General features: G+C 45.7%; 48 protein-coding genes, 1 tRNA gene and 3 pseudogenes (1 of these 52 running past the window's edge). 36 read left to right on the forward strand and 16 right to left on the reverse strand.

Annotation, left to right across the window (positions count from 1 at the left end):
- From QUA02_RS13205 to QUA02_RS13225, 5 genes and pseudogenes are all read left to right on the forward strand, one after another.
- Positions 1-144: pseudogene (locus QUA02_RS13205) on the forward strand (ISKra4 family transposase); the annotation flags it as partial.
- Positions 145-156: 12 nt separating this feature from the next.
- A complete protein-coding gene (locus QUA02_RS13210) occupies positions 157-573 on the forward strand; it encodes a hypothetical protein (RefSeq protein ID WP_333028336.1) in 417 nt (138 codons plus the stop codon).
- A 63-nt stretch (positions 574-636) separates the two neighbouring features.
- Positions 637-1194: pseudogene (locus QUA02_RS13215) on the forward strand (Uma2 family endonuclease).
- A gap of 502 nt (positions 1195-1696) precedes the next feature.
- A complete protein-coding gene (locus tag QUA02_RS13220; RefSeq protein WP_333028338.1) occupies positions 1697-3124 on the forward strand; it encodes an MFS transporter in 1428 nt (475 codons plus the stop codon).
- A gap of 1289 nt (positions 3125-4413) precedes the next feature.
- On the forward strand, positions 4414-6771 hold the full coding sequence (locus tag QUA02_RS13225) for a GumC family protein (protein ID WP_333028339.1): 2358 nt from the start codon (positions 4414-4416) through the stop codon (positions 6769-6771).
- Between the two features lie 23 nt (positions 6772-6794).
- Here QUA02_RS13225 and QUA02_RS13230 read toward each other — a convergent pair whose 3' ends face one another.
- On the reverse strand, positions 6795-9254 hold the full coding sequence (locus tag QUA02_RS13230) for a CBS domain-containing protein (protein WP_333028341.1): 2460 nt from the start codon (positions 9252-9254) through the stop codon (positions 6795-6797).
- Between the two features lie 269 nt (positions 9255-9523).
- On the opposite strand from QUA02_RS13230, the gene QUA02_RS13235 reads away from it, so the two are divergent.
- Complete coding sequence (locus QUA02_RS13235) at positions 9524-10198, forward strand: HEAT repeat domain-containing protein (protein WP_333028344.1); 675 nt, start codon at positions 9524-9526, stop codon at positions 10196-10198.
- Positions 10199-10288: 90 nt separating this feature from the next.
- Here the strand turns inward: QUA02_RS13235 and QUA02_RS13240 are convergent, their stop codons facing one another.
- The 3 genes from QUA02_RS13240 to QUA02_RS13250 all read right to left on the reverse strand — a co-directional run bounded on the left by QUA02_RS13240 (position 10289) and on the right by QUA02_RS13250 (position 12075).
- Positions 10289-10651: a PIN domain-containing protein gene (locus tag QUA02_RS13240; RefSeq protein WP_333028345.1), complete on the reverse strand. Its 363-nt coding sequence runs from the start codon at positions 10649-10651 to the stop codon at positions 10289-10291.
- 156 nt (positions 10652-10807) lie between these two features.
- The gene (locus tag QUA02_RS13245) at positions 10808-11722 is read right to left on the reverse strand and encodes a transposase family protein (protein ID WP_333028347.1); all 915 of its coding nucleotides are present in this window, start codon (positions 11720-11722) and stop codon (positions 10808-10810) included.
- Positions 11723-11847: 125 nt separating this feature from the next.
- A complete protein-coding gene (locus QUA02_RS13250) occupies positions 11848-12075 on the reverse strand; it encodes a hypothetical protein (protein WP_106146537.1) in 228 nt (75 codons plus the stop codon).
- 134 nt (positions 12076-12209) lie between these two features.
- Here QUA02_RS13250 and QUA02_RS13255 point away from each other — a divergent pair, with 134 nt between their 5' ends.
- The 13 genes from QUA02_RS13255 (at position 12210) to QUA02_RS13315 (ending at position 22748) form a co-directional block, all read left to right on the forward strand.
- Positions 12210-12809, forward strand: a complete 600-nt coding sequence (locus QUA02_RS13255; protein WP_333028349.1) for a hypothetical protein — start codon at positions 12210-12212, stop codon at positions 12807-12809.
- A 186-nt stretch (positions 12810-12995) separates the two neighbouring features.
- Entirely contained in the window at positions 12996-13250 is a 255-nt protein-coding gene (locus QUA02_RS13260) for a hypothetical protein (protein ID WP_333028351.1), read from the forward strand.
- Between the two features lie 99 nt (positions 13251-13349).
- On the forward strand, positions 13350-13709 hold the full coding sequence (locus QUA02_RS13265) for an ArsR/SmtB family transcription factor (protein WP_333028352.1): 360 nt from the start codon (positions 13350-13352) through the stop codon (positions 13707-13709).
- Between the two features lie 104 nt (positions 13710-13813).
- Positions 13814-14518, forward strand: a complete 705-nt coding sequence (locus QUA02_RS13270; RefSeq protein WP_333028354.1) for an MIP/aquaporin family protein — start codon at positions 13814-13816, stop codon at positions 14516-14518.
- 7 nt (positions 14519-14525) lie between these two features.
- Entirely contained in the window at positions 14526-15182 is a 657-nt protein-coding gene (arsH, locus tag QUA02_RS13275) for an arsenical resistance protein ArsH (RefSeq protein ID WP_333028357.1), read from the forward strand.
- 36 nt (positions 15183-15218) lie between these two features.
- Positions 15219-15614, forward strand: coding sequence for an arsenate reductase, glutathione/glutaredoxin type (gene arsC / locus QUA02_RS13280; protein WP_333028359.1), 396 nt, complete (start codon positions 15219-15221; stop codon positions 15612-15614).
- A gap of 66 nt (positions 15615-15680) precedes the next feature.
- Positions 15681-15842, forward strand: coding sequence for a hypothetical protein (locus tag QUA02_RS13285; RefSeq protein WP_333028360.1), 162 nt, complete (start codon positions 15681-15683; stop codon positions 15840-15842).
- A gap of 3 nt (positions 15843-15845) precedes the next feature.
- The gene (arsS, locus tag QUA02_RS13290) at positions 15846-16832 is read left to right on the forward strand and encodes an arsenosugar biosynthesis radical SAM (seleno)protein ArsS (RefSeq protein ID WP_333028362.1); all 987 of its coding nucleotides are present in this window, start codon (positions 15846-15848) and stop codon (positions 16830-16832) included.
- A gap of 120 nt (positions 16833-16952) precedes the next feature.
- Entirely contained in the window at positions 16953-17678 is a 726-nt protein-coding gene (locus tag QUA02_RS13295) for a TVP38/TMEM64 family protein (protein ID WP_333028364.1), read from the forward strand.
- Positions 17679-18093: 415 nt separating this feature from the next.
- Positions 18094-20550, forward strand: coding sequence for an ATP-binding protein (locus tag QUA02_RS13300; protein ID WP_333028365.1), 2457 nt, complete (start codon positions 18094-18096; stop codon positions 20548-20550).
- Positions 20551-20805: 255 nt separating this feature from the next.
- Positions 20806-21705: a class I SAM-dependent methyltransferase gene (locus QUA02_RS13305; RefSeq protein WP_333028367.1), complete on the forward strand. Its 900-nt coding sequence runs from the start codon at positions 20806-20808 to the stop codon at positions 21703-21705.
- A gap of 120 nt (positions 21706-21825) precedes the next feature.
- Positions 21826-22554 (forward strand): HAD family hydrolase, encoded by a 729-nt coding sequence (locus QUA02_RS13310; RefSeq protein WP_333028370.1) that lies wholly within the window; start codon positions 21826-21828, stop codon positions 22552-22554.
- A gap of 121 nt (positions 22555-22675) precedes the next feature.
- Positions 22676-22748, forward strand: a tRNA-Ala gene (locus QUA02_RS13315).
- 68 nt (positions 22749-22816) lie between these two features.
- Here QUA02_RS13315 and QUA02_RS13320 read toward each other — a convergent pair.
- The 3 genes and pseudogenes from QUA02_RS13320 to QUA02_RS13330 form a co-directional block, all read right to left on the reverse strand.
- Entirely contained in the window at positions 22817-24724 is a 1908-nt protein-coding gene (locus tag QUA02_RS13320; RefSeq protein ID WP_333028372.1) for a sensor histidine kinase, read from the reverse strand.
- A 146-nt stretch (positions 24725-24870) separates the two neighbouring features.
- Entirely contained in the window at positions 24871-25761 is an 891-nt protein-coding gene (locus tag QUA02_RS13325; RefSeq protein WP_333028373.1) for a phosphate/phosphite/phosphonate ABC transporter substrate-binding protein, read from the reverse strand.
- Positions 25762-25836: 75 nt separating this feature from the next.
- Positions 25837-26097: pseudogene (locus QUA02_RS13330) on the reverse strand (7-cyano-7-deazaguanine synthase); the annotation flags it as partial.
- 256 nt (positions 26098-26353) lie between these two features.
- On the opposite strand from QUA02_RS13330, the gene urtA reads away from it, so the two are divergent.
- The 6 genes from urtA (at position 26354) to urtE (ending at position 32692) form a co-directional block, all read left to right on the forward strand.
- Positions 26354-27670 (forward strand): urea ABC transporter substrate-binding protein, encoded by a 1317-nt coding sequence (urtA, locus tag QUA02_RS13335; RefSeq protein ID WP_333028374.1) that lies wholly within the window; start codon positions 26354-26356, stop codon positions 27668-27670.
- Positions 27671-27820: 150 nt separating this feature from the next.
- Positions 27821-28975, forward strand: a complete 1155-nt coding sequence (locus QUA02_RS13340) for an ABC transporter permease subunit (RefSeq protein ID WP_333028375.1) — start codon at positions 27821-27823, stop codon at positions 28973-28975.
- Between the two features lie 27 nt (positions 28976-29002).
- Positions 29003-30145, forward strand: a complete 1143-nt coding sequence (urtC, locus tag QUA02_RS13345) for an urea ABC transporter permease subunit UrtC (protein ID WP_333028377.1) — start codon at positions 29003-29005, stop codon at positions 30143-30145.
- Between the two features lie 90 nt (positions 30146-30235).
- Positions 30236-30964 carry a TIGR00266 family protein gene (locus QUA02_RS13350; RefSeq protein ID WP_333028378.1) on the forward strand — a complete coding sequence of 243 codons (729 nt, stop codon included), beginning with the start codon at positions 30236-30238 and terminating at the stop codon, positions 30962-30964.
- 143 nt (positions 30965-31107) lie between these two features.
- On the forward strand, positions 31108-31854 hold the full coding sequence (gene urtD, locus QUA02_RS13355; protein WP_333028379.1) for an urea ABC transporter ATP-binding protein UrtD: 747 nt from the start codon (positions 31108-31110) through the stop codon (positions 31852-31854).
- A 139-nt stretch (positions 31855-31993) separates the two neighbouring features.
- Positions 31994-32692: an urea ABC transporter ATP-binding subunit UrtE gene (urtE, locus tag QUA02_RS13360; RefSeq protein WP_333028381.1), complete on the forward strand. Its 699-nt coding sequence runs from the start codon at positions 31994-31996 to the stop codon at positions 32690-32692.
- 79 nt (positions 32693-32771) lie between these two features.
- Here the strand turns inward: urtE and QUA02_RS13365 are convergent, their stop codons facing one another.
- Positions 32772-33479 carry a pentapeptide repeat-containing protein gene (locus tag QUA02_RS13365; protein WP_333028384.1) on the reverse strand — a complete coding sequence of 236 codons (708 nt, stop codon included), beginning with the start codon at positions 33477-33479 and terminating at the stop codon, positions 32772-32774.
- A gap of 148 nt (positions 33480-33627) precedes the next feature.
- On the opposite strand from QUA02_RS13365, the gene QUA02_RS13370 reads away from it, so the two are divergent.
- Positions 33628-34233 carry a hypothetical protein gene (locus QUA02_RS13370; protein WP_333028385.1) on the forward strand — a complete coding sequence of 202 codons (606 nt, stop codon included), beginning with the start codon at positions 33628-33630 and terminating at the stop codon, positions 34231-34233.
- A gap of 3 nt (positions 34234-34236) precedes the next feature.
- Here QUA02_RS13370 and QUA02_RS13375 read toward each other — a convergent pair whose 3' ends face one another.
- The 5 genes from QUA02_RS13375 to QUA02_RS13395 all read right to left on the reverse strand — a co-directional run bounded on the left by QUA02_RS13375 (position 34237) and on the right by QUA02_RS13395 (position 44635).
- The gene (locus QUA02_RS13375; RefSeq protein WP_333028386.1) at positions 34237-34713 is read right to left on the reverse strand and encodes a chemotaxis protein CheW; all 477 of its coding nucleotides are present in this window, start codon (positions 34711-34713) and stop codon (positions 34237-34239) included.
- 485 nt (positions 34714-35198) lie between these two features.
- The gene (locus QUA02_RS13380) at positions 35199-38003 is read right to left on the reverse strand and encodes a hybrid sensor histidine kinase/response regulator (protein WP_333028389.1); all 2805 of its coding nucleotides are present in this window, start codon (positions 38001-38003) and stop codon (positions 35199-35201) included.
- 6 nt (positions 38004-38009) lie between these two features.
- Positions 38010-43382 carry a methyl-accepting chemotaxis protein gene (locus tag QUA02_RS13385; protein ID WP_333028390.1) on the reverse strand — a complete coding sequence of 1791 codons (5373 nt, stop codon included), beginning with the start codon at positions 43380-43382 and terminating at the stop codon, positions 38010-38012.
- A 127-nt stretch (positions 43383-43509) separates the two neighbouring features.
- Positions 43510-44007, reverse strand: coding sequence for a chemotaxis protein CheW (locus tag QUA02_RS13390; RefSeq protein WP_333028392.1), 498 nt, complete (start codon positions 44005-44007; stop codon positions 43510-43512).
- Positions 44008-44269: 262 nt separating this feature from the next.
- Positions 44270-44635 carry a response regulator transcription factor gene (locus tag QUA02_RS13395; protein WP_333028394.1) on the reverse strand — a complete coding sequence of 122 codons (366 nt, stop codon included), beginning with the start codon at positions 44633-44635 and terminating at the stop codon, positions 44270-44272.
- A 412-nt stretch (positions 44636-45047) separates the two neighbouring features.
- Between QUA02_RS13395 and QUA02_RS13400 the strand changes: the two genes are divergently transcribed.
- The 4 genes from QUA02_RS13400 (at position 45048) to QUA02_RS13415 (ending at position 47701) form a co-directional block, all read left to right on the forward strand.
- On the forward strand, positions 45048-45662 hold the full coding sequence (locus tag QUA02_RS13400; RefSeq protein WP_333028396.1) for a hypothetical protein: 615 nt from the start codon (positions 45048-45050) through the stop codon (positions 45660-45662).
- A complete protein-coding gene (locus tag QUA02_RS13405) occupies positions 45659-45865 on the forward strand; it encodes a hypothetical protein (RefSeq protein ID WP_333028399.1) in 207 nt (68 codons plus the stop codon). The genes QUA02_RS13400 and QUA02_RS13405 overlap by 4 nt, the downstream gene beginning before the upstream one ends.
- A gap of 28 nt (positions 45866-45893) precedes the next feature.
- Entirely contained in the window at positions 45894-46631 is a 738-nt protein-coding gene (locus tag QUA02_RS13410) for a phosphoadenylyl-sulfate reductase (protein ID WP_333028401.1), read from the forward strand.
- Between the two features lie 209 nt (positions 46632-46840).
- Positions 46841-47701 (forward strand): class II fructose-bisphosphate aldolase, encoded by an 861-nt coding sequence (locus tag QUA02_RS13415; protein WP_333028403.1) that lies wholly within the window; start codon positions 46841-46843, stop codon positions 47699-47701.
- Positions 47702-48125: 424 nt separating this feature from the next.
- Here QUA02_RS13415 and QUA02_RS13420 read toward each other — a convergent pair whose 3' ends face one another.
- A complete protein-coding gene (locus QUA02_RS13420; protein WP_333028405.1) occupies positions 48126-48965 on the reverse strand; it encodes a Uma2 family endonuclease in 840 nt (279 codons plus the stop codon).
- Positions 48966-49140: 175 nt separating this feature from the next.
- On the opposite strand from QUA02_RS13420, the gene QUA02_RS13425 reads away from it, so the two are divergent.
- The gene (locus tag QUA02_RS13425) at positions 49141-51351 is read left to right on the forward strand and encodes a Tex family protein (RefSeq protein ID WP_333028407.1); all 2211 of its coding nucleotides are present in this window, start codon (positions 49141-49143) and stop codon (positions 51349-51351) included.
- A gap of 89 nt (positions 51352-51440) precedes the next feature.
- The gene (locus QUA02_RS13430) at positions 51441-52013 is read left to right on the forward strand and encodes a Uma2 family endonuclease (RefSeq protein WP_333028410.1); all 573 of its coding nucleotides are present in this window, start codon (positions 51441-51443) and stop codon (positions 52011-52013) included.
- Between the two features lie 113 nt (positions 52014-52126).
- Here the strand turns inward: QUA02_RS13430 and QUA02_RS13435 are convergent, their stop codons facing one another.
- On the reverse strand, positions 52127-52312 hold the full coding sequence (locus QUA02_RS13435; RefSeq protein ID WP_333028413.1) for a DUF8622 domain-containing protein: 186 nt from the start codon (positions 52310-52312) through the stop codon (positions 52127-52129).
- A gap of 12 nt (positions 52313-52324) precedes the next feature.
- Complete coding sequence (locus QUA02_RS13440; protein WP_333028415.1) at positions 52325-53404, reverse strand: PIN/TRAM domain-containing protein; 1080 nt, start codon at positions 53402-53404, stop codon at positions 52325-52327.
- Between the two features lie 397 nt (positions 53405-53801).
- On the opposite strand from QUA02_RS13440, the gene hemW reads away from it, so the two are divergent.
- From hemW to QUA02_RS13460, 4 genes are all read left to right on the forward strand, one after another.
- Positions 53802-55169 carry a radical SAM family heme chaperone HemW gene (gene hemW, locus QUA02_RS13445; RefSeq protein WP_333028417.1) on the forward strand — a complete coding sequence of 456 codons (1368 nt, stop codon included), beginning with the start codon at positions 53802-53804 and terminating at the stop codon, positions 55167-55169.
- A 227-nt stretch (positions 55170-55396) separates the two neighbouring features.
- Positions 55397-55657, forward strand: a complete 261-nt coding sequence (locus tag QUA02_RS13450) for a hypothetical protein (RefSeq protein ID WP_333028418.1) — start codon at positions 55397-55399, stop codon at positions 55655-55657.
- A gap of 113 nt (positions 55658-55770) precedes the next feature.
- Positions 55771-56043 (forward strand): DUF1830 domain-containing protein, encoded by a 273-nt coding sequence (locus QUA02_RS13455; protein WP_333028420.1) that lies wholly within the window; start codon positions 55771-55773, stop codon positions 56041-56043.
- A 264-nt stretch (positions 56044-56307) separates the two neighbouring features.
- Positions 56308-57671, forward strand: partial view of an FAD-dependent oxidoreductase gene (locus QUA02_RS13460; RefSeq protein WP_333028423.1) — the 5' portion only. 202 nt of this gene lie beyond the right edge of the window; only the first 1364 of its 1566 coding nucleotides appear in the window; the start codon lies at positions 56308-56310; its stop codon lies off the right edge, out of view.

Genomic DNA, 57671 nt, shown 5'->3' on the forward strand with positions numbered 1-57671 from the left:
GGAGCTGTAGAGTCTTTAATTAAACAGATTGGAGCAAGAATTAAGATTGTAGGTGCACAGTGGAACGAAAAAAATGTTCCTCAAATTTTAAGACTCAGATGTGCATATTTAAATAACGACATCAAGCTCGGTATTTCTGCTTAGTTAAAAAGCGGGATGCTCCCGCCGCCTTTAGTAGCCGGCGGTCAACTTGTATTTTTTACCCGTCCAGAACTAGCGATTAACGCTCTCCAATTGTGCGATATCGATGTCAGCAAACTGGGAAAGCCACCCACACAAATAGATGCTATTTGTGACATTGCAGAAACGCTGTACTTGCTCGATGCAGAAGATATTGACGAATCAGGGACTATGCTTAACTGTTTGAACGCGCTGTTAAATTTAGTTAAAGCCACATTAACACCGATGCCCACAGAGTACAAGCAAGTGCTTTATGCTTTGGCAGACAACCTGAATATTGAGAAAGAGTTTGCAAGTTTTTTAGCTGAAGAGGACATCCAGCGTTCGGAGATTGTTAATGCTATTTTGTGGTGTGTGGGAGCAATTACAGCCAAATCTAGATTGCTGACATAGCAATTTAATATAAAACTAGAATGTGCATCGATAATAAATAATATCGCCCAAGGAAATTGTGCCATGACTGTAACAGATTTACGCTTGTGGACTGTAGACGAATATCGCCGCATGACCGAAACTGGCATTCTCAATCCCGAGGAACGAGTCGAATTAATTGACGGGCAAATTATTTCAATGAGTGCAAAAAGTCCTCCCCACGGAGCAACTAATCTCTGTGCAGCCGACTATCTGAGAAATCTGCTGGCAGGACTTGCTTTAATTCGCATCTAAGACCCGATCGCTCTAAGTGATAATTCAGAACCAGAACCGGATATTGCTGTAGTGCAAATCGACCCCCGGCTGTACCAAGATTTTCATCCCGCACCCGCCAACATTTTCTTATTAGTAGAAATAGCTGACACGACTTTAGAAACAGACCGCAAGCGAAAAGCACCGGCTTATGCTAAGGCCGGAATTCCTGATTATTGGATACTTGATGTTAACACGCGGCAAGTTTATGTTTTTCGCGAACCGGTGGGGGGAAATTACAGGCAAGAAACAGTATGTAATGAAGATGGAATTTTGTCAATGCTGGCATTTCCAGAAATAGAAGTTCAGATTTCGCAACTGTTTCCTTAAGTCTGTGGGCGGCGGGTTTATCGATATCTTTAGCTACCGATCGATATTTCGGGTAAAACCCGCCCCTTGTAGGGTGCGTCGCTGCTAGATTTTCGAGCTTGGGAAGTAGATTATCTGTGGCGACGCACCCTACGGTATCTACGGGTATTGTGTATATTGATATCGCTCGAATTACCAAAACGTTGTAGGGGTTGGTTCACAAACCATACATAACAATGACGGACAATTCATATAAACCCGCCCCCATCCCACCGCAAATCTGAACGTACATTTGGCTTGTTTGTTGGGTAGTAGGGGCGGGTTTTTGAGATTGTTTGTTTTGGGGCGATTATTGTTGGTGAACCCGCCCCTACAAATCTATCAATTCCCAATTTCCAATTATCAATTACCAAATTTTCAGGATCATCCCGATCGCTCAAGTAAATTTAGTCATAGGACGCATACCGAGTTATACTCCTACTACAAAGCCCCCACCTGCAAAATCACCCCGAAATCAAAGTTTATGAGCAACACTTCCCCGCCTCAACCAGCCGCCGACAACCCCCAAACAAAAAAACTCAATTTTTCAACAAAATTAGCATACGGTGCCGGCGACCTCGGCCCCGCAATTACTGCGAATGTTTTGGTATTTTTCCTGCTGTATTTCTTTACCAACGTCGCCGGTTTGGCTGCGGGTACTGCTAGCAACATTTTGCTGATCGGCAAGGTTTGGGATGCCATAAATGACCCGATTGTGGGGGTTTTGAGCGATCGCACATCTCACCCCTGGGGCCGCCGGTATCCTTGGATGGTATACGGCGCAATTCCTTTCGGCATTTTCTTCTTTTTGCAGTGGATTGTTCCCAGCAAAGATCCAACGATACTGTTTTGGTACTATGTGGCGATCGGCATTTTGTTTAACACGGCCTACACCGCCGTCAACCTGCCTTACACCGCCCTCACTCCAGAATTAACCCAAGACTACAACGAACGCACTAGCCTTAACAGTTTTCGGTTTTCTTTCTCGATCGGCGGCAGCATTTTGTCGTTAATTTTAGCGCAAATTATCTTTGCAATAGTTAAAGATGACACCCAAAAATACTTAGTATTAGGCGCAATCTGTGCAGTGATTTCAGTGTTGCCTTTGTACTGGTGCTTTTTGGGAACCCGCAAACACGTGATCTCTCAATTGCAAGAAAATCCAGTAGATGACAGTTCAACTTCCTTGCCGCTGAAAGAACAGTTACGCATTGCATTTAACAATCGCCCTTTTTTGTACGTAATTGGAATTTACCTCTGTTCTTGGCTGGGAGTGCAATTAACTGCTTCTATTTTGCCCTACTTTGTCATCAACTGGATGAAACTGCCGCCAGCAACTTTTACCCAAACTGCGATCGCCGTTCAAGGCACTGCACTCGCCATGCTATTTGTTTGGAGTAAAGTCAGCGAGATATACGGCAAAAAAGCCGTATATTTTATGGGCATGAGTTTGTGGATTATCGCCCAAGCCGGACTGTTTTTCTTGCAACCAGGACAAGTAGTTGAGATGTACCTATTAGCTGTTATGGCGGGTGTCGGAGTTTCTACTGCTTATTTAGTACCTTGGTCGATGATACCGGATGTCATTGAACTCGACGAACTCCAAACAGGAGAAAGACGTGAAGGCGTGTTCTATTCGTTTATGGTGTTGCTGCAAAAAATTGGTTTGGCATTGGGCTTGTGGTTTGTAGGACAAGCATTAGAACAAGCTGGATTTCTAGCCACTATTCAGGGACAGGCTGCGCCAGTACAGCCGGATTCTGCACTGTTTGCGATTCGAGTTGCGATCGGGCCGCTGCCCACAATTGCTTTAATTGCTGGCATGATTCTCACATATTTTTATCCGATTACCCGCGAAGTTCATGCAGAAATTTTGTTGAAACTTAGAGAAAAGAAAGCACAAAATCAGTAAGCTGCAATCAATAATCGGTAATTAGTAAACTCCAAAACTAACAACTACAAACAGCTACAGCAGATTGTAGGTTTATGAAGTAAACCCGCCTATCGATCGATCCCCGTAGGGACACGGTAAGCTGTTACGCATTTAAACCATTAACGATCCAGGTAAGGTGCGTCAGCTAGAACACTTACTATACATGGGAAACGCTTATTTACGCTCCGCACCCTACTATCCTCCTTTAAATGCCGAACAGCTTAATGCCGTGTGTAAAGCTGCACTTCATCAACCTGGGATACGCTGTAATCCGGGCGCTATCCATAACACTCCTCCCATCACTTGCGAACTCTTTCTCTTCTCCTCTCTTCTCTTTTTTTACGGATTTGTCATCAGCCTTTTTCATCGGTTCGTTGAAAAAAAAAGCCCGTTGCGCGTTTCCCGAAAGGATTGCTATAGCTTGCTCGGATGGCGAATACAAGCGATAGTTTTAGTAATAGTAGGAACTCAGAAACTTGGTTTTTATCGGAAAAAACATAATATCGCGGAGCGCCATCCGCCCCGGTAGAAAGACCCCGGTAGGTGGAGTTTTTCGAGATGTCGATCGAGTTTGAGAACACAAGTTATTAAATTTTATGTCTGTAGCGCACTATTGAGAGTAATTTGTGATAGAATAACCGCGATGAGTAAGTCTATAGACTTAAGCAGCCATCCAGCTCGTTAAAAAGTTTATAATTAAAATAAGAGACAGATTTTTCTCGGAAATTGATTCGATTAGTTGCAGTTCCAAAAATCTACTGAATGCTGTTAATTATATCTACATGGAAAATGCAAAACTTTTTAGTCGGTCAGTTAGCGGGTAAGTTAACCGGTTCTGGTGCCGTTGACAGCGAACATAAAAATGTCATAATAATGACAAGGCAATACTAGCGCCAGCAGTGGCTGAGCTGTTAGGGGCAATTGTAAAATTTTGGTAAAGTTATGGCGCGACCTGCGGCGAAGCTCAGCGACACCCGAAAAATTTGACCGAGGCGCCCAGAAACCTTAAATACAAGCACAACACAGCAGACAGAAATGCAGTCGGCCACAACTCTCTCTTCGGTTAGTAAAAAAAAAATTACAGTCGGCCCAACATAGGGATTTAGTTATTTTTGTATACTATGTGAAAGTAGTGAGAACTATTAGAAGGAAGTGGGATCGACCAACCAAGAATCTCCTGTGATATCCTTAAGCCAATGCTCAAAGTATCAACCAGAAGGCTCGCAGAACAAAGCTGATTTTACCAACAAAATATCAAAGAGGTCAACATGGAAAGAGAACAGGACGCTCATATCGTACCCATTAGCAACCAGAGCAGACAGGTGCAACAATTTTCAGTTGACGAGGGAGAAGAGTTAAGCGCGCCGCCTCAGAAAGGATTGAATCTAAAGCCGTTGTTGAGGACTTTTGGGCGAAAAGCCCTAGTCATTATTGGGATTATCGGTCTCGTAGGCGGTGGAGTTACTTATCAGATCAAGGGAGGTAAGCAAACATATCAAGGCGATTTTCGGATGCTAGTGGAACCCGTGACAACGGAGGCAAGAATTGCTGACCCCGCTGCCCTAGCCAATCGCGGCGAGGGGGGGGCAGTGCCGAGTCGAGATTTTTTTAGTTTGGACTACGCAACTCAACTTCAAATTCTCCAGAGTCCTCAGATGCTGTCGGCTATTGTTAAACAAGTCCAAAAACGATATCCACAATTTACCGAGGCAATTCTTCAAAAAAATTTAGTCGTTTTGCGGATGGGTGAAAATGAGATGACGCTCACTAAAATTTTGGAAGTTCGCTTCATGGAGACAGATCCTCAATTAGTTGAGTTCGTTTTACAAGAAATTAAAAAGAAATATTTAAAATATAGTCTTGACGAACGCAAGACTCGCATTGGTGAAGGTGTTAATTTTATTGAAGACCAGCTTCCGGGACTCAACAAGCGCGTAAATGACCTGAAGTCCGAGTTAGAGGTGATACAGCAGCAGCAAAAGATTACCGATCCTAAAGAACAAGGGGCGCAATTGATCGAGCAAGTTCGCACCGTAGAAACTTTAGAGTTAGAAACTCAAAGGCTGCTGCAAGAACAGAAAACGCTGTACGCTAATTTGCAAAAACAATTAGATTTTACACCAAATGAAGCTATTGCCGCTTCAGCTTTAAGCGAAGAACCTCAATATAAAGAGCTGCTGACCAAGGTTAAGGAAGTAGAAGGTCAGATTGCTGTAGAAACAGCTCGTTTTAAATCTGCAAACCCTATAGTGGAAGCTTTAGAGCGGAAGCGGGCCAATTTAGTAGCTTTGCTCAACGAGCAAACAAAGCGAATTTTGGGGCAAAATTTAGTAGGAACCCAAGCCAATTCTAAAGTTCAGAATTTTCAAAATTCGATTCGCATAGGCTTGATCAAACAATTGGTTGATACTGCCAACCAAGTTCAAGTCTTAGAAGCTCGCAGTCAGGCGATCGGCCAAACTAAAAACGATTTGAACCGACAAGCAAGAGAATTTCCCAGCATAGCCCGCCGCTACAATGAACTGCAACAGCAATTAGAAGTAGCCGCCCGCACCCGCGATCAACTTTTAAGTCAGCGGGAAACTCTCCGCGTCCAAGCAGCTCAAAGCCAAGTACCTTGGGAAATAATTTCTGAACCACGGATACCGCGAGATCCTAAGGGCAAGTTGATTCCACTTGCATCGAAAAATAAAAACAAATTAATGATGGCAGTTGTGGGGGGGCTAGTGTTGGGTCTGGGAGTGGCTATTCTCATTGAAAAGTTCCGCAATATTTTCTACTGTGTTGATGACGTTAAAGATGCGTTTGACCCGCCTTTATTGGGAGCAATTCCTCTTGACAAAAATGCTAAAAAGTTTCCGCCTTCTATTGCTAATGCCTATGCTTATCTTGAAGGAAAAGAGGGTAATAATAAAAATGCTTCGGAATTTATAGAAGCTTTTGACTCTCTTTATACTAATATCCGCTTTCTTTCTTCAAATCGAACGATTAGGTCTTTGGCAGTTGGTTCGGCTACAGTTGGCGAAGGCAAATCTACGGTTGCTTTAAACTTAGCTCATGTGGCAGCGCTGGCGGGTCAGCGAGTGCTGTTAGTAGACGCGAATTTGCATTCGCCCAGCTTGCACTTGCTGTTGGAACTGCCTAATGTTAAGGGATTGAGCAACTTGCTCGACAATAAAAACGAACCAAATGAAATTATCCAGCGATCGCCTGACGCAGATAATCTTTTTGTATTGACTGCCGGTCTCCCTATTCCCGGTACTGCCAGACGGCTTGCCTCATCTGGGATGCAGTATTTAATGGAAGAACTTCACGCAACATATGACTTAGTTATCTACGATACGCCGGCGCTGGTTGACAGTAAAGATACGAATTTTTTAGCGGCGCGCACCGATGGAATACTAATGGTTGTAGCAATTCGTCAGGTCAAGTTTTCTGTAGTCAAAAAAGTTTTCAGTCAATTAGAAAATTTTGGTATACCTTGCTTGGGCACAGTTGCTAATCATGCCACCAAAGGCAAGAAGTATCAAGTATCTAAATCATCAGTTGTTGAAGAGAAAAATGAATATTTGAATCTTTCACCAGTACCGTCTGGCATCCGCAAACTAGCTCCCAAAAAAGAGTGAGAGCAAAAAAAGATGACGGCGGACTAATTCCCATCCGGCTTGGTAGGAAATGTGACTGTAAAATTAGTCCAGCCATTGCTGCTTTCAACCTCTATTTTTCCCTGCAACTGTTCGACAAGTTTTTGAACCAAAGCTAAACCTAAACCTGTACCTCCTTGTTTCCAAGGATCGGCGTTGGGAACTCGATAAAATTTCTCAAAAATTCGAGGCAATTCCTCTATGGAAATGGACGATTGATTGCTGAGTGTAAATTCGATTTTGGAAGGGACATCACTTGTTTGTAGCGAATTTTCCCCTTGTCCTCCATCTTCGCAGTCTCCCTTTTTGCACTCAACTTTCAGAGAGATTTCGCCGTCATTAGCAGTATATTTGCAGGCATTGTTGAGGAGTTCTGCTAAAATTCGTCCCAAACTAGCGCGGTTGGAACAGATCGTGGGGAGGTGGCGATCGCACTCTACTCGCAAATGCTGGTGGCGGTTGTGGGCGCGGGTGTAAAACGGGTCGATAATAGTAGGCAGCCAGACTTCTAAGTTTACTGGTTCCAGATCGATCGGACAAGTTGCTGCTTCGAGCCGCTGCAAATCGAGCAAAGCATTAATCAAATCAGTTTCTCTAGTACATTCTGTTTCTAAAATTTCAAGATAAATCTGGCGCCGATCTGGTGTAGGAGAAATTCTCAGCATATGAATAGCCATTTTTATATTAGCTAAAGGCGTCCGCAGTTCGTGAGAAACTGTGCTGAGAAATTCATCTTTGAGGACGTTTAAATGCTGGAGTTCGTGAACTTTTTGCTGCAATTCGGCGGTGCGTTCTTGAACTTGGCGTTCGAGGTCGGTGTTGAGGTTTTGGACTTGCTGGTAGAGTTGGGCTTGCTGAATGGCGATCGCGATTTGAGTTGCCAGTTGCAGCAGCAAATCCACTTCCGAAGGCTGCCACTGCCGGGATTGGGAACACTGATGGACGCACATCATCCCCCACAAATTGCCGTCTTGCAAAATGGGTACAATCAAATAAGCTTTGATTTGCGCTTGCTGGAACCGCGCATATTTTTCGGCGCTCAAACGGGCTTGGTCGATGTCGGGGACGGCATAAATTTCCTGTTCGATCGCCGAAGCAGATTCTTGCCAAATATTATCGGGCAGGATTTCTCCCAAGATTGAAGACCAATTTTCGGCAACGGATTCTGCCACTACAATTCCGTAATTGCTCGACTCTAAATGCAGGATTGCAACTCGATCGGCTTGCAAAACTTGGCGGACTTCATCGACGCTGGCGTGGAGAATTTCTTCGAGGTTTAAGGATTGGTGAATTCGCAAGGCAATGTGAGTTAACAGCCGATCGCGCTGCAATTGTTCGTGGAGTTTTGCAGTCCGTTCCCGCACCTGCTGTTCCAGTTTGGCATTGCGGCTTTGCAGCAGTTCCAATTTTTCCGCTTGCAGTTGATAAACTGACTGCTGCAACTGTTTGACAACTCGGTACATTTCTGTCGGGTCGAGGACTCTGAGCAAGCTGGTTTGAGTAATAATTCCCAACAGTTCTCCGCGCCCCCCGCACACGACCAACCGCTGCACTTGTTGCTGCTCCATTTGTTTGTGCGCCGTCCACAGGGAATCGGAAGGTTGCAGAAATTGCAGGGGAGTTCTCATGACTTTTTGAGCTGGGGTTTGCTCGAAATTTAGTTCGAGAAACAGTGCCTGCACGATGTCGTATTCGGTAAGAATTCCCAGGGGTTGGTGAAAGGAATAGTTAAAAATGGAGGTATAGTCCTCTTTGGGCTTCTCCATTGTTAATTCTGTGTTTTTTGTAATGACTACGCAACTGACTTGATGCTGTGACATCAGTTCGGTTATGCTTAGCAGCGAGGCGGTGTGGGGCGCTGTAATTGGCGTAGTCATCAATTCTGCTACCCGCCGCAATTTGAGAATGTTTGAAGGCTGCAATACTTGGCGAATTCTTTCCCGCGTTAGCACTCCTACCAAGTGGCCCAAGTGATTGACGATCGGCAAATAGCGAATCTTGTGCTGGCGAAATAAGGATAAAGCGGCGAACACGTCTTGGTCGTCGGATTCTGTCAGGGAGACTGACACGAGTGACATCACTTCGGAAATCGGTATTTTGTGCAGGGCTGCTTTTTGCTGGTTGTCTATTTTTCCAGAAGCGATCAGCCTCACTAAGTCGGCGGGAGTTAATATGCCGATTAACAGCCCGCGGCTGGGGTTGTCGGATAAGTTGCCTGGGGTAATAGTTTGCTGGTTCTGCACGACGAGCACGCATCGCGCCCGCAGCTTGTCCGGCGCGGACGCTTCGTTCCTCGCCCCCCGGTCTGAGGGTAAAGGTGTTTTGACTCTCGGACAACTGTTTTGCAACTGACTCATCAGGGCGATCGCCGCTGGTAAAGAAGTTTCTGCCCCGGCAGTTACGGGGTAGCGGTCGATCGCTTGTTCTAAGGCTGAGGAGTAAAAGGGAGGCTGGTAAAAGGGCATAGTTGATTGCAGGTTGTCAGAGTCAGAGCTAACTATCGGGCAAAGCCTTGGGGAACGGCGGAAACACCTCGCCTGTGCTTGGGATTTAAATAATAGACTTTCTAATTTATTATTTCCACGCAATCTCTGCTTTAGATTAATGGTGTCACTAATTCGCAATCTCACCGATCTCAAATCCTTGGGCGGTTTTTACTGCCTGCTTTTCTCCTGAGACTCCCCTATAATCAAAATAACCAGAATGTAAAGTTTTACTACAAGATTTACCAATAATGACAACTTTAAGCTTAGAGCAAATTGCCGCCAAGTTAGAAAGCGAAAATTCAGCCGATCGAATGGTGGCTTTGGCCAACTTGCGGAACGTGCCTGCTGCAGAGGCAGTACCTTTGATTAAAAAGGTGTTGAACGACGAAAGTTTGCAGGTGCGATCGATGGCTGTGTTTGCTCTCGGGGTCAAACCGACAGCAGAGTGCTATCCCATTCTAGTCAAATTGCTAGAAACTGACCCGGATTACGGCATTCGCGCTGACGCTGCGGGTGCTTTGGGCTATCTGGAAGATATCAGAGCTTTTGAGGCTTTGGTGCGGGCTTTTTATGAGGATACTCAATGGCTGGTGCGCTTCAGTGCTGCTGTTTCTTTGGGGAATCTCAAAGATCCCCGGGCTCGCGACGTGCTGCTGAAAGCTCTCGAATGCGAGCAAGTGGTGATACAGCAGGCGGCGATTTCGGCTTTGGGGGAAATTAAGGAAATGGGCGCGATCGATCGCATCCTCAATTTTGCTCAGTCGGAAGATTGGCTGATCCGCCAGAGGCTGGCTGAAGCTTTGGGCAATTTGCCGAGTGTTAAGAGCGTTTCGGCTTTAAAATACTTAGAAAAAGATAGCAATTCTCAAGTATCTCAAGCGGCAACAATTTCTCTCCATCGTTTGTCGAAAGCAGAAGGATAACAGATACCGATACTTTTTTCTGTAAGTGTTTCATTTCCGCGCTTTTAAGGCGGGATGAAACACCGATCCCTTAATTTATTCAGTCCTCTGCTAGCTCAACCTATTTCTTAGTTCTTGAGGTGACAAAACGGGAATCGGCGACCCTGCGAATCCATTCACATCCCGAGTAACGATCGCCTCTAACTCTAACTCGATCGCACACGCTATCTGCACCGCATTTTCAAAATCCGGCAATCCCAGCGCGATTGCTTGTTCCAGAACCTCTCGATCCACCGCACAAATTTCCATCAATGCCAAAAGTCGAGTTACCGCAGCAATCGCAGCTTCAGAACTCTTGGTTTGTCGTCCCACCAAATAATGCACATCCGTAACCGTTGTCGCCGACATAAACCCTTCAACTCGCCCCGATTCAACTGCATTCAGTAAAAAAGCAGCATCCGCTACAAAAGACATCTCCGAAAACACTCAAAGCCTCTGTATAGTTAAGTTCTAGGACGTAAATGTAATCATCGTAAATTAGCTAGTGTGTACGATAAAACCAGACTTTGAGATATTTATTGTTGATAATTATGCCAAAATATTGAGTAAGCTCTGTTAATTTTAATCCGATCATTTCCCCGCTTTTCCTAATGGTAATATTAAGGCTCCAATTCGCAACCTTACTATTCCACAAATCGTTAAAATTACTTGCTCATATTTTTGGGGGTTTAATCTAAATCTTTCTTGGGCAACTCGAAATATCTTGACCGTTCTAATTCGATGTTCCACAAAAATTCGGCGAGCCGAAAACGCTTTGTTTTGTTCTTTTTGTTCAGTTGTTAATTCTCGGTTTCTGGGTTTTTTAATGGGAGTTGTTATTAAATCTTCTCCAACGTAAGCTTTATCTCCCTTAAATCTTTGTTGAGGGTCAAACTCGGAGCGATATTCCCGGAATAAGGTTATATCGCTTTTAGGTCCAGGTTCCCCTGCCACAACATCAACTATATCTCTACCATCTGGCATGATAATTATTTGACTTTTGAATGTATGATTACTCTTCTTGCCTGAAAAGTATTTTTCTTGTTCATCCTTATCTCCAGGTCTCTCTCTGACTTGTTCGTAGGTATCTACTATTAATTCATATTCTGTGAGTATTTCCTTAACTATTGCATGGTCAGCAGCGTTTTTTTTTACTTGTTCCAGCAAGCTAGATGGTAGCAATTCCCGCAGGTGCGGCAACCAATAGTTAAATGTATCATTAGCTGTAGACTCACTTACTCCAAACTGGATGCCCAGAAGTTGAAATGTTGTCATATGCCTCAGATAGACCAATGTTAAAATTATTTGTTCGGGAAGAGATAGTTTGGGTTTTCGACCTCCTCCACCAGCAATAATTCTTACTTTCTTTGCTTCTAGTAAAGCTTGTTTTTCATGATGTAATCGTTCGGCATTTTGGAGCAATTGTTGTAACTCTTCATAGGCCAGACCAATTAATCGCTGTGTTTCTTTATGATTTTCTTCAATATGATTCAGGATGTCGCTCATCTTTCTGTGTAAAAAAAGGTCTCTTATGTTCTTTTACCACATAATGTTACTATTTTGGAGATGTCTAAAAGGTTCGCGTGCAAGCATTGCATCCAGTAAAACATTCGTATCAAATAAAACTTTCATCACAGATACTTTTGGACTAACCGCTCATCCAACATTGCCTTTACTTCTGCATCTGTAGGTGGTGGCGCGTCCGTTTTCGCAATGCCAATTAAACTCGCGGCTAAACCCTTCGGTTTCACCTTCGATCGGGGTTTCGGTTGGAGCGATCGCATCAAGGCATCGATCAACTGCCATCGCTCCTCGGCAGACAACCTCAGTGCTCGGTCTTGAAGTTCGCGTAACGTCATAGTAATTTTATCTTTGACAGAAAACATTGGACAAGCAGGCAAGTATATAAATACCCCCGCTTCAAATTTTAGCGCCTAAAGTGATATAATTTTAGCTTCTTAAAAACACTTAATTTTTCGCCATAGGCAGTGAAATGCCCTACAGCCAATTTAGCATAGAACAAATTAAGGCCACTTTCGGCATCGCCTTTTCGAGCAAGATGGGCTTGTTTGCCGACATTCCCGAAATAGAACCAAGCAGTTTTTTGCAAGAAACTTTGCAATTCAATCTGCCTTTAGCACTAGATATTAATTCCGAGAAAGCTCGCTCCGAGCTAATTGTCGCGCCAATATTAGTTGAGATAAAAAGACGGCTCCCGGAACGGATGAGTTTATTTTCAGGTCGAGAATTTAATGTAGACGCTGCTAGGGGTTTGAGCGGTTATTGCGATTTTCTAATTAGCCGATCGCCCGAACAGCTAGTCATTGAAGCCCCAGTTATCGCCTTGGTTGAAGCCAAAAATGACAACATTCAATCCGGCTTAGGACAGTGCATGGCAGAAACGATCGCAGCACAAATATTTAACCAGCGTCAAGAAAATGACATTCAGATAATTTATGGAGTTGTCACAACTGGGAGTATCTGGAAATTTTTCAAGTTAGAAGGAATTGCGATCCAGATTGACACCAGTGAATATTTTATTAATAATGTTGGTAAATTTATCGGTATCTTAATAAAATTTATAGAGTCTTGAGTGAAACCAGAATGTATTAAGCTGTCCCGCATCTTGCGCTGTATTTTTCGGGCGGGCGGGACGCCCACCCCACAATAATTTCATCAAACTTGACTGTAAAATTTAGATAAGCCTCAGCTTATTTAAGCTGCTGCGTGCAAATCGCAAGTTAAAATAGTTGTTAATCTCCTTTAACCAAAGCCAGCCATGAATCAAGCGCCCAATCCTTTTAACTCAAATCCATCCAATCCGCTAGACCCCTTGGAGCAAGAACTTGACGAGCAAGGTGAAGCATTGCCCAGACAGTACCACCCAGCAACTAAAAAAACTCTGCAAAAAGTCTTTATTATCCTGGTAGTTGTCGGGGCTATTATTGGGGGAATTCTATCTGTAGGGGTGATTTCGCTAATGCAAAAGACCGGACTCACTGATGTGCCGGCGCGGGTACAGAATCCGAAGTAGTATCCAGTCTGAAGGATCTGTCGATGCTAAATGCAGCAATTTTCTGGGATGAAGCTTCAGAAAATATGATGTTTTGTAAGGATTTTTTCAAAATAATTGATGCTTAAAAATTCTACGGCTGCGCCCGATCGCATTCCACAGCGACAGATTTCGGAAAAACTTGTCTCCGCTGGCTTTCACGCTCTTTCTGACCCCCTGCGGATTCAGATTTTGGAGTTGCTGCGAGAACAGGAGTTGTGCGTTTGCGAATTGTGCGATCGGCTTTCCGCCCCTCAGCCTAAACTCTCTTTCCACCTCAAAACCCTAAAAGAAGCCGGTTTAGTCCGCAGCCGCCAAGAAGGCCGCTGGATCTACTACAGCCTCAATCTAGCTCAGTTTCTCGCCCTGGAACAGTACCTCGCCGAGTACCGCCGGTTTAGCCAAATCCTGCCGGCGCGCCAGTGCTCCGACGCTGGTTAATCCATCAACATTTCTTAATCAGTCAATTACAGAAGTCAAGTTTTGAGTAGTTGACATATCAAATTTTATTGATATTATTGATTGTAATCAATTAATTCAGAGTGATGGATGCAAAAGCTCATAGGTTAGCGAATGCTGGCCGAGATTGCAGGCGAGAGGCGATCGCCGAATTTCTAGGTACATTTATTTTGGTTTTTGCAGGCACCGGCGCTGTGATGGTTAACACAATTAGCGGTGGTTCAGTAACTCATTTAGGCGTCAGTTTTGTATTTGGTGCAGTAGTATGTGCCATGATTTACGCGATCGGACACATCAGCGGCGCACACTTTAATCCAGCCGTAACTTTAGGGTTTTGGGCGAGCGGTTTTTTCCCAAAATACAAAGTTTTGCCTTACATTTTAGCGCAGTGTGCGGGGGCGAGCGCAGCTTCCGCACTGCTGCTAATTACATTAGGAAAAGTTGCCAAGCTCGGTGCAACTATCCCTCTCAACGGTAACTGGTTGCAGTCTCTAATTTTAGAAACTGTTTTGACCTTTATCTTAATGTTTGTTATCCTCGGTTCTGGATTAGATAGACGCGCTCACATCGGTTTTGCCGGGATAGCAATTGGGTTAACGGTAGGACTGGAAGCTGCATTTATGGGGCCGATTACCGGAGCGAGCATGAATCCGGCACGATCGCTCGGCCCGGCTTTAGTTGGCGGAATTTGGGAACACCATTGGGTTTACTGGGTTGCTCCCATTTGGGGAGCGCAATTGGCAGTCGCAGTTTATCGAGAACTGTCTAACGGATTTCGGGATTTTAATTAAAAGTATCATGACAAATTTTACGCACAAACCGAGAATTTTGTTTTTATACGGCTCTTTAAGAGAGCGTTCTTACAGCCGTTTATTGGCGGAAGAATCGGCAAGAATTATTGAGGGTTTCGGTGCCGAAGTTCAATTTTTTAATCCTCTAGAATTGCCTATTTATGGTAGCGTTCCCGATACGCATCCGAAGGTTCAAGAACTGCGGGAATTGAGCCTGTGGTCGGAGGGTCAAGTGTGGTCTAGTCCAGAAATGCACGGCAATATTACGGGCATTATGAAAAATCAAATTGACTGGATTCCTTTAAGTATTGGGGCCGTCAGACCGACTCAAGGTAGAACTTTAGCGGTGATGCAAGTCAGCGGCGGTTCGCAGTCTTTTAATGCTGTCAATACTTTGAGAATTTTGGGCCGCTGGATGCGGATGTTTACGATTCCGAATCAGTCTTCTGTTGCTAAGGCTTATCAGGAGTTTAACGACGATGGGACAATGAAGGATTCGGCTTACCGCGATCGGGCGATCGACGTGATGGAGGAACTGTACAAGTTTACCTTGCTGTTGCGGGAGCAAACCGACTATTTGACCGATCGCCACAGCGAACGCAAGGAACAAGCAGCTAAAGTGACGATCGACGTAGCAAATCGCGCCCTTGAAACATCTAACTAACAACTAACAACTAACAACTAACAACCAACAAATACCATGATAAAAGTAATGTTCGTTTGCAAAAGAAACTCCTGCCGATCGCAAATGGCAGAAGGATTCGCTAAAACCATCGGAGACGGCAAAATTGCAGTCACCAGTTCCGGGTTAGAATCAAGCAGAGTTCATCCGACAGCAATTCAAGTCATGTCTGAAATCGGGATTGATATCACCGATCAAACATCCAATCCGTTAAACGAATTCAATGCAGAAGACTACGATGCCGTAATTTCTTTGTGTGGCTGCGGCGTGAATTTACCCGAAGCGTGGGTATTGCGAGAAGTGTTTCAAGATTGGCAACTCGACGATCCAGACGGACAACCAATCGAAACTTTTCACCGCGTTCGAGATGAAATCAAAGCACGAGTTGAAAAATTAGTTGACACTCTCAAATAAGATTAAGTAGACGGGGGGGCAGGATGCCCACCCCACAAGCAAATTAACCTTTGTGGAACAGGCATCTTGCCTGTTGCTGACAATGGTGCAAAATCTGAGTTTGAATTAACTCCGTACCGCATAATTCAAATCTGTCGCTGTCGCATCCCCGGAATTAGTGCTAAATTATCAGAGGCGTTCCGCCAGAACGCCTCTAAATCCGTTGCGAGAAAAGACCAACTAGATTAGCACATGATTCAGACAGCACTCACGCCTTTCAGAAACAAACTCAACTCAGCTTTAACTAAAAAGCAAATTACAGTCTTACAAATTAATCTAGGGAAACGCTGCAATCTCGCTTGCACTCACTGTCACGTAGAAGCTAGCCCGACACGAACAGAAGAACTTTCCCCGGAAATTTGCGACCAATTAATTCAAATCATTCGCCGTTTTCCTCAAATTCAAACTGTTGACCTCACTGGCGGTGCTCCCGAAATGCTTTACGGTTTTAAACCGCTGGCGCAAGCTGCCAGGGCGGCAGGTAAAGAGGTAATTGTTCGTTCTAATTTGACGATTTACTTTGAAAAAGGTTTTGAAGATATTCCCGAATATTGCACGGAACACCAACTCAGAATTGTGGCGTCGCTTCCCTGCTACCAAGCTGACAATGTGGACAAAATGCGCGGCAGCGGTGTTTTTGACAGTTCGATTCGGGCGCTGCAAAAGCTAAATCAGTTGGGATACGGGAAAAACCCAAATTTAATTGTAGATTTGGTGTACAATCCGCAAGTGGTGGCAACAGACAAGTTTTCGCTAACACCGGAACAAGGCAAGTTAGAGCAAGATTACAAGGTTTATTTAGCCGAAAATTTTGGGATTTGTTTCAATCAATTGTTCGCGATTACTAATTTGCCGGTGGGACGGACTAAGTTTCATTTGGAACATAAGAAACTGCACAAGCCTTATCTCGGGTTTTTGGAGGATAATTTTAATCCCGGTACTCTGGAACATTTAATGTGCCGTAACGAATTGTCGATCGACTATTTGGGCAATGTCTACGACTGCGATTTTAACCAGATGGAAAATCTGCAGGCAAAAACTGGCAGTGGGGAAAAGATAAATACTGCGAAATTGCTCGCATCTGGCAGTTTAGATTTGATTCAAGAGGTGCAAACTGCTGCTTATTGTTACGGCTGTACGGCAGGTTCAGGTTCTAGCTGCGGCGGTAGTTTGATTTAATTTAAGGGAAAAGTTGCGCTTTATATCATCAATGGGATGAAATACAGTAGGGACACGGCAGTGCCGTGTCCCTACTCTGGAAACGACGGTGTATGAAATTTAGACTGGGGAGTTTAGGTAATGAATGATTCGCGATCGCCCGGTGAAAATCCGCCGCCATCCAACAGTTGGAAGCTGATTTTAGGGATTGGTTTAGCTGTGGCTTTAATTGCAGCGGCAAAGTTTTTTAATTTCCAAGGAATTTTGAAAAATGCGCTGGAGTCGATCGCGAGTCTCGGCCCGTGGGGCCCGGCAGCTTTTATTCTAATTTACATTGTAGCAACGGTTTTATTTATCCCCGGTTCTTTGCTGACTCTCGGTTCTGGCGTTTTGTTCGGAGTTGTTGGCGGTTCGGTTTGCGTTTCCATCGGCTCGGTTTTAGGTGCAACTTGCGCTTTTTTAACAGGAAGGTATTTAACTCGCGACTGGGTTTCCAAACAGATTGAAGGCAATCAAAAATTTAAGGCGATCGATGCAGCAGTTGCCTCTGAAGGATGGAAAATTGTTTTGCTGACGCGGCTTTCTCCAATTTTTCCGTTTAATTTGCTTAACTATGCTTTTGGAGTCACGCAGGTATCTCTAAAAGACTATTTTTTCGCATCTTGGATCGGCATGATTCCCGGAACTGTCATGTATGTTTATATCGGTTCCCTGGCCGGGAGTTTGGCTGCACTCGGATCTAGCGGGCGATCGCGCACTGCTGCTGAGTGGGCTCTCTACGGCATTGGTTTGCTAGCAACGATCGTCCTCACCGTTTATGCAACCCGCTTCGCCAAAAAAGCTTTAGACGAAAAAATTTCCCCTTGAAGGCATAGCGCAAATGGGTAAAATTGTCAATAGGGTTTTGCCCATACATTATAATACATTGCTAATTTAAAAAACTCCGTAATTTCTCTGTGTTATTTATAATTTTTTTGTTATACAAACGAGATAGATATTAAAGATATCGTAAAGCACTAACTGAGAGTAGGTAAACCGAAGGTCGAAATATAAAATTGATGCCAAAATAGAATGTGAGCGCCCGACCCGAATAAAAATTGTTTGCTGTCAGTAGTGCAAGTCATACCATTTGAGATTTGAGATTTGAGATTTGAGATTGGGAATGACTGATGACTACCAGGATTTTGATCTTGGCTACAGTTGCATTCTTTTCTTAAACTGGTCTCACTACTTGCCTGATATTAATTCTGCCGAATGACGAATGACGAATGACGAATGACGAATGACGAATTTGACTCTGAGGGAACATTTGATGATGCAAAACCCAGCAAATCAAGCCGGATCTGTGTCTGCGCCGCCGCCCCACCAAACAAAAAAGCTGCGCCGCTTTTGGCAAAACATCAGCAGTTCTGCTCAATCGCGGTGGCAGCAAGCGCACAGTCTGTGGCAGCACAGACGGCAGCGCCGCCATTTGCTGACCCTGCTAATTCTGGCCACCACGGCTTTAAGCATTAGCACCACTGCTTGCATCAGCTATTTTTTTGTGCGCGGACTAATCCTCGACAATTTAAAACAAATAGCACTATTAAAACTAGAAAAAGGCACCGACGAAATCGATCGCTGGCTCAGCAGCCGCAAAGCAGAAATAGAAACCATTGCTTACGATCCTACGGTTCGCACTCTCAATTGGGAATTAGTCGAGCCCCGGTTGCAAGGAGAAATATACAGATTAAAAGAGTATTTTATCCTGTCATTAATTCAAGCCGACGGCTCATTTATCAACACTTTAGGCAACCGCGGGAACACTAAAGACCGCCAACACTTTCAAAAAGCAATGGCCGGGAATATCAACGTTTCCGATCCGCTGATCGGCCGCAGTACAAAAGTTTCGACGATCATCATTTCAGCTCCTATTTGGGCCTTATCTCCCGCTCCTAATAAAGTAATAGGAGTCCTCTCAGGCGGCATTAAATTAGACAGAGTAACATCTGTGGCTAACAGCTTGCAGTACGGTTCCGACAGTTATGCTTTTGCGCTCAATTCACAAGGAGTGCCAATTGTTCATCCCAACAATAACTTAATCGGAAATATCGATCTGCCGGCCCCAAGCTTTTTACATTCACAAGACCCCGCACTCTCCACAATTGCGCGGCAAATGATCGACCGCCAGACGAACATCGAACTGGTAAAAATAGATAACAAATGGGTGTATGTGGCCTATGCTCCCCTCAAGGAAGTTAACTGGTCGATGGCTTTAGTAATTCCCCGCGAAAATATTGAATCCCAACTGCAAGCATTAAATTTGCTGACATCTGTAGTCGCCGGACTGCTCGGCCCGGCAATGCTAGCAGCAATTTGGCTAATTTACTCTTCCGAAAACAATCGCGCTCAAGCGGAGCGAGAAGCCATGCTCAACCGGATTGCCGGACGCATTCGGGCTTCCCTAGAATTAGACAAAATCGTGCAAAGTACAGTCGAAGAAATAGTCAGTTTGCTGCATCTAGAACGGGCGGCTTTTGGTTGGTACAAACCACAAGAAAAAATGTTACAAATCCTGTGGGAATGTTGCCCCTCTGATGGTTCGACACAACCTATAAAGTTTGAGCCTTACTTGGTCGGAAATGTATTATTACGGAGTGGTGAAGGGGAGCCAATTATTTTTTCGAGGGACACTTTGGCTGAGGGTGCAGCTCAACAGATAGAACTTAAAGCTAATAGCTATTTAGCCGTACCTGTTCAGACTCAGAACCAGCCGCAGGGTTATTTAATTTGCAGCCACGCTACTCATTGGCTGTGGAGCGAGGAGGAAATCCAACTGTTAAAAGCTGTGGCAGACCAATTGGCGATCGCAATTACTCAATCTCACCTTTACAGTCAAACCCAAGACCAAATAAAACGGCTCAATAGTGCCTTAAATGAACTGAAAACAACTCAAACTCATTTAGTGCAGAGCGAAAAAATGTCATCATTAGGTCAAATGGTGGCCGGGATAGCGCACGAAATCAACAACCCCGTTAACTTCATTTCGGCTAATTTGCCTCACACCAGCAAATATACTAAAGATTTATTAGACTTGGTGAGTTTATACAAACAAACCTTCCCAGAGGTTCCCCAGGAAATCGCAGATTTTGCAGAAGAAATCGAGTTAGAATTTATCGAGGAAGATTTGCCGCATATATTGAATTCTATGAAAATAGGAACCGAACGCATTCGCAGCATAGTTCTTTCTTTGCGCAACTTTTCTCGCCTAGATGAATCTGACAAAAAGCTGGCAGACATTCACGAAGGTATGGAAAATACCTTGCTGCTGCTCTCCAACCGCATCAAAAATAGAATTTATATAGTCAAGAAATACGGAAAAGTGCCTTCAGTCGAGTGCTATCCGTCTCAGCTCAATCAGGTGTTTATGAACTTGCTGAGCAATGCGATCGATGCCTTGAACGAGATCGATCGCCTGGATAAAATCATTACAATTTCCACGGGAGTAGTTCGCGAAAATGGCGGTAAATTTCTGAAAGTGGCGATCGCCGACAACGGCCCGGGCATTCCCGACAGCGTTAAAGACCAAATTTATAACCCATTTTTTACTACTAAACCCGTAGGCAAAGGCACTGGTTTGGGGTTAGCAATTAGCTACAAAATTGTAGTGGACGGACACGGTGGCAGCATCGAAATTTCTAAACCTCCGGGCGGCGGCACGCAGTTTTTGGTAAAAATTCCTATTAGTAACGGGAAGTAAGACTATTTTAGGTTTTAGATTTTAGATTTTAAATTTGGGAATGCCTGATAATACAAGGTTTTGGATATTATCTATAGTTGCATTATTTTTGGAAACTGGTATCAGGAGGAAGTGGGAAGGGAAGCCCACGGAGTTTGTAACCGAGGTAAGGGATAGAGGTTCGAGGGAAGATGTTGGAGGGGACAAAAAGTTTTAATTAATGCTAAGTTGACGGCCGTTGGCTAAAATTAGAAGAGTTTTTGTTAAAGGAGTTTTATGGCTGTTGGCAAGGATACAATTTTCGAGCGCTTTTTGTCGCCCCTGATTCGACTGGCGATCGACGAAGAAGCACTGAAACGGCTCTACGAAGGTATCGACTGGGAAACAGCGGGCGATCGCTACCGACAACCCGACCTAGTTTATCCCGAATATTACAGCAGCCAAAACTTTCACGGCATTAAAGGCGGCTACCTCAACCCCACTGCCGCCGTTTCCTACGATCCAATCACGCAATACGTCTTGCCTCCCCACGAAACAGTAGTCAGGCAAGGCTTAATAGACGCTGTGCGGGTGAAACCGCGCCGAATCATCGATTTGGGATGCGGCACGGGTTCGACAACGCTCATGCTCAAGCAAGCCTTTCCCGAAGCGGAAGTTGTCGGCCTGGACTTGTCGCCTTATATGCTGGTAGTTGCCTCCATGAAAGCGCAAAAAGCCGGCTTAAATATCGAGTGGTTGCACGGAAATGCTGAAAGCGTTGCTTTTGCTGATGCCAGCTTCGATTTAGTCGCTGCTTCCTTGCTGTTTCACGAGACGCCGCCTGCTGTATCGCGGGCAATTTTGCGAGAAAGCTTCCGACTGCTGAAGGTTGGGGGACAAGTGGCAATTTTGGATGGAAATCAAAAAACTTTGCGGCAGACAGAGTGGCTGACTGATATCTTTGAAGAGCCTTATATTAAGTCTTACGCCGCTGGCTGCGTCGATGCTTGGGCGGGGGCTGCTGGATTCGCGGCGGTGCAAACTCACGAACACTGGTGGGTGCATCAGGTGACGCAGGGCGTGAAACCTCTACCAGGGGAAGATTTGGAACAGGTGCGGGTGGCGAGGGGGTGGAATTTGGGCGATCGAACTCCTGATTTTGATGGCGATTTACCGGGCATTCCAGCACCTGCTTGATGTATTAACTGTTGACTGTTGACTGTTAACGGTTAACTGTTAGCAAACCAATGACTAATGACTGCTGACTAATGACTAATGACTAATGACTAATGACTAATGACTAATGACTAATGACTAATGACTCTAAAAGCAGTTTTATTTGATTTTAATGGCGTTATTATTAATGACGAGCCGATTCACGAGAAAATAATCGATAGATTGATGCTCGATGAAAATCTCCAGCTCAAACGCGGGGAGTTTCGAGAAGTTTGTTTGGGAAGGAGCGATCGCGCTTGCATTACCGAACTGCTCGAGCGCCGGGGACGATATCTAACAGAAACATACCTCGATCGCTTGCTACTGGGCAAGGCCCAAGCTTATCAGGAAAAAATAGATAGTTTGGAAACATTGCCGATTTATCCGGGTTTAGCAGAATTTCTTGCCAAAATTCGGGCCTGCGGACTAAAAATGGCCGTAGTTAGCGGGGCAATGCGATCGGATATAGAATTGGTGTTAGATCGGGCAGGTTTGGCAGCAAACTTTGAGTTAATTGTCGCAGGCGACGACTTGACGGCGAGCAAACCAGCACCCGACGGCTATCTATTGGCTGTGGAACTTCTCAACCAGAAATATCCCGACTTTAACCTGCAACCGATCGAGTGTTTGGCGGTAGAAGATACTTTTGCGGGGATTGAAGCGGCGAAAAAAGCGGGGATTCAAGTTGCGGGAGTGACTCACACCTACCCGTTTCACATGATCCAGCGCCAAGCTAATTGGACGGTGGACTATTTTGCTGATTTAGAGTTGGACAGAGTGGCGGAACTTTGCTCGATCGCCCCCACCGAGCCGGCTGCGGAAAAAACTTGACGTTTTTAGCAGTTACGTGCTAATGTAGGTGACGGTCTGCCAAAGCTAAAGCGGACGAGACCTGTAAGCCTTTTAGATTCGGGAATCCCGCATCTAACAATGCTAAATTAAAACTCAATCAGGGGAATTAGCTCAGTTGGTAGAGCGCTGCGATCGCACCGCAGAGGCCAGCGGTTCGAGTCCGCTATTCTCCATATGTCGAATAACAAATTATGTGTCGTCGTTAACACATTAATGTCCTCATAATAGACAATATCTAGCTTCAAGTTTGAGAGGAGGCGGGGAGTGCGATCGCAAACTCTGCCCCCCCTCCCAAAGATGAAATTACCTCTATTGTCCCCCGATGTTTTTCCACAATCTGGTAGCAAATTGCGAGACCAATACCAGTGCCTTTTCCTGGTTCTTTAGTTGTAAAAAATGGGTCAAATAGCTTGCTTTGGATTGCGCGTGGAATTCCTGGGCCGTTATCGCAAATTCGCACCAGAATTTGGCTACTGTCCAACTTTTGCGTCTGAATTAAAATCTGAGGAATTTTACTTTTCTTATAGTTATTCCCTGACTCTTCTAGTGCATCTATCGCATTTACTAGAATATTCATAAATACTTGATTTAGCTGCGCTGGATAACACTCTATTTCTGGCAATTCTCCATAGTTTTTGATAACTTCAATTCCATGCTTGAGGCGACTGTTCAAAATCAATAGTGTATTGTCAATGCCTTCATGGATATCAACTAATTTCATTTGAGCTTCATCTAAGCGAGAGAAGTTTCGCAAAGACAAAACTATTTGCCGGATGCGTTCTGAACCTATTTTCATAGATTCAAAGATTTTTAGTAAATCTTCTGTGAGAAACTCTAGTTCTATATCTGCGATTTCTGCTGCGATCGCCTCTGTGGGTTGCGGGTATTCCTGTTGATAGAGACGAAGTAACTTTAGCAAATCTATAATATACTGGTTGGCGTATTCTAGATTGCCGTAAATAAAGTTAATTGGGTTATTTATTTCATGGGCTACCCCTGCCACCATCTGCCCTAAACTGGACATTTTTTCGGTTTGAATTAACTGGGTTTGGGTGTGTTTGAGTTGGTGAAGCGCTGCTGTAAGTTCTTCTGTTCTTTCTTCTACTCGCTCTTCCAAAGTTTGGCGAGCCAGCTCTAATTCATGGGTGTATTCTGCTACCCATTGAACTAATTGATTGATGGATTTTGCTAAAGTTCCTACTTCATCTTCTGTGGTGACAGGTGCTTGCAAATCAAAATTTGCTTGTTGAGTAATAGTTTCAGCAACCCTGGTTACAGCTTGGAGAGGAATGGCGATCGCGCGGGTGGTACAGATGGCTAAAAAAATTGCGATCGCGACTGACACTAACATACTCACTACGATGATTTGCACTCGCAAATTCTCAGCTCTATTAAAATTAACGTAGGCTTGTCTCTGCTGTGCCTTAGCTACTTGTGTCATCAAGCTCAAACTCTCTGACAGCCGCTCAAACTTAACATCGATCTTAACTGCTTTATCCCCTCTGATTAAATCCAATACCTGCTGCTGTGCCTCTTTAACTTCATCTGGTTTTAGTGAGGAGGGAGCTATTTGTTGCCAAAAAGATTTGATAAATTGAGAGTAGGAATCTGTCGCAGTTGTGTAACCGTTTAACAATTCCTTTAACTCAGCAGAATTTACTGCTAATTCTGTGGAATGTTCTTCACTAAATAAAGCTAATTCAGCAATAATTTTTTTGACTGTATCAACATCTTTCAAGAACTTAGCAGTTTCATATTCAAACCAGATTGAATCTCCCAAGACAGAGATTAGCCGTTTGGGATGTGACTGCACTGCTTGCACGGAATATTCTAAATCCCTGAGCAAATGTTGTTGCTCGTCGGCGAAGGTTAGAGCTTGGAAAGCTTGCTTTTGGTAATAGTCTCCACAGATCATTCCCGCTGTTGTTCCTAGTACGGCTACTCCAATTGCTAGGGAATAGCCATACTTAATTTTCTTGGCAATGCTTAAGCGAGAAATGAAGCGGTTAATTGCAGTCAAGGGAGTTTTTTTGAGAGAATTTTTGATGTCGCGATCGCCTTCCGTGACAGCGGCATTATTTTTTCGTCTATTTAGGGTAAGATTGTTGAACTTTACAGCCCCATTCTCCCCCTGTTCAAATTTCTGCATACTGGCAACCTGAGCTAAATTTCAACAAGTTTATTAGTAAATGCACATAAATAAAGTCTCTTATTTGTAGTAGGCAATATCCCCGATAGTTGATGGATTAAGGGCTAAAGCCTTACTACAAACTCAGCATTAGATAAAATTATATATTATAAGACATTCCCCTGACCAAGAGCTTTATAAACTTCACGAATCATGTTATAATCACTGTCGTTTGCTGGCACCAGTTTAGCTCCTTTATACTTGGCATTGGCTTTACTGACCAAAAGCGCTTCAATTAGCTTATCTTGATTTTTTACCAGGCGATCGCGCATTTTTTCAACAAGGGTATTAGGCAGATTGCTACTAGCAACAAACAAGTCACTAGGTAAGGGTTGACCTGTCGCAATAATCCGAAACTCACTGTCTGATAAATTATCGCTATTGAGCAAGTCTTTGTATCTTGTAGTACCGAGTGCTAATGCATCAACTTCACCCTTTTTAAGAGCCTGTAAACCCTTTTTACCCAACATTGAGATTTTGATGTCAGTTTGGGGATTTAATCCAGCTTCGAGTAGAATTTTAGTAGGCCCTAAATGACCGCTGGTTGAACCTATTTCCCACATAGCTATTGTTTTTCCTTTCAATTGTGCTGCTGACTTAATCTCGCTATTGGCACGAACAGCAATAATTGAATGATAGTCGGGGCGGGTGATGGCAATTATGGGAACAGCATTTGTCCGAGCCCGCATAATCACATATTCAGATGGCCCTGTTAGAGCTAATTTTAGCTGACCGGACTGGAGAGCTACGGCTGCTGTTATATAGTTATCTACTGGGAAAAATTCAATTTTTTTCTCTAAAACTTCCCCAAGAACAGTCCGAAATGCTTGATAATTTTGCTGCAAATCTTCTGCACCCTTAACATCAGTTACGGAAAACTCAAGGGTTTCTGGTTCACTTACGGTCAAAGTGGAAGAACTGCGATTAGATTGATTTACTGTTGTAGAACAGCTTGCTACAAACAATAGGGATAACCCAACAAAATGCCGCCGGTTCATAATTTTTAGGAGTTTTAGTGGCAGTTGAAAATTGCATTCCTATCATAAGCTATTTGGAATAAGCTTTCATTAAGGCGGTGTTAAGATAGAAATTGCATCGCCTTCTCTCCCCTGTTTTGTCCCTAGCCGAAATACTTCTTGCATGGCTTGAATATAATCGGGGCAACAGTCTGGATAGCCGGAATAATCTAAAGCGTTGACGCCAATGCAAACGCGATCGGCATTGAGAGTTTCGGCTCAGGCGAGGCCAAAACTTAGAAAAATTGTATTGCGATCGGGAACGTAGGTGATGGGGATGCTTTCGGACATTCGATCGAGGGTGCGATCGCCCTCAAGCGTCTGGCTGTCTTGCAACGGCTCCCTTCGGGAGCGATCGCCTCAAAGGAGCGCGGATCGGCTACAATCCCGTAATCAGACTAATTTACACAAGTCCGATCGTACTCAAAGCCCAGTGCGATCGTCACCTGTTTCGTTAATAATAAATTTTGTATCTAAAAATACAACAGTCTTATGCACCGAGTCTTAATATCAAGTCGCTATGTGTTATTATTCTCAATCATCTGACTCATCTATTCAAGAGTAACAAGAAAAAATGGCAAAGCGATTCGATCGGCGGAAATTTCTTTTATACGGTTCTGCTACCCTAACATCAAGTTTATTTCTCAAAGCTTGTAGAACTCCCACTCCAACCGCAACTCCAGCCGCTTCTCCCACATCAACAGGAACTACACCAGCAGCAAGCAGTGGAAACACGATCAAAGTAGGAATTTTGCATTCCTTGAGCGGCACAATGTCAATCAGCGAAAAAAGTGTTGTCGATGCCGAACAATTAGCGATCGAAGAAATTAATAAAGCTGGCGGTGTCCTCGGAAAACAAATCGAAGCAGTAATAGAAGACGGCAACTCTGACTGGCCGACTTTTGCCGAAAAAGCCAAAAAATTGATCGACCAAGATAAAGTTGTCACCGTCTTCGGCTGCTGGACTTCCGCCAGCCGCAAAGCAGTATTGCCAGTATTTGAAGAAAAAAATCATATGCTCTGGTATCCCGTACAATACGAGGGTCAAGAGTGTTCCAAGAATATCTTTTATACTGGGGCGGCGCCGAACCAACAAATCGAACCAGCAGTTGACTGGCTGCTAGAAAATAAAGGGAAAAAATTCTTCTTAGTCGGGTCTGACTACGTTTTCCCCCGCACGGCAAATACCATTATCAAGGCACAGCTAGCAGCCAAAGGCGGCGAATTAGTTGGGGAAGATTACATCCCTTTGGGCGGTACAGAAGTCACGCCAATTATTACTAAAATTAAGGCAGCTTTGCCTGACGGTGGCGTCATTTTCAATTCCCTCAACGGCGACAGCAACGTAGCCTTTTTCAAACAGTTGCAGGGTGCAGGTTTGGGCCCAGACAAATATCCGTCAATGTCGGTCAGTATTGCGGAAGAAGAAGTAAAGGCGATCGGCGTAGAATATCTTAAAGGTCATTACGCCGCCTGGAATTACTTCATGACTGTGGAATCTCCCGCCAACACAAAATTTGTGGAAGCTTTCAAGGCAAAATACGGCAAAGATAGAGTGACTAACGACCCGATGGAAGCAGCTTACATCATGGTTTACCTGTGGAAGCAAGCCGTCGAAAAAGCAGGGACAGCCGACGATTTGGAAAAAGTGCGGGCAGCAGCTTTGGGTCAAACTTTTGACGCGCCGGAGGGCAAAGTTACGATGGAAAGCAACCACCACATCTCTAAATTTGTGCGGTTGGGCCAAGTGAGAGACGACGGTTTGTTTAACATTGCTTATGCTACGCCAGAAGCAGTGAAGCCGGTGCCTTGGAATCAGTTTGTCGCTGAAACAAAAGGCTTTTCTTGCGATTGGTCAGACCCCGCAAAAGGCGGCAAATTCAAAGCTTGATCCAAGGTTCGCAGTTGCGCTTGGGCGCTCTCTTAGTTCGCAGTTGCGCTTGAGCGCTGCGGGGCTGGTTTATAAGTTATTTTAATAATAACTAAATCCCAATAAAACCAGCCCCAACCCCAAATATTTGAGCAAAATAGGAGGAAAAAAGTGGCGATATTGGACGGTTTATTTAACGGCATTAGCATCGGCGCTGTTTTGTTAATTGCAGCTTTGGGATTGGCGATTATTTTCGGGCTGATGGGCGTGATTAATATGGCTCACGGCGAGTTGATGATGCTGGGAGCTTATACAACATTTGTAGTGCAGAACGTGTTTAAAGGTATCGGAGGATTCGCCTTTGAAACCTATATTCTTTTTGCCTTGCCTTTAGCCTTCTTAGTGGCGGCACTGGTAGGATTAATTCTCGAACGAGGGGTGATCCGCTATCTTTACGGCCGCCCGCTAGAAACTCTGCTGGCAACTTGGGGTGTTAGTTTAATTTTGCAGCAGTTTGTCCGCAGCGTGAGTTGGGTGCTGGTGACAGGAATTGCGGTGTTTTGTTTGCTGTTTTTTGGCGCATTGCAGGTGCTAAAGCGGCGTCCCGATTTCGATCGCATTCGCAGCAAAATTATCGCCATCATTTTGCCTCTGTCTTTGGGTATTTCTTGGGCGGTGAGCGCACTTTTAGGGCAAACTTACCAACTGGCAGTAACTAAACCTTGGTTTGGCGCTCAAAATGTGGACGTAACTGCGCCTGCATGGCTGCGCGGCGGCATCCCGCTGGGCAATTTCCAGTTGCCCTACGCCCGAATTTTTATTATTGTGCTGACAGGAATTTGTTTGGCGGGAATTTACTTATTTTTGCAAAAGTCTGTGTGGGGACTTCGGATTCGCGCGGTGACGCAAAATCGCAGCATGAGTGCGTGTTTGGGAATTCCTACCCAACAAGTAGACGCGCTGACTTTTGCTTTGGGTTCGGGGTTGGCTGGTGTCGCTGGCTGCGCGATCAGTCTGATCGGTTCCGTAGGGTCAAATACCGGACAAAATTATATAGTCGATACCTTTATGGTTGTGGTTGTGGGCGGTGTCGGCAAGATTGTGGGGAGTGTAGTTGCTGCGATGGCGATCGGCACTGCAAATTACCTCATCGGTTCGGGAACCTTAGCAATAATCTTCGAGCCTGTCAAGCCTTTAGCTGATTTCTTCACATTTTTCGCCACAACCAGCATGGCAAAAGTAATGGTATTCGCCTTAATTATGGCTTTTCTGCAAGTGAAGCCTGGAGGGATTTTTCCGCAAAAAGGACGCACGGTTGAAAATTAAAAACTACAGCTTTGAGCGCAAAAAAAAATGGAGAATACACAACGAAAGGCAGTGCTAAAAGAAGCGGCAATTGTAGGGGCGATCGCCCTAATTCTGATATTGCTCCTCCCAGGAATACTCCCCGACGTTCGCCTCAACCAACTCGGACGATTTTTAGCACTAGCAATTGCGGCCCTCGGCATAGACTTAATCTGGGGATATACGGGTTTACTTAGTTTAGGGCACGGGGTGTTTTTTGCGATCGGCGGCTACGCCTTCGCCATGCACCTAAAACTGCAATTCCCCCCAAACGCCAGCAGTCAATTGCCGGAATTTATGAACCTCTACGGCGTCACCGAACTGCCCTGGTTTTGGCAACCATTCTATTCATTTCCCTTCTCAGCAGCAGCAGTAGTTCTCATCCCCGCAATCTTGGGCGCAATTTTAGGTTATTTAGTATTCCGCAATCGGATTCGAGGCGTTTACTTTTCAATTCTCACCCAAGCAGCAACAATTGTATTTTTCAACTTCTTTAACGGCCAGCAAAAACTGATTAACGGCACCAACGGACTCACCGACTTTAAAACCTTGTTCGGAGCCACAGTAAATAACCGAGATACTCAATATATTTTCTACATTTTCACCATACTATTTCTAGCAGCAACTTATGCCCTCTGCCGCTGGCTGACAAGCGGGCGTTTCGGGCGCTTGCTAGTAGCAATTCGCGACGACGAAGTGCGCCTGCGTTTCTCAGGTTACAATCCCACAGGATACAAAGTTTTAGTATTTGCAATTTCCGCCGGTTTAGCCGGAATAGCAGGCGCTTTATTCACCGTACAAACGGGAATTATTTCGCCTAAAGCGATGGATATTGCCTTTTCAATTGAAATGGTAATTTGGGTGGCAGTGGGAGGTCGCGCTACATTATCTGGAGCAGTATTAGGAACACTATTAGTCAACTTTGGCAAGAGTTTTTTAAGCGAACAATTTCCAGAAGTGTGGCTATTTTTCCAAGGCGCGCTATTCCTAATAGTAGTCACAGTGCTGCCCGACGGCTTAGTCGGATGGCTGCAACATCAAGGTTTAGACCAAATCCGCGCCCTGTTCAGAAAACCTAGGTACGTATCTACTTACCCTAGCCTAGAAACAGACCCTGAAGTGCTGCACGAAAAAGAAGAACTCGAACATTGAGTGTTAAATGATGATGTACGGTATTCTTGCGGATTCCCAAGCAAAGATTTTGTAGTAAACTACTCATTTCTTTAACTTTAGGGGCAAAATATGGCAGATATTATTGACTACAAAATCTACGGCGACGATTTGCAACTCATCGAGATTGAACTCGATCCCAAAGAAGGCGTCAGGGCTGAAGCTGGAACCATGACATACATGGAAGGCGACATCCAAATGCAAACATCCACAGGTGGCGGCTTATTTCAAGGTTTCAAACGGATGTTGACAGGAGCGGGTTTTTTCATTACCAGCTTTGTCAACGCCGGAAATCGCAAGGCCCGCGTCGCTTTTGCCGCCCCCTATCCGGGTAAAGTAATTCCTCTCGATTTAGGAAAACTTGGCGGTAAATTTTTGTGTCAAAAAGACTCATTTCTCTGTGCGGCAAACGGCATTGAAATTGAGGTAGCTTTCACCAAGAGGCTAGGTGCCGGTTTCTTTGGCGGAGAAGGTTTTATTCTGCAAAAATTGCAGGGTGACGGGCTAGCTTTTGTTCATGCGGGAGGAACAATAGTTGAGAAAAATTTGGGAGTTGGCGAAGTGTTGCGAGCGGACACTGGTTGTTTGGTCGCCTTTGCGCCGACTGTAGATTACGATATTCAGTTTGTGGGCGGGTTTAAAAATGCTTTATTTGGCGGCGAAGGCTTGTTTTTAGTCAAGCTAACTGGGCCTGGCAAAGTGTATTTGCAAAGTCTACCGCTCTCGAAGTTAGCTGAGCGGATTATGGCTGCAAATCCAGCTTCAGTAACGAGCAGTTCTAGCAGTATTGTCTTAGAGTAAACGAACGTTTATGTGCTTGTGTAGGGTGCATCAGAAAGTAGGGTGCGTCAGGGGGAAAAAATCAGCTTAATAAGGCAGGATATTTGCTGACTCACCCTACAATGGGTATCGGTTCTTGTTCATTAGTGAGTTAAGTGCTAATTATGAATGGAAAAGTATTAGAAATAGAAAACTTGACTGTTAGCTTTGACGGTTTTAAAGCCATCAACGGTTTAAATTTTAGTATGGATGCGGGCGAACTGCGAGTTATCATTGGCCCCAACGGTGCTGGGAAAACAACTTTTCTCGATTCGATTACCGGTAAGGTGCAGCCGACGGAAGGGCGGGTAATATTTAAAGGTCGCAATTTGCGCAAATTGTCGGAATATCAGATTGCCCGTCTGGGTATTGGCCGCAAGTTTCAAACGCCGCGAGTTTACTTAAATTTAACGCCGCGAGAAAATTTAGAGCTATCTTCCAACCGTGATAAAAATGTATTTCCAACTCTGTTCAAGCCTTCTCCTGTAGCTGAAAAGCGCACGGTTGCCGGTTTGTTAGAAACAATTGGTTTAGTTGCTAAAGCTGATGTTCCTGCTGGTTTGCTTTCTCATGGGGAAAAGCAGTGGTTGGAAATTGGGATGTTGGTGGCGCAATCTCCCGATTTGTTGTTGGTGGATGAACCTGTGGCGGGTTTGACTGATGAAGAAACGGCTCTAACTGGAGATTTGCTAATTTCGCTGGCAGAAAGTCACTCGGTGTTAGTGATAGAACACGATATGGAATTTGTGCGGCAAATTGCTCAAAAGGTGACGGTGCTGCATCAGGGTTCTGTTTTGTGCGAAGGAACGATGGATGAGGTGCAAAATGACGATCGAGTAATTGAGGTATATTTGGGAAAACCGGAAGAGTAAAAAGTAAAAAGTCATTAGTCATTAGTCATTAGTCATTAGTCATTAGTCATTAGTCATTAGTCATTAGTCATTAGTTATTAGTGATTAGTCAACAGTTAACAGTTAACAGTCAACAGTCAACAGTCAACAGTCAATAATTATGCTGCAAGTCTCTAATTTGAATGTTTACTACGGCGAAAGCCACATTCTTCGCGGTGTCGATTTAAGCGTGACGGCGGGGCAAATGGTTTGTTTGATCGGCCGCAACGGTGTTGGCAAAACTACTATGCTAAAAACCCTGATGGGGTTGCTGCAACCCCGCAGCGGCACAATTACTTTTGGTGGTGAGTCTATTGTTTCTAAGTTGACTCACCAGCGGGCAAAATTGGGCATTGGTTATGTGCCTCAAGGTCGCGAAATTATTCCACGTTTGACGGTAAAAGAAAATCTATTGTTAGGTTTGGAGGCGAAACCAACCAAGACAAAAAATCCTGAACTTCCTGATGAAATTTTGGAGTTATTTCCGGTTCTGAAAACTATGCTCGATCGCCTGGGCGGTGATTTGAGCGGGGGACAGCAGCAGCAGTTGGCTATTGCTAGGGCTTTGATGGGCGATCCGAAATTGCTGGTTTTGGATGAACCGACGGAGGGGATTCAACCGTCGATTATTTTGGATATTGAAGCTGCGGTGCGCCGCGTAGTTGCGACTAGGGGAATTTCTGTTTTGTTGGTGGAGCAGCATTTGCATTTTGTGCGACAAGCTGACTGGTATTATGCTATGCAGAAAGGGGGGATTGTGGCTTCTGGAAGCACTAGCGAATTAAGCGATGAGGTGATCCAGAGGTTTTTGGCTGTTTGAGTAAGCAGTCAGCAGTCATTAGTCATTAGTAGGGTGCGCAGTGCGCACCTTACTCAATTACCGATTACCACAGGCTATATTATTGATTTTTTCTGCCGTCGGGCATTGTGGTGCCGGCCATGCTTGCTCGATCGATACTAGCGCCATCTATATTAGCATTGCGGAGGTTGGCATCGGAAAGATTGGCATCCCTCAAGTCGGAAAATCGCAGGTCTGCACCGTCTAGATTTGTCTTTGTCAAGTTAGCTTTTCTGAGGTTAGCGTTGCTGATTCTCGCTCCTACTAATTCGGCTCCGCTTAAGTTTGTGCGAGCTAGATTGGTGTTGACAAAATCTGATATCTCGAAGCGACTACCGCTGAGGTTGGCATCTGATAAATCTGCTCCTGTGACGATCGCATTTTTTAAGCGAATGTTAACTAATTTTACGCCTCGGAGGTCGCAGCGGGCGCAGCTTTGGGTTAGCAACAGCGTTTCGACGTTGGCGTTGATTAGGTCAATTTCTTGCTGGGAGAAATTTTCTGCAAATTCTGGGGAGACGTAGCCGAGCTTTTTGGGGTCGTCTGCTTTTGGTTGGGGTGTTTGGATTGGTTGGGGTGTTTGGATTGGTTGGGGTGTTTGGATTGGTTGGGGTGTTATTGGTTGGGGTGTTTGGATTTGTTGGGGTGTTGGGATTTGTTGGGGTGTTTCTATTTGCCCGATCGCACTTAGTTGCAGCCCCACCTTCGGCAATTCAAGAGTTGCTGCAAAAATTAGCAGGGCGATCGACAGTATCGTGAGTTTTTTCATAGATCGATAAATTCTTGCTTGCAAGAATACCATTTACAGCAAATTCTATGTAAAGATGGTACACTCAATCGAGTATATTAAGCCAAAAATAAAACATTCCTGATTTAAGTCAAAAGTGTTACGGTATGCGATTGAAAATAATTAACCTATGCCTTACAGTAAATTTACTCTCAGCAAAGCGGTAGAGGATTTCAATCTTACGATCGTTGAAGGCGCGCGTTTTTTACCCGAAATTGGGCCAGTCACTCCTAGTCTTTTGCTTCAGGATACTCTTAAAGAAACGATTCCCTGGGCGATCGCTGTCAGTAGTGAAAAAGCTCGTTCTGAGGGGATTATCAATCCTGTGTTGCTGGAAGTTAAACGGCAGCTTCAAGGGCAGATTAGCGTTTTTTCAGGCGTTGAATTCAATGTAGAACCCGAGGCCGAACTCACAGGCTATGTGGACTTTCTCCTAAGTCGTTCCCCGGAACAACTATTTATTAAAGCCCCTGCGGTTGTATTGGTGGAAGCCAAGAAAGAAGACCTTAAACCAGCTTTAGGGCAATGCCTTGCAGAAATGGTTGCAGCTCAACGTTTTAATCAACAAAAGCAACAGCCGATATCGACGATTTACGGAACCGTAACTAGCGGTACAGTTTGGCGGTTTCTTAAACTAGAAGAGCAATGCGTATCTATCGATCTTACAGATTATTCTCTGCCTCCGGTTGAGCAAATCTTGGGCTTTCTCGTTTGGATGATGACTGAAAATTGCTAGATATTAGGTTGGGCTAAATAGAGCCAAATTCAGATAAAAAACTTCGGAACCGTCAGGTGCGCGAATTAACTTTTCTATTACCGGAGGCAGTTGCTGTTGACGGTACAATTCGGGAATTTCGCAGAATCTTTCTTCGGGAATTTCCAAAATTTTCGGCATATCAGGAATGGGAATTCCCAACCGATCGCTCTGATTGAATGTGCAAACAATCAGGTAGTTGCAGTCAGCAATGCTCCGACTGCTGGGAAATATTTTGCCTAAATTAATCACGGTAATCAGTTCTTCTTGGTGCCGCACTAAACTTTGACCGCTATCTAAAAAACCGTAGGGATTAAAGTCTTTAACAACGCGCTGCACATTTTCAATAGGAAGCGCATAGTAAACGTTCCCCAGTTCAAAGGAAACAAGTTTTCGAGGAGGCGTTCTCACATTCCCTTGTTTCTTGCTGCGAAAACGGCGATTGTAATTGGCGTGAGTCATGCGATTTTAGATTTTGGATTTAGGATTTTAGATTGAAAAATTGGGATTTAGGATTGTTTTGGGATTGGCGACTTTGGATTGTTTCTGGCTGCGGAAACGGCGATTCTAATTGGTGTTAGTCATTCGATTTAGGAGCTTATATTTTTAATTTTAGATGAAAAACATTTGATTTTTGAGTATTTTGGTATGGGAGTTTGAATTGTTTTTATAGCTGCGAAAACGGCGATTGTAATTGGCATGATATCAATTCCGGTTGCACGAGCGACATGATAGGTCGGACACGGCAGTACCCTTGGACTACCCCGATTAATTGTAGGGACACGGCACGGCGCCGTCTCCTGACTGTGAATAACATTAATTCCGATGCTACCGGATTTGATATGAGTCATTCGATTTTAGATTTTGGATTTTCGAGTTGATAGGACTTACATAGAACCTCTATCTTTAGGGTGCGCAATGCGCACCTTACGGCTATTTAGGATTATTTAATGTTTGATTAATTTGGGGATGGCTTCTAAAAGTTGGGCTTCGCTGTAAGGTTTGGTGAAATATTGATTTGCGCCTAATTCCATTGCCATTTGGCGATGTTTTTCGCCGCTGCGGGATGTCAGCATGGCTACGGGAATCTTAGCAAACCGCTGGGTCGATCGCATCGATCGCAACAATTCAAATCCGTCCATCCGGGGCATTTCAATATCCACGATCGCCAAACTGCAATCGAGACCATTTTGCAGCTTTTCCAGGGCATCCAAACCATCTTTAGCCTGCACTACGCGGTAGCGAGCACGAGTCAGCATCAGAGACAGCAACTGGCGAATTGTATAGGAATCGTCCACTACCAAAATCTGCGGTGACTGACTCGAACTCGGTGCCATCTGCGGCGCTTTACCGTACCCCTGGGCGATCGAACTATTTGCTAAAGGTTGACCCACCAAATCGTCCACATCCAAAATAGTTACAACTTTGCCATCTCCCAAAATCGTACTCCCCAAAACCCCGCGAGGCTTGGATAGAGGCGGCGGCAACGGTTTAACCACAATTTCCTGCTGACCGATCAGCCGTTCCACGGCCACCGCCAGCATTCCTTCGCTAGAAGCCAAAACCAGGACGGGAATGTGGTCTTGGGTCAAAGGGTCAGGAGAGGGGCCGTCGGGCCCGACGACGCTGTATTCGAGCAAATCTTGCAGTCGCACCAATCGAATAAATTCCTCCCGCCACCACAGCATCGGCTGATTGCCGGCGGTGTGAACTTCCGAAGCTTTAACGTGCAGAATTTCCTCGACTGCATCCAGCGGCACTGCTATTTTATTGCGATCGGTCTTCACCATCAAAGCCTCAGTAATCGACAGCAGCAGCGGCAGTTTGATAATAAAACTCGTGCCCTTTCCCAGGCGAGAGTCCACCTTCACAGTCCCCCGCACAGTCCGCAAATTTGTTCGCACCACGTCGAGCCCGACTCCCCGCCCCGAAAGGTCGCTCACTTCCTCGACAGTGCTGAAACCCGGCCAAAACAGAAAATCGTAGAGTTCGGCAATAGAAAACTCTTGAGCTTGTTCCTCTGTCGCTAAACCTTTTTTGACAACTTTGCGGCGAATGATTTCCGGGTCAATGCCTTTGCCGTCATCGGCGACAGTAATAATAGTTTGGCCGCCTTGGTGGCGGGCTTCTATTTCAATTTGACCGCTGGCGGGCTTGCCGGTTGCTTGCCGAACTTCGGGCATTTCGATGCCGTGGTCGAAAGCGTTTCTCACTAAGTGTACCAAGGGGTCGCGCAAAGCGTCGAGCAAACTTTCGTCAATTTTGGTATCTCTTCCGACTAGCAGCAGGTTGACATCTTTATTGTATGTGAGGCACATATCCCTGAGCGCCCTGGGCAAGTGATCGACGGCGCGACTGAAACTCACGACTCGCAACTGCATGACGCGGCTGCGCAGTTGTTCGGTAATCCGGCGCAGTTGGTCGGTACTGCGCTCGAATTTCATCGCTAAGGTGTCTAATTTGGTGGCGGATTGAGAAATTGTTTCGGCAGTTTCGATGACTTCTGCGGCTGTCGAGTGGAACTCTGTATAACGATCCATCTCTAAGATATCAAAGTGAGAATGGGCGATCGAGAATTTGCCGTTAGCGATCGTGGGAAATTCTGTTTCCGATCCTGCAAATTTCCCCAATCCAGAGTTCCCGTTTCCCCCTCTCCAGTCTGCAAAACTCAGTCTGTCGTATTCTTCTCGCAACTGTCCGCCGAATTGGTTCAAATCTACGATGCTGCGGCGGATGCGCTTGACTTCGCCGCGCAGTTCGGATTCTTGAAGTTCCAAATTTGTACGGTTGATGACTAATTCTCCGACGAGATTCACTAATTCGGTCAAGCGTTCTAAGTCTACCCGGATTGTTGGTCTTTGCGGGTTGGGGACTGGGGGAGTGGAGAAGGGGGAGATTGGGGGAGTGGGGGAAAAAGGGGTTTCCGATGTTTCTGATACTTCTGATTCCTGTTCGGTTGCGGGGGGGATTTGGGGGAGGGAGATCGCCCTTCCTTCGAGTAGCTGTTGGCGTGCGGTTTGCAAGTTTTGGGCGATCGCCCAACCCTCGGACTGCAAGCGTTCTAGAGTCAAGTCCTTTGAGTCGATCAAATCTCTGAGGGGTTCGGCGACTTTCCCAAAATCCGGCAATTGCAGCATTCCAGCCAAGCCGGAGAGTTGGTAGTAAACCTGGTTGAGGGCGGTCACGCTTTTTGCCAAATCTGCCTCGGAAGCTTGGGAAAGCTCGGTTTCTAGGCGATTGAAGACTGGCGGCAATTCGTGTTCAAAAATCAGTTTCACGGTTTCCGGGGCTGCCGATCGGCTGGCTGCGGGGACTGGTGGCAGTTCCGCCTTGCCGTACTTGGCCTCGAACTGAGCTTGGATTTGGGCGATCGCCTCCAAATTTTCCGTTTGATCCGGAGTGCTGACATCCGAGTGCCCGATTGCTTCGGTCGCAATCTTTTTGAGAGCGTCCACCCCTTGCAGCAAAACAGTTACAGTGGCCGGTTCCAGGGCCGACAAGTCCGTGCGATCGCGCAAAATGACAAAACACTCCTCCAGCGTGTGAGCCGCCGCCGACACGGTGTGAAAGCCCAACATCGAACCCGCACCTTTAATCGAGTGAGCCGCCCGAAACATTTCTTTAACTGCCGCTTCTCGCTCTTTCAAACCGGCGGCTTCCATCGCCAACAAGTTTGTCTCCATTGATTGGAGAAACTCTTGGGTTTCCGCCGTAAAAGCATCTATTAATTCATTTAAATCGTCGGTATTCATAAATGATTAACTGCGGAAATTCGCCACCGACTTTTGTAATTTTCCAACAGAACCCGATAGATCGTCCAAAGATGCTTTTACATCCGAACCTTTTTGTGCAGTTGTATTAGCAATCTCGTTGACTTGCTGCATACTGTTAGAAATTTCCTCAGCCGAAACAGTTTGCTTAGCAGATGCGCGAGTAATATTTTGCACCAAAGCATTCATTTCTCGACTAACTTCGATGATGGCATTGAGGTGAGTTTTAGCTTCGCTTGCTAGCTTAGTGCCTTCGACTACCTCCAGCGTCCCCGATTCCATTGCCTTCATCACGCGGCTGATTTCTTCTTGAATTGTACCGACAATTTCGGAGATTTCCTCGGTAGCGCCGGCCGATCGCTCTGCAAGCTTCCGCACTTCTTCGGCGACAACCGCAAAACCCAAACCTTGTTCGCCGGCTCTGGCAGCTTCAATAGTAGCATTGAGAGCTAACAAATTAGTTTGCGAAGCAAGTTGAGAAATCGAAGTCACAATTTTGCCAATTTGCTGCGAAGATTCGCCCAAACGCTTCATCATTTTCGAGGTAGAGGCGATCGTCAACCGCAGCCCGTTAATGCCTTCGACAGCTCGATCGACAGCCACGCCGCCAGCTTCAGCGGTGTGAGAAGACTGCAGGGCCACTGTTTCGGCGCGCACCGAAACATCTCGCACGTCGCGGATCGAATTCACAATCCGCTCGATTTCCCGCATGATCGCAGATATTTTGGCTGCTTGAACTTCAGCCTGTTGGGTAAGTTCGCTGGTGTTGTTAATTGACTCGCCCGTAGCAGATGTTACCTGTTCGGCCAAAGTTTGAATGCCCGTTACCACCTTCCGCAGAGAACCGATCAGGAAGTTGAAAGAATCGGCAACAGCACCTAAAACGTCGTTAGTAACTTCAGCTCTAACTGTCAAGTCGCCTTGAGCCGCGCCTTTAATTTCTCCCAACAATTTGAGGACTTGCTGCGTCAGAGAATCAGCTTCAGCTTTGCGTTCTGCTGCCAATTTTTCCAGTCTTTGTTCTCCCTCTTTGCGCTCGGTGATGTCAAAGCGGATGGCGATATATTTAACAATTGTGCCGCTGGTATCAAAGATGGGGGCGAGCGTCGAATCTACCCAGTAAAACGAGCCATCTTTGCGCCGGTTTTTGATTTCCCCTTTCCACGCCAAGCCGCGAGAAATTGTCAGCCACATTTCTTCAAAAAATGATTTGGGATGGTAGCCGGAATTGACAATGCGGTGGTCGCGGTGCAGGATTTCTCCCATGCTGTAACCGGATATTTGAGTGAATCTGTCGTTGGCGTAGGTAATCACGCCTTTGATGTCTGTTTCGCTGACAATTGCAGATTCGTCGAGAGCATTTTGTCGCGTTTTGAGTTCTTGCACCAAGCGTTCCTGTTCCTCGGCTAACTGCTGCATTCGCTTGGTAGATGCTCTTTCTTCGGTGATGTTACGGCAGACAATTACGCCGCCTTTGAGGGCGCCGGTTTCGTCTTTTAGCGGCCTGCCGTTAATTTTGATCCAGAGGCCCTCCGGCTTGTCTGCATGGCGGGTGAAAACCTCTACGCCGTCAGGGGATTCTCCTCGAATTGCCCGCGTTAAAGGGAGGTCGGCTGCGGGATAGGGAGTGACTCCATCGGGCAAAAATAAACCGTATTTTGCCGACCACTCGTTGGGAAGAGCGTCTGTCGAACCCAAGCCGAAGATATCTTTGGCGGCGGGATTGAACAGGACTAAATTGCCTTTTTTGTCGGCAGCAATTACGCCATCGGTGATGCTGTCAATTAGCAGTTGCAAGAGAGAGGTTTGCTGCCGCAGTTCGTCTTCGGAACGGGCTAATTGTGATGTTGTTTCTTGTAATTGATTAAGTGCCTGTTTGCTTTCGGTAACGTCGCGAGCGACTGCATACATGATGTTTTCTTCGAGCCAAGGTCGCGCTTTCCACGACAGCCATTTGTAGGAACCGTCTTTGCAGCGGTAGCGATTTTCAAAGGACTGTGTTTCGACGCCATCGGCTATTTTTGCCGCTTCGCCTGTGGTTTGTTCGCGATCGTCTGGATGGACGAAATTGATAAAAGGTTGGTCTTCCAGTTCTTTTAGGGTGTAGCCGAGGGTTGTTTCCCAAGCGGGATTGAGGCGCTTGAATTTGCCTTCAAAATCTATAATACAAACCAAGTCTAGGGAAATGGTAAAAAACCGATCGCGCTCTGCTTCGGCTTTTTTGCGATCGGTAATTTGTACTGCTACTCCCCCGACGCCGATGGGTTTGCCGTCTGCTCCCGGTAAAGGAAAGTAAGAAGCCAGCCAATCTCCCACGGTACGGGGCTGTTTGGAAGTTGAACTGCATACTTCGATATTCAAAATTGGTTCGTTGCTGGCGAGAACTTTATGCAATATGGGATCTAGACTCAAGGCCATTTCCGGTGCTGTTTCGGCAACTGTCTTACCGAGGTGTTCGGCAACTGACGGCCCGGTGGTTTCGGCCATTTTCTCGTTGACTTGCACGAACCGCAAATGGTCGTCACAGATAAACATTGAGGCGGGGGCGGCTGCAAAAAATGCGTCAAAGCGGGCTTGACGCACCGTGAGTTCTCGTTCTAGGTTTTTGCGATCGGTAACTTCCAAGACGAAACCCCCAATACCGATGGGTTTGCCGTCTGCTCCCGGCAACGGAAAGTAAGAAGCTAGCCAATCCCGATACATATCTGGCCGTGCGGTGGTGGGATGGGAGATTTCGAGGTTTAAAATCGGTAGGTTGGAAGTTAAAACCTGTTCGTACAGCGGACCGATAGCCGGTGCCATGTCCGGTTCAGCTTCCCATACTGTCTTGCCGATGTATGCTGAAACCGGCTGGCCGTCGAGTTCGGAGAGCTTGTCGTTGAACTGCACGAAGCGCAGTTGGTCGTCGGTGATAAACATTCCCGCCGGTGCTGCATCGAAAAAAGCGTCAAAGCGGGCTTGACGCAAGGTTAGTTCTCGTTCTAGGGCTTTGCGATCGCTGATGTCGCGAGCTTCGGAAATCAGCAGCACGACTTTGCCGCTGTCGTCTACGATCGGCTTGAGGGAGAAGTCCACAGTTATCACAGCACCCCCAGCAACGAGCACGTCGGCTTCGTAGCGGACTACCTCGCCGGCGGCGGCTTTTGCGATCGCAGCTTGCACTTTTTGCTTGGCTTCTGGGGAAATTTGCCACCACAGATTATCTGCAAACTGCGTGCCTACGAAGTCTTCGCGCCCCACTCCGGCGACGGCGAGGGCTGTTTGGTTGGCTTCTAATAAGGTTCCGTCTGGTTCGAGCAGCCCCACTAATTGGAACGATTGGTCAAAAATGGCTCGGAACAGTCTTTCGCGATCGCGCAGCATTTCTTCTGCCCGCTTGCGATCGCTAATGTCGCGGGTAACAGTTGCTACGCCCACAGCTTCGCCTGTTTCTGGGTCTTTGACGGTAAATAAGGTAAAGTCAACGGGAATATTTTCGTCGGTTTGAAAGTTTCTCAACCGGAATTCGCCTCGCCACAAGCCATCTCGCACGGTAGCAGGCATAATCTCTTCTCTGAGTATTTTCGCGTCTTCCTTCGAGAAGCAGTCAAATATACTTTTGCTTTTGACTTCTTCAATATTTTGAAGTCCGACTAGCTTCATTCCAGCAGCATTCAGGTATGTTGACTGTCCCTCCATTGTTCCTATGCCGATAAAATCCGCGCTGCTTTCTACGATCGAAATCAATCTTTGTTTTTCGATTTCTGCCAACTTGCGCTCTGTAATGTCGCTGTTGATTTCTAAAATTGCTTTGGGGTTTCCTTGTTCGTCTCGCTGCAAAGTCCAGCGGCTGAATACGGTAATTTGGGTGTGGCGATCGGTGGTGTGAATCAGTTCTCCTTCCCAACAATCCTGCCGTTCTAGCTGTGCCGAGATTGCTTCTAAAGGTTGGGGAAAGATCGTGTGAAACAGGCTGTGAATGGTTTTTCCCACGGCTTCTTGCTTCGTCCAGCCGTACATTCGCTCGGCTCCTTGATTCCAGTAATTAATCGTACCGTCTAGTTCTCGAATAATCAAAGAGTCGCTGGCGAGGTCGAGCATTTGCAAGTTTTGTCGCAAGGCTTGTTCCGCGCGCTTGCGGCTGGTAATGTCGCGGGCGATCGTTGACAGAAATTCAACTTCTCCCTTCTGGGATTTGTGAGCAATAATTACTTGAGAAACTGGTATTTCTTTGCCGTCTAAAGTCTGCCAAATTGTCTCGCCACTCCACACCCCGTCTCGGCAAGCTGCGGCTGTGCCGACTTTCACAATAGTGTCCTTACTTTTGGGAGATATGACCTCAGAAATGCTGACTCCCGCTAAATCTGTATTCTCGCCAACGTTCAACATTTCTCTGGCGGCGCGGTTCAGATAAAGACTGTGCCCTTGGGCGTCTGCCATAGCTACCCAGTCTGTTGTTGCTTCTAAAATTGATTTGAGCCGTAAAAGCTGGTGTTCGACTGCGGTGCGATCGTGAATTTCCTGTTGCAATTGGGTGTTAGTTTGCAGGATTTGCTCCGTTCTTTCATGCACTCGCTGCTCGAGTTCTGCTGTTAGCTGCTGCAACTGAGCTTCTGTCTGTTTGCGCTGGGTAATGTCGCGGCCTTCGGCGAGGATCTGAAATACTTCTCCTGTTTCATTTAACAGGGGCTTAAACGATATATCAATTACTATCACCTGCTGATTGACTCCGGTGATTTCGTATTCTTCTCGGACAAATTTGCCGGCGTTGACTTGTTGGATGTTAGTTTTTAGCTGTTGCTGGTTGGTTGGGGATGATGCCCACCAGGGTGTATGCCAAAATTTCTGCCCCAGCACCTCTGATGCTTGGAAACCGCCCAATTCTAGCGCTGTTTGATTGGCTTCGATCAAAGTACCGTCTGGCTCCAATAGCGCTATTAATTGAAAAGCTCGATCGAAGATTGCCTGAAATCGCTGAGTAGTTTCGCTGAGTGCAAGTTCAGTGTCTTTTTTAGATTGAAGAATTTGGGTAGAACCGACTAAGAAGCTGTAGCGGTTGGAGAGACTTAAAAAAGCGATCGCGGGGATTACAGTCATCCAATCCCACACTGTTTGCAAAACTGGGGAGTGCGGCAATCCTAAGTATTCTGCTGCGTGGCCGCTGTGGCCGAAGGCACAACTCCAAAATATGGCTGCTGTGACTGTGGCGAAGGTGTCGAACCCGGATTGACGACTTCGCCACAAACCTAAGCTAATTAGTGAGGCGATCGCAAAGTAACAGAAACAAATGATGCCATTAGCTAACCCAGCCAGCAGCGGTTGGGAGAAGTCAGGTAATGTCAGGGTGAAAGTTGTTGCGAAAAAGTAATAGAGAAAGCTCATAGTAAAATAGATAATTGGCAAATTTTCAACTTTTCAACTGTCAACTGCATTGCCTGAGCGAAGTCGAACGGTCAACAATTATGTCGCTTGTGCAACCCGAATCTATATAATTCCCCATTCTCTATTTTTACCAGCGTTCGGAATGGGCGATCGCTTCTACATCGACAATCATTAGCAAGCGTCCTTGGGAATTGTACAGACCTTTTAAGAATGGAACTAGGTCGGGACTGACATCTAGTGCTGAGACAATGCGATCGGGATTGAGAGGTAAAACTCCTTCGACGCGGGAGACGGCCAATCCCATCCGCATTCTCGACAATCTCACGTCTCGCGGATCGGGCGCTTCCACCACTAAGATGCGGCTGCTTGGGTGGTGGGTGTCAACCGGATCGAGGCCTGTAAACCGTCCGAAGTCTGCTGCTGCTAAGATTTCGCCCCGCAAGTTGGTTAATCCCAGCAAAAATGGCAGGGTGTTCGGAACCGGGGAAATCGGTTGTTCCTTGAGGGAAAGCACTTCTCGCACTGCGTCTAACTCTACGCCGAACAGACTGCCTCCTTGACCGAAGAGGAGAAATTGCTTTGTTCCGCTTGTCTGAGTCCCCGCTGCGGGAGCAGTTGTTTTCATTGCTTATTTTTAGTTTCTAGTGTAGCGTAACAAATTACGATTTTACTTTGCCTGGAAAGCCGATCGCGAGACGTGAGTTTTTCAGCATCAGTTTTTGGGCATCAAATGCTTGGGTTAAATAAATCCCGGTTTTGGTAACGGGGCCGATTCCTATCATTAAAGGTAAAAGTTTTAGGGAATTCTGAAACCCAATTTCTAAATAAAAACGGGGTTTCTCAGTATGATATTTTTTTTGACAACTGCTGAACACTTTATATTCTGTTTACGCTAAAAGCAGGCGCTGCACGATGTTGACGAGTTGCTGAGGTTCAAAGGGTTTGCTGAGGTAAGCGTCGGCGCCTAAATCGGTTCCCCAAGCTTTATCGATATCGGTGTTTTTATGAGTACAAAATACTACTGGCAAGTGTGCAGTTGCGCGATCGCCCCGCAATTCTCTGATCACTTCAAATCCGTTCATTCGCGGCATCACTACATCTAAAACAACGAGATCCGGGGGCACTTCTCGGATCAGGGCGATCGCTTCTTCGCCGTCGCCTGCCCGGAGCACATCCATTCCGGCATCTTGAAGAATGCGGCAGATGATTTCTAGTTCGCTGGGAACGTCGTCCACTACTAAAATTTTTGGCATGATTCCACACTTCCTTGCTGTTGTTGACGGCGGACAATCTTTATTCAGAAGCTGGCGGGATGGCTGGGAGCTTGCAGCCCGTGCTACGGCTGTTTGACTGCACGGCGCAAGCGAACAAATTAATCTACTTCCAAATACAATATAGCCCAATAGGGTTCAGTTAGTGCTAAAAAAACCGATCGTCCGTAGGTTGGGACCAGGAACAAAACCCAACATTTTTGCTACAATTTTCCTTAACTGAACCGTATTGTCCCTTAATATCGAAAATTGTGTAAAATACTACAGTAAGAGAACTTACGCGCTGGCGATGGAATCAACCGGGTTTTTCAATTCAGGGCGATGGCACTCCACGAGAGATTTTTTTACAAAAAAACCGATTGATGCGTCTAGGAGTAATAGAGTAAATTAACCTATGGCATACAGTGACTTCACAACCATAGCTAAAGTTAGAGAATCCTTTAATTTAACGGTAGAAGAACCCTTAAACCTGTTTGCGGATATCCCAGAGGTACTGCCAAGTTCCTATTTGCAAACGACCTTAAATGAAAATGTTTCTTTAGCCACTGCAATTAATACCGAAAAGGCTCGCGCCGAATTAATTATCGCTCCAATTTTATTAGAAGTCAGGCGAAAATTTAATTTTCAAGTAGGTTTTTTCTCCGGCTCCGAATTCAATGTTGATGTAGCCGTCGGTTTAAACGGGTATTGCGATTATATTCTCACGGCCTCGAAAGATTCTTATGAAATTCGCGCCCCCGTCATTACTTTAACAGAGGCTAAAAACGAAAGTATTAAATCAGGCTTAGGTCAGTGCATTGCGGAAATGGTGGCGGCTCAATTATTTAATCAGCGCAACGGAGAGCAAATTGAAAGTATCTATGGCGCTGTTACTACTGGTACTGATTGGAAGTTTCTCCAGTTGATAGACAGCACGATATCGATCGATAAGCGAGATTATTTTATTAATGAGGTGAGTCAAATTTTAGGGATTTTAACAATGCCATTTAAAGAATTTTATTCTCTGTGATTTATAATTTGGGGGGAAATTTAATTGAGCGCGCGGCGGTGCAATTTTCCCCGGTAGAGGAGTTTTGGGTGAACCCAAATTGGGCCAAGCGGGCGATCGCCATCCTTGAGATCGATCGCGGGCCCAGCCGAAAAGACTGCTGCAAGATGCAGTTAAATTCAGGGCTGAGAGAGATAGTGCGATCGGCTATAATAAAGGATTAGAGGAAAAGAACACCGAAAACCCGAAAATATGGTTGCCATCCAGACAAATCTCAACATTGCCGCTCTAGAAGCAGAATACAGTCAAAAAACACCGCGAGAAATTCTCAAATTTGCCCTAGAAAAATTTGACAAAATCTCAATTTCTTTCAGCGGTGCCGAGGACGTAGTTCTGATCGATATGGCCTCAAAAATTACCAAAAACTTCCGCGTCTTTACCCTAGACACCGGACGATTGCACTCAGAAACTTATCAGTTTTTGGAGAAAGTCAGAGAACATTACGGCATTAAATTAGAAGTAATGTTTCCCGATGCAGCAGAAGTACAAGCCCTAGTAGATGAAAAGGGATTGTTTAGTTTTTATCAAGACGGTCACAAAGAATGCTGCGGCGTGCGGAAAGTCAAGCCGCTGCGCCGCAAACTGAATACTCTCGATGCTTGGATTACCGGTCAGCGGAAAGACCAAAGTCCCAGTACCCGCAACGGTATTCCGGTTATTGAAGTTGACACTGCATTCTCAACTCCCGATCGTGAATTAATTAAATTCAACCCCTTAGCAAACTGGTCTTCGGCAGAGGTTTGGGAATACATTCGCGCTTTGGAGGTGCCTTATAACAAGTTGCACGAACGCGGTTTTGTAAGCATTGGTTGCGAACCTTGTACGAAGCCGATATTGCCCAGCCAACACGAACGCGAAGGTCGCTGGTGGTGGGAAGAAGCGACTGTAAAAGAGTGCGGTTTGCACGCTGGTAACGCACAAAAACAGTAAATCAATTAGTCGTAGGATGCGCCAGAATAAATGCGCATCACATAAATAGTAGGGTGCGCCGGGCCGCGCACCTTACTCAAGAATAAAGGCGGATCGCACAAATAGTAGCCTAAGAATTCGCAATTACCAGAAAGAAAAATTAAGATGAGTTGGCAGCCGAACTTTGATAGGATGATAAAAATTCAGAAAAGTTTTTAAGCCAGGTACTTATGCTCGCCTCAACTAGCGAATTGCTGAACACGGCCCGGAGAAATGCTTATGCGATCGGCGCTTTTAACGTCTACAACCTCGAAGGAGTAAAAGCCGTCATCGATGCCGCCGAAGCGCTGCAAAGTCCTGCAATGCTGCAACTTCACCCCAGCGCCCTCAAATACGGAAAATCGCCTTTAGTCGCGCTTTGCATGGAAGCAGCGCGCAAATCTTTAGTGCCGATCGCAGTACACTTAGATCACAGCACCTCAGAAAAAGACATTAACCTCGCCCTAGCCGCCGGCATCAAATCAATTATGGCAGACGGTTCTCCTTTGTCCTACGAACAAAATTTAATATTTACTCGCGAAATGACTGAATTATCCCACGCTAACGGTGCGGTAGTTGAAGCAGAAATCGGCAGAATTAGCGGCACGGAAGACGGTTTGACAATCGAAGAAAAAGCCGCAAAAATGACCGATCCAGTGGAAGCAGTAGAGTTTATTAAAGAAACTAAAGTTGATTTTTTAGCCGTAACAATTGGCAACGTTCACGGCAAATATTTCAGCGAACCAAAACTCGATTTCCCGCGTTTGGCAAAAATCCGCGCTTCAGTTTCGGTGCCGTTAGTGTTGCACGGTGCTAGCGGTTTGCCGGAATCCACGATCGATCAATGTATTACATTAGGTGTATCTAAGTTTAATGTGAATACGGAAGTTCGCGATGCTTATATGGATGTGTTAAAAACTACCAGTTCTTTGTCAGACCCGGATTTGTTGGAAGTTATGGAAAAGGCGATCGATGCTATGCGATCGGTAATTTCTGGCAAACTGCAACTTTTCGGTTCTGCTGGTAAAGCTTATCTGCATCAATCGCCCTAGGCGGATGAATTGACTGCACATAATGCGAGTGACAAACAAGCTAAAACCAATCAAGTTCTTGTCAAATCTTAAAGAAATAGCCTGTTTGTAGTCAGGACTTCAGTCTTATTTTGAACAGAACTTACGCACTTCGAGTCCTCGAAACCGGGTTTTTTACCGAATTTTCGGTGTGTAATATCAAATCCAGTAGCATCGGAATTATAAGAGTGCGAGCGTCCACAGCGAACTATTTAGGTAGTTCGCTGTGGACGCTCGCACTCTCGTCGAGAGAAATATATAATTCCAATGCAACCGGAAACGATATAACGCGTCTTTTCGTAAAAAAACAAAGGTGATGGGTTCCCATGCGTCCAGGACTATTGAAGTAAAAAAACAACTAAAGTCCTGACTGCGAACCATTTTGCAGTCAGGACTTCAGTCCTCTCTAACCGTTTAAAAATCGATCTGGATCGATGCCAGATTCCCGCAGCCGCCGAATTAAAGACTGCAATTGAGCTTCCGCTGACTCGGCCCGCTGCCGCTGCTGTTCCGCTTCAGTCAGAATCCAATTGCCATCAACATCATACCAGCGCAACCACAGTCGATCGATTCCCTGAAACTCTCCTTGCCACAAACCCAAGCCCAAACTTAGGTCAGCAATCCACACTCGCGAGTCGGACAATTCTAATTCTTGATAGTGTCCGGCCTTCAATTCAAACACTCGCAACCTGTTAGTATAGCGGCTGAAAACGGCATAAACAGGAACCCGCAAAATTTGCTCGTAAACCTCCCATTTTCTCGGCGGTTCCTCCTTCGTCTCCGGCTCCAAAACTTGCCCGTTACCCGCAGCGTTTCCCGACTGAGGTGGCAACTTTTCCTCATCGATATTTTCGCCTAAATCTTCTTTTTCCGTTCCCGGCGAAAGCAGTTCTACAATTACAAAAGGATTCACGCCTTCCTGCCAAGTAACATAACTCATCCGCAGTTCGGATCGATCGTAAAGTCGGGGAACTCCCACAACTCCAAACCAATCCGGCCGCTTGTGCCAGAGAGTGTGATGCACGTCATAATAAAGGTTCATGTCGGTGCCGCTAAATATCTCAGAAGCTGGATAATTCCGAGGTCGAAACGTCAGGCTCAACAACTGCGGCTGCAAATCGTGAAATTCGTCAGGCAAACCAGGTTCCTCCGGGTCTTCGCTAGGTAAATCGTACATCGTCGGCAGTGTTTCTCTGGGCGATCGCGGCGGATCGCTTTGCGGCACTGGATATTTAAAAGGCAACATATAATATTGATAAATGACTGCATTTATGCTAACATCACTTTAACACTTACAGGACGAGCGCCAACACCCTGTAAAACTTTTCTCTCAAGCTTTTCTATCAAGCTTTTCTTCCTCTCTTCCGTGAAGTCAATCTAAAATCTCAAATCTAAAATCGACGGACCCGAACTTCTGCACTATGATCGACATTCCTCAACTGATTGCTAAAGAACTTTCCATCAATCTCTCTCAAGTCAATAATGCTCTGGAACTTTTCGCTGAGGGAGCAACTATTCCGTTTATTGCCCGCTACCGCAAAGAACGCACGGATTTGCTGAATGAAATTCAGTTGCGGGATATCTCCGATCGCTTCACCTATTTGACTGAAATTGAAGAGCGCAAAAAATCGATTTTAGATACGATTAACTCTCAAGGCAAACTCACTGAAGAACTGCAAGCTAAAATCGAATCGTGTTTGCAAAAAAACGAACTCGAAGACCTTTATCTGCCTTACAAACCCAAGCGGCGGACGCGAGCGACAATTGCTAGAGAAAAAGGTTTGGAACCCCTGGCAAATTTTATCAAATCTCTGAACCTGCCGACAGCTAAGCCTGCGGATCTCGAAGGGGAAGCTAGCAAATATATTTCGGAAGAAAATGGCGTTAAAACAGCAGAAGAAGCTCTCAAAGGTGCTGGGGATATTTTGGCGGAAGCGGTTTCGGAAAAAGCAGAATTGCGGGCTTATTTGCGAGATTTTTTGATGAAATCAGGACTTTTTGTCTCGAAAATTAAAGATGATTTCCCGGAAGGAAGCACTAAATTTGAAATGTACCGCAATTACCAAGTTGCAGCGAGAAATGTTCAGTCTCACAATATGTTAGCGCTGTTTCGCGGGGAAACGGAAGGGGTTTTAGATTTGGAACTGGCGTTTGATGAATCGGCAGTGATGGCTTATTTGGAAGCTCAGGAAATTAGAACTAGGATACCGTTCGTTAAAGAGTTTTATCGATCGACTTTGAAGGACGCCTTCAACCGACTGATGAAGACTTCGTTAATTACGGAAGTGCGATCGCACAACAAAGCCGTCGCCGATATCGAGTCGATCGCCACTTTTGAAACCAACCTCCGCGAGTTGCTGCTGTCGGCGCCGGCGGGAATGAAACCCACACTGGCGATCGATCCGGGATTTCGCACGGGGTGCAAAGTTTCCGCCCTTGATGAAACCGGGCAATTTTTAGAATATCAAGCAATTTTTCCCCACCAAGCGGCAGCTCAGCGACAGCAAGCTGGTAAAATTGTCAAGCATTTAATTGAAAAATATAAAATTGAATTAATCGCGATCGGCAACGGTACAGCTTCCCGGGAAACAGACGAATTTGTTTCGGAAGTTTTGGCAGAAATGGACAGAAAACCGATTAAAGTCATGGTGAATGAATCCGGTGCATCGATTTATTCAGCAAGCGAAGTGGCGATCGCCGAATTTCCCGACCTCGACATCACCGTTCGCGGCGCAGTCAGCATCGGACGGCGCTTGCAAGACCCCCTCGCCGAACTCGTGAAAATCGACCCGAAATCAATAGGAGTCGGTCAATACCAGCACGATGTTGACCAAAAACTGCTCAAAAAGAAACTCGACGAAACAGTCGAAAGCTGCGTTAATTATGTCGGAGTTGACTTAAACACAGCCTCGAAAGAACTGCTGACATTTGTATCGGGAATGACGGCAACAGTTGCCAAAAATATCGTCAATTACCGCAACGAAAACGGCGCCTTTAAAAATCGCCGTCAACTCCTGAAAGTTCCCAAACTCGGCCCCAAAGCTTTTGAACAAGCAGCCGGGTTTCTCCGCATTCGCGGCGGCGAAAACCCTCTGGACAATACAGCAGTTCATCCAGAAAGTTATCCTGTCGTGCAGGCGATCGCCAAGGATTTAGACTTGCCACTCACAGGAATAACACAAATATCAGAAAAAATCAAGACTGTAAATATCAAGAAATATGTCACAGAAAAAGTCGGCGAGCCCACACTCCGAGACATTATTTCCGAACTAGAAAAACCGGGAAGAGACCCGCGAGCCGAGTTTAAATATGCCACTTTCCAAGCAGGAATCAAAGAAATCTCCGATTTGCAAGTTGGGATGGAATTGGAAGGGATAATCACGAATGTAGCTAACTTTGGAGCATTTGTTGATGTGGGAGTGCACCAAGATGGTTTGGTTCATGTTTCTCAATTAGCCGATCGCTTCGTAGATGACCCCAAACAGATTGTTAAAGTCGGGCAAGTTGTGAAAGTGCGGGTTTTGGAGGTGAATGAGAAGTTAAAGCGAGTTAGTTTGACGATGAAGCTGCAAGAAAAACCGCAACCGCAAAATGGCAATAGCGCGAGGCTTCCGGCCCCGCGCCGGCGTTAAAACTTTGGGGAAAGCTGAAAAAGGGCGATCGCGTTCCGCCCCGCAAGCTACGGCTATAATAGTGTAATCCTCACCAACCTCAAAATTATATGGTTGCAAGTAAAAGCGACACCTACGTCTCCCCCGAAGACTATTTAGCAGGCGAGAAAGTCAGCCCGATCAAACACGAGTACAGACAAGGTGAAATCTATGCAATGGCAGGGACCAGCAAAGCTCATGTTATCATTAGTCTCAATGCAGCAATTTTGCTGAGAAATCATCTTCGAGGAAGTGGCTTCATAACTTACATGGCAGATATGAAAGTTCGGATTGAGGCATCAAATTTCTATTATTATCCCGATGTCGCGGTGACTTGCGATGAACGGGACAGAAATGCTGCTGAAGATTTCATTCGCTACCCGCGCTTAATTGTCGAAGTTTTATCCCCGACAACAGCGGCTTTCGACAGAGGCGATAAATTTGCTGATTACCGCACTTCTGAAAGTTTGCAAGAGTATGTATTAATCAATCAAGAAAGAGTTAGTGTAGAGTGTTTTCGCCGGAATGCAGAGGGTTTGTGGGTGCTTTATCCTTACAGTCAAGGACAAGAAGTTCAGTTTGCTAGCGTTAATTTTAGCTGTGCGATCGAGACATTGTATGAAGATGCGATCGAGATTGGTTGATTTTAATTACTCCAGAATCACTGGAATAATTTGTAATTATATCTTGAATATGATTGAACCGCGAAGACGCGAAGGACGCGAAGGAAGAGAAAAGAAGAAGAAGCTGGTAATTGCTATTTTTTCTTGGTGGCTTTCCAAGTGCCGCCGTAGAAGTAAAAAGGATTGTTTTTACTTACCAATTCCCAACATTTAAGACACAAAAAAAACCACTGCCCCGACTCGTCATACCGGGCGCGGTAGAGAATCGGGGCAGATTGAGAACAACGATCGCAATATTTGATTCTGATTGCCCTGGCCATTGTTACTCAGTTTCAAACAATAACGGACTCTTGAGGGCGGGCGAATATCATGCGGCCAGCGCTAGTTTGCAGGGCGCTGGTGACTACGACTCGGGCTTCGGCGCCGACATAGCTGCTGCCTGCTTCTACGACAACCATTGTGCCGTCATCCAAGTAACCGATTCCCTGAGAGGGTTCTTTGCCTTCTTTGCGGATTTTGAGTTCGATCGTATCTCCCGGTAAATAAGTGGGGCGCACCGCATGAGTCAAATCGTTGATATTCAAAACCGGCAGTTTTTGGACGGTAGCTACTTTCGATAAGTTGTAATCGTTGGTGAGCAAAATGCCGTCGATATCCAAAGCGAATCGGACTAATTTAGCATCGACTGTGGCAATATCTTCGTAGTCGGCCGAGTGAATTTGAATCCGTTCTGGATATGTTTCTTTGATGCGGTTGAGTACATCTAAGCCGCGGCGCCCGCGCACTCGCTTTTGATCGTTGGCGGAATCAGCTACCAGTTGCAGTTCTTGGAGAACGAATTGCGGAATAATAATTTGACCTTCGAGGAAACCTGTTTCTAGCAGGTTTTCAATCCGGCCGTCAATAATGCAGCTAGTATCGACAACTTTGGCACTTGCTGGTTTGAAAGTACCTTCGGCTACCAACACTGTGTCTAAGCTTTTGGGGTTGATCAGCCGCAAGAAAGCGCGGCCGTGAGTGTCTGTCAAGCTGACGCCTGTGAAGCCGAACATGACGCTGCCCAAGACTGCGACTAGAGGTTTGATGAAGCCGAACTCGCGGGGAATTGGCAGCAGGAATAGCGGAGCCAGCATTAAGTTCGCTACTAGCAGTCCGATGATTAAGCCGATCGCCCGCGTCAGCAGCATCTCCACCGGCATATCGCCGACTTGCTTTTCCACCCGGCGGTAGGTTGTTTGAGCCACTAATCCGAGCACGAAGCCGATTAATGCTCCAAACGAGCCTAGTACAGAACTTAAACCTTGTATATTTGTAACTTGCTCCAGCAGCTCGATCGGCAGGAGTTCGACTCCGTAATAGCCGATCCCTCCGCCTGCGATTACGAATGAGATAATTATGATTGCATCTAGCATTGTTCTAGGTTTATGAATTTATTCACATTATATCTTTCCAGTGCTGATACTTGTGTTCATCTTTTGGTCGGATATCGCTATATTTACTGAGGGATTTTTATAAACTTATATTTCGCGGTTGTCCCCTTTGGGGGATGTGCGATCGAGCTTCGCGGCCGGAGAGCGCGGCCCGCCGATCGCCGGGCACGAGCTGCGAATAGACCGCCCTGCGGTCTGTTTGGGAATTGCTGCGGCTCGAAATTAGTTGAGGTTAAACTGTAAAGAGCCGTAGCTTGCGGGGCGGGACGCCATCGTTCGCAGCGCGTTTTTACTAAGAAAATGTCATAATATACATAATTATTCATGACGGTTTAATTAAAACTTTAGATTTGAACTTGCACTTTTGGCTTGATATATAATGCACCCTACCACAGATTATTTAACATTTGAATTAAAAAAAAGCGTGCAAGTGGCAAATTCCGGCATTCCTAGTTCGGCTTATCTGCACGTACCTTTTTGTCGCCGCCGCTGTTACTACTGCGATTTTCCGGTTTTTGTGGTGGGCGATCGCAAAAATGGCGAGAATTCCGGGACAATTGTGCAATACGTTGCCGTAATGTGTCAAGAAATTCAAGAAACTCCAAATTTAGGCGCATCTCTGAAAACAGTTTTTTTTGGCGGCGGCACGCCTTCGCTGCTTTCTGTCAGTCAGTTGAGCAATATTTTAGAGACTATCGATCGTAAATTTGGGATTGCTGCTGGGGCAGAAATTTCTATAGAAATAGACCCGGGTACGTTTACTTTAGAACAGTTGCGGGGATATGCAGCGGCGGGAGTAAATCGAGTTAGTTTGGGAGTGCAAGCTTTTCAGGATGAATTGCTGCAAGCTTGCGGGCGATCGCACTCTGTAGCCGAAATTTTTGAAGCAGTAGAAATAGTGCGATCGGCTGGTATTGTCAATTTCAGTTTAGACCTGATTTCGGGACTGCCGCACCAAACTTTAGAACAGTGGGAAGCTTCCCTGAAATCGGCGGTGGAAATTAGCCCGACTCACCTGTCGAGTTACGACTTAATTGTTGAACAGGGAACTGCTTTCGGGCGCTACTTTCAAGCAGGCGCGCAGCCGCTGCCAGCAGATGAAACCGCTGCTCAAATGTACCGTTTGGCGCGGGAAATTCTCACCAACGCTGGCTACGAACATTACGAAATTTCTAATTACGCTCGCGATGGCTATCAGTGCCGCCACAACCGCGTTTATTGGGAAAATCGCCCTTATTACGGTTTGGGAATGGGGGCGGCGAGTTACGTGGAAGGCCGGAGGTTGACAAGGCCTCGCAAAACTCAAGAATATTATCAGTGGGTGCGATCGATGTCTCGCCTCAATTCCCCTGCTACCCCAAAACTTGGAGGGGAAACCCAGCCAGAGATGGATCGAGAAATTGAGCAAAATTTTCAAGTCTCAGAAAATGACGTTTTGTTAGAAACGCTGATGCTAGGTTTGCGTTTAGCAGAAGGAGTTAGCCTGTCGGCGCTGACTCAAAAGTTTACTCAACAAACGGTTGATAAAATTTGGCGTTGTTTGCAGCCGTACTGGCGGCAAGGATGGGTGGAAATTATGACTGCGGATGGGGCGATTCCCTACGAGATAGCTCCGCTTCACGCAACTTTAGGCGAGGGCGCGAAACTGCCGTTTTCGGGCAATTTGAGGTTGAGCGATCCCGAAGGTTTTTTATTTTCTAATACAATTTTAGCCGATTTGTTCAGCAACTTAGGCGAAGATAATTAGCTCTGTCTGAGGAAGTATATCCCCAGGCAAGCGCGATCGGCCCTAAAGCCGGGACCGCCAATGGGCTAGGAATGAAATTCAATTGCTCCCTAGCTTTATATTGTCAAAAATGCCCTATTTTCTATCGATCCCTAAACAAAACTTAAAGGCGAACTAAGCCTTGAGATAGACGCCGCGACTGCACTCCAGCCGTCATACTTAAGACTGAACATTTAAAAAGTAATTTAATGAACACTTTAACTATCGATCGCAACCAAACCCAAAACCAGCCCTGTCTTGTAATTAGCGAGCGCGGCTGCAATCCGGCTTCCAAGTGTAATTTTTGCGGTCACTACCAACAGGCAAGAGGTTCAGTGGGTCACTGTCAATTGTTGAACGCACCTGTTAGGGGAGGATGGAAATCTTGCACTTTAGCAATGCCGGCTTTTGCACCTTCTTGGGAATACCTGGAAGGCGCTGATGTTTCCCCTGCTAAATTTATTAATTAAGCCAAACAATGTAGAAAAAATGTAGAAAAAATTTTGTTTTGAGTGGTTATATGCTATAATAAGTTGAGACCAGTCGCCTATCGCTCGCACAAGTTTACCCACAAGTTAAAAAGATGAATTTGACACTGACTCAGGTAATTTCCGAACCTCATGCGCGTATTTTGTGTTGGTATCTAAATAATACTAGCAAAGTGCAAATCGCTCGAATTACAAATATTCCTAATTGGTATTTTGAGCGGACGGTGTTTCCGGGGGAACGTTTTTTGTTTGAAGCGCTGCCGTCCGCTCAGTTAGAAGTTTGCAGGAGTGCGGAGACGGGTGCTATTGTGTGCGAGCGAATTTTGTGCGATGGGCTGCGAGTTGAAGAGTTAAGCACGGCTGATTGAAGATAATTCCCCATACTTACCGACGAGGGGTAGAAACCCGGTTTTTTTTCAGAAACCGGGTTTCTCTGTATGATGATAAAAACTCCGTTGGCGATCGCACTCCCAACCTCATAAACCCGGTTGATTCGTAGATTTCTCGTTACTCAGCCCAAACTTCGTAGAAACCGGGATTCTCGCCACCCCATGCGTCAGCCCTGAAACTGTCGGAAATGTTAATCTAAGCTAAATTATAGAAAATCAACCACTGTTTAATACTAAAACCCGATGTCCCTCACCGAACAAATCCTCTCCCAACTCCCAGGAGACGCCCTCGGAGGCTTGCGAAAGGTCGATCGACTCTGGGAAAACCTCAAACAAAACACCGCACCAGCACCCCAAGCAGTCAAACACAGCCAACAACCCCTCGAAACCCTCGACTTCGACATAGTTATCGGCGGCGGAACCCTAGGAATATTAATCGGTACAGCCTTAGCCGTGCGGGGTTGGCGAGTAGCCTTGCTAGAACGCGGCATCCTGCGAGGCCGCGAGCAAGAATGGAACATTTCTCGCAAAGAATTAGACGCATTCTTAGAACTAAATTTGCTATCTGTTGAAGAGATTGAAAAGGCGATCGCCACCGAATACAACCCAGCCCGCATCAGCTTTGCCAACACCCCCGACATCTGGATTTCGGGCGTACTAAACATCGGAATAGATCCAGTTTACCTCCTCGAAACCCTCAAGCAGCGATTTCTAAAATCAGGAGGAAAACTCTTTGAAAATACACCATTTAAAACAGCAACAATTCACCCTGATGGAGTCGCAGTAGAATCTGCAAGTACCGACGAACAAGCTGCTACAAAAATATTTAAAACCAGATTATTTCTAGATGCAATGGGACATTTCTCCCCCATTGTCCGCCAAGCAAGACAAGGCAAAAAACCCGACGCCGTATGTTTAGTAGTCGGCAGTTGCGCTCGAGGATTTCCCAAAAACGACACGGGCGACATATTTGCATCCTTCACCCCAATACAAAATCAGTGCCAATATTTTTGGGAAGCCTTTCCAGCCAGAGACGGCCGCACCACCTACTTATTTACCTACATAGACGCCGACACAGAAAGATTCAGTTTAGAAACATTATTTGAAGAATATTTGCGCTTGCTTCCCCAATATCAAAACGTCGAACTCGAACAGTTAAAATTCCAAAGAGCACTCTACGGATTCTTCCCCTGCTATCGCCAAAGTCCTCTCAAAACGCCTTGGGATCGCATACTCCCAGTCGGAGACAGCAGCGGCAGCCAATCTCCCCTCAGCTTCGGCGGTTTCGGCGCAATGGTGCGCCACCTCAAACGCTTGACTCTAGGAATTGACGAAGCTTTGACAAGCGAAAGTCTAGACAAAAATTCCCTCGCACTTTTGCAACCCTACCAGCCGAATCTATCAGTTACCTGGTTGTTTCAGCGTTCGATGAGTGCTGCGATGAATCAAAAAATAGACCCCAATCAAATCAATCAACTTTTGGCGGCCGTATTTCAGGTAATGGAAGAGTTGGGAGAACCGGTGCTCAAGCCGTTTCTTCAGGATATCGTGCTGTTTCCGGCTTTGTCAAAAACTCTGTTGAAAACAGCAATTAGCCATCCCGGATT

The organism is Microcoleus pseudofavosus SVA1_A4, assembly GCF_036700565.1.
GTDB lineage: Bacteria > Cyanobacteriota > Cyanobacteriia > Cyanobacteriales > Microcoleaceae > Microcoleus.

Bases quoted from the DNA above. Each gene is read 5' to 3' on its own strand.
- QUA02_RS13210 (WP_333028336.1), top strand. From the start codon at position 157: ATGCTCCCGCCGCCTTTAGTAGCCGGCGGTCAACTTGTATTTTTTACC.
- QUA02_RS13220 (WP_333028338.1), top strand. From the start codon at position 1,697: ATGAGCAACACTTCCCCGCCTCAACCAGCCGCCGACAACCCCCAAACA.
- QUA02_RS13225 (WP_333028339.1), top strand. From the start codon at position 4,414: ATGGAAAGAGAACAGGACGCTCATATCGTACCCATTAGCAACCAGAGC.
- QUA02_RS13230 (WP_333028341.1), bottom strand. From the start codon at position 9,254: ATGCCCTTTTACCAGCCTCCCTTTTACTCCTCAGCCTTAGAACAAGCG.
- QUA02_RS13235 (WP_333028344.1), top strand. From the start codon at position 9,524: ATGACAACTTTAAGCTTAGAGCAAATTGCCGCCAAGTTAGAAAGCGAA.
- QUA02_RS13240 (WP_333028345.1), bottom strand. From the start codon at position 10,651: ATGTCTTTTGTAGCGGATGCTGCTTTTTTACTGAATGCAGTTGAATCG.
- QUA02_RS13245 (WP_333028347.1), bottom strand. From the start codon at position 11,722: ATGAGCGACATCCTGAATCATATTGAAGAAAATCATAAAGAAACACAG.
- QUA02_RS13250 (WP_106146537.1), bottom strand. From the start codon at position 12,075: ATGACGTTACGCGAACTTCAAGACCGAGCACTGAGGTTGTCTGCCGAG.
- QUA02_RS13255 (WP_333028349.1), top strand. From the start codon at position 12,210: ATGCCCTACAGCCAATTTAGCATAGAACAAATTAAGGCCACTTTCGGC.
- QUA02_RS13260 (WP_333028351.1), top strand. From the start codon at position 12,996: ATGAATCAAGCGCCCAATCCTTTTAACTCAAATCCATCCAATCCGCTA.
- QUA02_RS13265 (WP_333028352.1), top strand. From the start codon at position 13,350: ATGCTTAAAAATTCTACGGCTGCGCCCGATCGCATTCCACAGCGACAG.
- QUA02_RS13270 (WP_333028354.1), top strand. From the start codon at position 13,814: ATGGATGCAAAAGCTCATAGGTTAGCGAATGCTGGCCGAGATTGCAGG.
- arsH (WP_333028357.1), top strand. From the start codon at position 14,526: ATGACAAATTTTACGCACAAACCGAGAATTTTGTTTTTATACGGCTCT.
- arsC (WP_333028359.1), top strand. From the start codon at position 15,219: ATGATAAAAGTAATGTTCGTTTGCAAAAGAAACTCCTGCCGATCGCAA.
- arsS (WP_333028362.1), top strand. From the start codon at position 15,846: ATGATTCAGACAGCACTCACGCCTTTCAGAAACAAACTCAACTCAGCT.
- QUA02_RS13295 (WP_333028364.1), top strand. From the start codon at position 16,953: ATGAATGATTCGCGATCGCCCGGTGAAAATCCGCCGCCATCCAACAGT.
- QUA02_RS13300 (WP_333028365.1), top strand. From the start codon at position 18,094: ATGACGAATTTGACTCTGAGGGAACATTTGATGATGCAAAACCCAGCA.
- QUA02_RS13305 (WP_333028367.1), top strand. From the start codon at position 20,806: ATGGCTGTTGGCAAGGATACAATTTTCGAGCGCTTTTTGTCGCCCCTG.
- QUA02_RS13310 (WP_333028370.1), top strand. From the start codon at position 21,826: ATGACTCTAAAAGCAGTTTTATTTGATTTTAATGGCGTTATTATTAAT.
- QUA02_RS13320 (WP_333028372.1), bottom strand. From the start codon at position 24,724: ATGCAGAAATTTGAACAGGGGGAGAATGGGGCTGTAAAGTTCAACAAT.
- QUA02_RS13325 (WP_333028373.1), bottom strand. From the start codon at position 25,761: ATGAACCGGCGGCATTTTGTTGGGTTATCCCTATTGTTTGTAGCAAGC.
- urtA (WP_333028374.1), top strand. From the start codon at position 26,354: ATGGCAAAGCGATTCGATCGGCGGAAATTTCTTTTATACGGTTCTGCT.
- urtC (WP_333028377.1), top strand. From the start codon at position 29,003: ATGGAGAATACACAACGAAAGGCAGTGCTAAAAGAAGCGGCAATTGTA.
- QUA02_RS13350 (WP_333028378.1), top strand. From the start codon at position 30,236: ATGGCAGATATTATTGACTACAAAATCTACGGCGACGATTTGCAACTC.
- urtD (WP_333028379.1), top strand. From the start codon at position 31,108: ATGAATGGAAAAGTATTAGAAATAGAAAACTTGACTGTTAGCTTTGAC.
- urtE (WP_333028381.1), top strand. From the start codon at position 31,994: ATGCTGCAAGTCTCTAATTTGAATGTTTACTACGGCGAAAGCCACATT.
- QUA02_RS13365 (WP_333028384.1), bottom strand. From the start codon at position 33,479: ATGAAAAAACTCACGATACTGTCGATCGCCCTGCTAATTTTTGCAGCA.
- QUA02_RS13370 (WP_333028385.1), top strand. From the start codon at position 33,628: ATGCCTTACAGTAAATTTACTCTCAGCAAAGCGGTAGAGGATTTCAAT.
- QUA02_RS13375 (WP_333028386.1), bottom strand. From the start codon at position 34,713: ATGACTCACGCCAATTACAATCGCCGTTTTCGCAGCAAGAAACAAGGG.
- QUA02_RS13380 (WP_333028389.1), bottom strand. From the start codon at position 38,003: ATGAATACCGACGATTTAAATGAATTAATAGATGCTTTTACGGCGGAA.
- QUA02_RS13385 (WP_333028390.1), bottom strand. From the start codon at position 43,382: ATGAGCTTTCTCTATTACTTTTTCGCAACAACTTTCACCCTGACATTA.
- QUA02_RS13390 (WP_333028392.1), bottom strand. From the start codon at position 44,007: ATGAAAACAACTGCTCCCGCAGCGGGGACTCAGACAAGCGGAACAAAG.
- QUA02_RS13395 (WP_333028394.1), bottom strand. From the start codon at position 44,635: ATGCCAAAAATTTTAGTAGTGGACGACGTTCCCAGCGAACTAGAAATC.
- QUA02_RS13400 (WP_333028396.1), top strand. From the start codon at position 45,048: ATGGCATACAGTGACTTCACAACCATAGCTAAAGTTAGAGAATCCTTT.
- QUA02_RS13410 (WP_333028401.1), top strand. From the start codon at position 45,894: ATGGTTGCCATCCAGACAAATCTCAACATTGCCGCTCTAGAAGCAGAA.
- QUA02_RS13415 (WP_333028403.1), top strand. From the start codon at position 46,841: ATGCTCGCCTCAACTAGCGAATTGCTGAACACGGCCCGGAGAAATGCT.
- QUA02_RS13420 (WP_333028405.1), bottom strand. From the start codon at position 48,965: ATGTTGCCTTTTAAATATCCAGTGCCGCAAAGCGATCCGCCGCGATCG.
- QUA02_RS13425 (WP_333028407.1), top strand. From the start codon at position 49,141: ATGATCGACATTCCTCAACTGATTGCTAAAGAACTTTCCATCAATCTC.
- QUA02_RS13430 (WP_333028410.1), top strand. From the start codon at position 51,441: ATGGTTGCAAGTAAAAGCGACACCTACGTCTCCCCCGAAGACTATTTA.
- QUA02_RS13435 (WP_333028413.1), bottom strand. From the start codon at position 52,312: ATGGCCAGGGCAATCAGAATCAAATATTGCGATCGTTGTTCTCAATCT.
- QUA02_RS13440 (WP_333028415.1), bottom strand. From the start codon at position 53,404: ATGCTAGATGCAATCATAATTATCTCATTCGTAATCGCAGGCGGAGGG.
- hemW (WP_333028417.1), top strand. From the start codon at position 53,802: ATGCACCCTACCACAGATTATTTAACATTTGAATTAAAAAAAAGCGTG.
- QUA02_RS13450 (WP_333028418.1), top strand. From the start codon at position 55,397: ATGAACACTTTAACTATCGATCGCAACCAAACCCAAAACCAGCCCTGT.
- QUA02_RS13455 (WP_333028420.1), top strand. From the start codon at position 55,771: ATGAATTTGACACTGACTCAGGTAATTTCCGAACCTCATGCGCGTATT.